Here is a 57671-nt window from a genome sequence, read left to right on the forward strand (position 1 = left end):
CGCCCCGCCCCGCCCCCCACCCCACCGCGGCCCCGCCGGGGGGGGGCGCGGTGCGGCGGGCGCCGCCACACCGCAAGCGGGCGGGGCCCCGGGGGGGGGGGGCCCCCCCCCCCCCCCCCCACGACGCTTGAGCGTTGTACGCGGCACAGGGCCGCCACGGCGGCCGGGCCTCCGTCGGTCAGCGGCCGGTGCCCCCGTCGGCGTTCGGACCGGAGTAGTCCTCGCCGTACGCGCCCTTGGCGGGACGGCGGCGACGCATGGGCGGCTCGACGCCGTCCGCGAGGCGGCGGGCGGTGAGCAGGAAGCCGGTGTGGCCGATCATCCGGTGGTCGGGGCGGACGGCCAGGCCCTCGATGTGCCAGTTGCGGATCATCGACTCCCAGGCGCTCGGCTCGTTGAAGCAGCCGATCTCGCGGATGGACTCGACGGTCCGGGCGAGCTGGGTGGTGGTCGCCACGTAGCAGCAGACGATGCCGCCGGGGACGAGCGCCTTGGAGACGGCCTCCAGGCACTCCCACGGGGCCAGCATGTCGAGGATCACGCGGTCGACCTCGGTGTCGCTGAGGTTGTCCTGGAGGTCGCCGACGGTGAGCTGCCAGGCGGGGTGCGGACCGCCGAAGTAGCGCTCCACGTTCTGCTGGGCGATCTCGGCGAAGTCCTCGCGGCGCTCGTACGAGTGCAGCATGCCCTGGTCGCCGATGGCCCGCAGCAGGAAACTGCTGAGCGAGCCGGAGCCCACGCCCGCTTCCACGACGCGTGCGCCGGGGAAGATGTCGGCGAAGGCCAGGATCTGCCCCGCGTCCTTGGGGTAGACCACGGCGGCGCCGCGGGGCATGGACAGGACGTAGTCGGGGAGCAGGGGGCGCAGTGCCAGATAGGCCACGTTCCCCGTGGTGCGGACAACGCTGCCCTCGGGAGAGCCGATCAGCTCGTCGTGCGGGAAGGAACCCTTGTGGGTGTGGAAGTTCTTCCCCGCTTCGAGCGTGAACGTGTAGTGGCGGCCCTTGGGGTCGGTCAGCTGAACCTGGTCCCCGACCTTGAAGGGCCCACGTCGGCGGGCGGCACCGGTCGGTTCGGACATGTGAACAGCCTACCGGTCCCTGCGGAGCGCTCTGACCGCTCGGGGTGCGTGCGGAGTCTGCGGGTGCGTCGTGGCTGGGCGCGCCCACGCGGCGGAGCCGCACATGTCACAGCCCCGCGCCCCTAACGGGGCTTCAGCTGGGGCGGGCCATTGCCTTCACGAACGCCTTCTCCACGTCCGCCGCCGACAGGACTCCGTAGATCTCGCCGGAGTCCTCCACCACCAGGTACTCGGTCGCGGGGGCCGCGCGCAGGGCGTCGAGGAGGTCCTCTCCGGCCAGTTCGGCGGAGACCCGCATGCCGTCCGTCAGGTCCTGGGCGAGGCCGCTGACGGCGACCCAGGGGCGGCGGTGTTCCGGTACGCCGACGATGGCGGCCTCGCGGACCAGGGAGAGGGGTTCGCCGTCGGGGTCGACGACCACCAGGGCGCGGGCGCCCGCGTCGTTGGCCCGGCGCAGCGCCTCCGAGAGCGGGGTGTCGGTCTCCACGGGAACCGCGCGGCGGGTGAGGGCGCGGGCCCTCAGCTCGGGCAGGTGTTCGCGCAGGCGGGCCATGCGCAGGCTGTTCCCGGCGCCGGTCCAGATGATCGCGGCCAGGATCGCGGCGAGCAGGGCGTCCATGACGGTGTCCATGCCGCCGATGTCCGCGGCGTCGGTCCCGAGCGCCCCGGACTGGGTGAGCAGGGGCAGTCCGACGAGTACGGAGATCGCGAGGGCGCGGCCGACCCAGGCGGCGGCGATCGTGCCGCTCATCGGCTTGCCGGTGATCTTCCAGACGACGGCCCGGAGCATCCGGCCGCCGTCGAGGGGCAGACCGGGGAGCAGGTTGAACGCGGCGACGATCAGGTTCGAGATCATCAGGCCGGCCAGCAGGACGCCCGGGACGGTGCCCGGCTCGACGGCCTGGAGGGCGAGGTAGAAGAGGCCGCCGAGGATCAGCGAGAGCAGGGGGCCGACGAAGGCGAGGACGAACTCGCGGCCGGGCGTCTCGGACTCCTTCTCGATCTCCGAGACACCGCCGAAGAACTGCAGCTGGATGCGGCGCACCGGCAGTCCGAAGCGCAGGGCGGCGACCGTGTGGGCCAGCTCGTGGACGAGTACGGAGGCGTAGAAGGCGACCGCGAAGAAGAGCGAGACGAGGTAGCGGGTCATGCCGAGTTCGGGCAGGACGCGGTCGAGCTGGCCGCCGAAGACCCAGGTGATGAGCGCCGCGACGAGGAACCAGCTGGGCGCCACGTACACGGGGACACCGAAGGGGCGTCCCATGAGCAGGCCGCCACCCGGTTCCTTGCCGCGCCGGGAGGACGAGCCCCGCTTCCGCCCGGACTTGGGCTTGGCGGGCGGGGTGTGCGCCTCTGAGCGGTGGACGTCGTGCGGGTGCGCGGGCGTGTGGTCGTCGGAGCGCGGGTCGGGCGCGGACGGTGAGGTGGGCGCCTTCCGCAGGTCGGCAGGCGGCGCGTCCGCCCGCTCTTCTCCGGCTGCTCCGGCTGCTCCGGATCCAGCAGCTCCAGCGGCCTGGTCGTCCGCCGGGCCCTCAGGGCCCTCCGGGTCCTCAGGGGCTCCCGGGCTCGGGTCCGGGTGTCCCGCTGCCGCTGCCGTGTCCGTCTCCGGCTCGGGTGTCGACTGGGCGTCGGTGTCGTGCGGCTCCTCGTCGGAGTGCGGCCGGGCCGTCGAGGTGGCCGGATCGCCGGGGCGCGGCCGACCCGCACGGCGCTCGTCCGCCTCGTCCGTGCCGGATCGCGGCTGCCCGCTCCCGCCGCTCTCGTCCACGATGTCCCCTCGTTCGACGCGTCTCCCGCTCGCGATCATGCACGGCGAGAGGTCCTGTGGTCGATGGTATGCGGCCGTCGTGCCGCGTTCGGCCCCGGCACCCCCTCTGATCCCCGCGCCGTGGCGTGCGCGCGCAGGTCACCGTGTGTCGCGCTGTCAGTGGCGGGCCGTAAGGTCTGTCGTCATGGAAACCAGCGCCGACGGCACGACTCAGGCGGGCCCGCGACCCGAGCCGACGGGCACCTCGGCCGAGCCCGCGGACGTCCCGGCCCAAGCCCCGTCCGCCCCCGCGGCCGACCCGGTCGTGGCCGCCGAGCCCGCTCGCGTCACCGTCGCCGTGCCGCCGGCCTCGTTGTCGCCCTCGCGGGCCGGTGACTTCATGCAGTGCCCGTTGCTGTACCGCTTCCGGGTGATCGACAAGCTGCCGGAGAAGCCGAGCGAGGCGGCCACCCGGGGCACGCTGGTGCACGCGGTGCTGGAGCGGCTGTTCGACGCGCCGGCCACCGAGCGGACCGCGCCGCGCGCCAAGTCGCTGATCCCCGGTCAGTGGGACCGGCTGCGTGAGGCGAAGCCGGAGCTCGCCGAGTTGTTCGCGGACGCCGACGAGAAGGCGGCGGGCGAGCGGCTGGCCCGCTGGCTGACGGAGGCGGAGCGGCTGGTGGAGCGCTGGTTCACCCTGGAGGACCCGACCCGTCTCGAACCGGCCGAGCGCGAGCTGTTCGTGGAGGCCCGGCTCGACTCGGGCCTGAAGCTGCGCGGCATCATCGACCGCGTCGACGTGGCCCCGTCCGGCGACGTGCGGATCGTCGACTACAAGACGGGCAAGGCCCCGCGCCCGGAGTACGCGGAAGGCGCCCTGTTCCAGATGAAGTTCTACGCCCTCGTGGTCTGGCGGCTGAAGCAGGTCGTGCCGCGCCGCCTCCAGCTCGTCTATCTGGGCAGCGGCGACGTGCTGACGTACGACCCGGTCCCCGCCGACCTGGAGCGCGTAGAGCGGAAGCTGCACTCGCTGTGGGAGGCGATCCGGCTGGCCACCGAGACCGGTGACTGGCGGCCGCGCCCCACGAAGCTGTGCGGCTGGTGCGACCACCAGTCCGTGTGTCCGGAGTTCGGCGGCACTCCCCCGCCGTATCCGCTGCCTGTGAGGGCGCCCGAGTCCGGCGGTGCCGAGCAGGGCAGAATGGGGCCGGACTAACGAAGGAGACTTACGTGGCCATCCGCGTCCTATTGGTCGACGACCAGCCGCTGCTGCGCACCGGCTTCCGGATGATCCTGGAGGCCGAGCAGGACATCGCGGTCGTCGGCGAGGCCGGTGACGGTCTCCAGGCACTGGATCAGGTAAGGGCCCTGCAGCCCGATGTGGTTCTGATGGACATCCGTATGCCGCGGATGGACGGGGTCGAGGCGACCCGTCAGATCACCGGCCCCGGCCGGGACGGTCCGGCGAAGGTGCTGGTCCTGACGACCTTCGACCTCGACGAGTACGTGGTGGAGGCACTGCGCGCCGGCGCCAGCGGCTTCCTCCTGAAGGACGCCCCCGCCAACGAACTGGTGCAGGCGATCAGGGTGGTGGCCTCCGGTGAGGCCATGCTCGCGCCCAGCATCACCCGTCGGCTCCTCGACAAGTACGCGAGCCATCTGCCCTCGGGCGACGAGCCGGTGCCGGACACCCTGCACACGCTCACCGAGCGCGAGGTCGAGGTGCTGAAGCTGGTGGCCCGCGGCCTGTCGAACGCGGAGATCGCCGCCGATCTGTTCGTCAGCGAGACGACGGTCAAGACGCACGTGGGTCACGTCCTCACCAAGCTGGGGCTGCGCGACCGCGTGCAGGCCGCGGTGTACGCGTACGAGAGCGGTCTAGTGCGCCCCGGCGCACAGTGAGCGCCCCCGTCCCCACCACGGACCTCTGACAGGAGAACGGCCGCCCCCTCGAACAACTCGGATGAGGGGGGCGGCCGTTCCGCGTATGCGCGGGGATGGTGCGCGGACGGGCTCAGTCCTTGCTGATCTCCCAGAAGCGGAACACCGTCGACGCGTCGAGGCAGTTCTCCAGGCCGTACACGCTGTCGCGGACGACCGCGTACTGCTTGGCCTGCCAGACCGGGATGACCGGGATCTGGTCGGCGACGATGTCCTGGAGCTCGCCGTACTGCGGCTCGGTCGAGGCGCGGTCGCTCTGGGCGGCCGTCTCGGGGATGAGCCGCCCGGTGACCGTGCTGTTCGTGTAGTTGTTGCCCAGCACGTTGCCGTCGCCGAAGAACGGGGCCGTGAAGTTGTCCGGATCCGGGTAGTCCGGCACCCAGCCCTTCACGTACACGCCGTACTTGCCCGCCTCGATGTCCTTCTCGTACTTGTCGTACGCGACGGACTTCACGGTCGCGTCGAACAGGCCGCTCGCGTTGAGCTGCCCCGCGATCGCCCTGAACTCCTGGTCGGTGGAGGGGCCGTAGCGGGTCGGCGTCGACCAGAGGGTCAGCTTCACCTTGTCGGTGATGCCGTCCTCGAGCAGCGCGGCCTCGGCCTTGGCGCGCGAGGGGCGGGCGCCGTAGGTGTCGAAGAAGGCCGTGTTGTGGCCCGTGATACCGGCCGGGATGATCGAGTACAGCGGGGTCGCCGTGTTCTCGTAGACCTCTTTGATGAGGGCGTCGCGGTCGAGCAGCTGGGCGATGGCCTTGCGGACGCCCGCCTTGCCCACGACCGGGTCGTTCATGTTGAAGACCAGGTGCTGCACCTCGGCGCTGGAGCCCTCGACGACGTCGATCTCCTGGCTGCCGGTGGTGTCCGTCTCGATCTCCGCGATGTCCTTGGCGGCGAGGCCTCGGTAGGCGACGTCGACCTTGCCGTCGAGGACGGCCTTCTTCAGGCCGGCCTGGTCGCCGTGGAACAGCTTGAGGGTCACGCCGTTGTTCTGCGTCTCGGCGTTGCCCTCGTAGTTCTCGTTGACCGTGAAGACGGCCTCGTCCTTGCTGAACGACTCCAGCTTGTACGGGCCCGAGCCGACGGCCTCGCCGTCCTCGCGCAGCCCGTCCGCCGAGTACTCCCGGCGGTTGACGATCGAACCGGCACCGGAGGCGATCTTGCTCGGGAAGGTGGCGTCGGAGACCTTGAGCCGGAAGACGACCGTCTTGGCGTTCGGCGCCTCCACCTTGTCCAGCATGGGGAACATGATCGCGGGCCCGGCGTCGTCGTCGATCTTCATCATGCGGTCGAAGGAGAACTTGACGTCCTGCGAGGTGAGATCGTCACCGTTGCTGAACTTCAGCCCGTCGCGCAGGGTGCACCGGTAGACCTTGGCCTGCGTGTCCGTGAACCCGCACTCCCTGGCTGCCTCCGGCACCGGCTCGGTGCCGCCCTTGGGAAAGCTGAGCAGGGACTGGAAGACGTTGTTGAAGAGGAGCCAGGAGCCGGGGTCGTAGCCGGAGGCGGGATCCGTGGCCAGGACGTCGTCCGTCATCCCCATGACGATGTCCGAGCCACTGCCCCCGGAGCCCCCCGACTCCGAGCCGCATCCCGTCAGCAGGCCTGCGGACAGTCCCGCGACGACGGGCAGGACCGGCCACTTGGTGCGCATGTTCACGAGCGTGTGCCTTGTCGTTGGTCTCTCTTGGGTCCGGTCGGTCGCCGTCGCTTCCGGCTCGGCCGCCCGGTCCGGTCGGGCGTCGTCGCCTGCGGCTCAGCTGCCGACCCCGCGGCCGAGCTCCCACAGCTGAAGCGTCGCGGAGGAGTTGAGCGCGTACTCGGCGCCGGTGATGTCGTCCCGGGTGGCGATGTACTGCTTGCCCTGCCACAGCGGCAGAACCGGGACGTCGTCGGCGACGATGCTCTGGATCTCCTCGATGCTCTTCGAGGCGGTGAGGCGGTCGGCCTCGCGGCGGGACTCGGGGATCAGCTTGGAGCGGATCTCCGGGTTCGCGTACGGCGAGCCGATGGTGTTGTCCTTGTCGAGGAACGGCGCGAGGTAGTTGTCGGCGTCAGGGAAGTCCGGGAACCAGCCCATGCCGTAGACCTCGTAGTCGCCCTTCTGCTCGTTCGGGCGGAACGTCGACCAGTTCTCGCCCTTGATGCTCACCTTGAACAGGCCGCTGTCGTTCAGCTGCTTCTGCAGCAGCTCGAACTCCTCCTTGGTGGCCGGTCCGTAGTGGTCGTCCGTGTAGTGCAGCGTCAGCTTCACCGGCGTGGTGATGTTCGCCGAGGCCAGCAGGTCCTTGGCCTTGGGGATGCTCGGGTCGCCGTACTTGTTGAAGAACGAGTTGGCGTGACCGGTGACGGTCGCCGGGACCATGGAGTACAGCGGGTCGGCGCCGGAGCCGTACACCTGCGAGGTGAGCTCGCCGCGGTTGATGACCTGGGCCATCGCCTGCCGGACCGCCTTCGTCTTCACCGACGGGTCGTTGGTGTTGAAGCCGAGGTAGCGGATCTCCAGACCGGGCTGCTCGATCAGGTCGACGTCGGTGCCCTTGTCGTTCTGGAGCTTCTTGATCTGCGCGGGCGACATGGTGCGGGTCATCATGTCGATGTCGCCCTTGTCGAGCGCGGTGCCCATGGCGCCGGTGCTCTCGAAGGAGCGCAGCTCGACCTTGTCGTTCTTCAGCTCCGAAGTCCCCTGGTAGTTGGGGTTCTTGGTGAAGACGGCCTTGACGATCTCGTCGTCCTTGACCTCGGCCTTGAGCGTGTACGGGCCGGAGCCGCTGACGTCGAAGCCCTCCCGCAGCTTGTTCTTCTCGTAGTCGTCCGGGTTGACGATGCCCGCGACCGGCGTGGACAGCTTGAACGGGAAGGTGGCGTCCGCGCTGTTGAGGTGGAAGATCACCTCTCGGTCGCCCTTGGTCTCGACCGTGTCGACGGTGGACAGCAGGGCGAAGACACCGCTGTCCGCCTTGAGCTGCATGGCGCGGTCGATGGAGAACTTCACGTCCTCGGCGGTGATCGCGTCACCGTTGGAGAACTTGAGGTCCTTGCGCAGGGTGCAGGCGTACCGCTCGTTGCCCGAGTCGGTGAAGCCGCACTCCTCGGCGGCCTCCGGAGCCGGGTCGCCGCCGCCGTTGGGCATGACCATCAGCGTCTGGACGGTCTGGCGCAGGATGTTCCAGGTGCCGACGTCGTACGCGTAGGCCGGGTCGAGCGGCGCCGGGGCCTCCTTCGAGGCGGTGAACCGGTCGGTGGTGCCGACGACGATGGCGTCGCCGCCGTTGTCCCCGCTGTCGGAACCGCCGCACGCGGCGAGGACCGGGGCGAGCAGACCGATCACGGCCGGCAGCACCAAAGTCTTACGGTTCATGCTCGAAGTTCTCCAGAGCTGTCGTCCCGCTAACCCGGCAGGCCGGGGTGTGGCGGTGGGGTCACGGGGGTTACGGCGATGTCTCGATGAGATTAGTCCGCACCAGCAGGACCGTTCGCAGGTACTGGAGTTGAGCTCCCATCACGCTGCGAAACCGGCTGTGGACGCACCGAAAACCCGACAGCGGAAGGATTGGTGCAGCGTTCCATGAATCAGGACACAAGGACGCGCCGAACCGCACCGAAAGGGCTTCCAAGACACAGCCGGGGCAGCTTGTCGACGGCCCTCGGCGTGTCGAACGTCACATCCTCAACTACGTGAGGAAGCACTCGAATTCGGCCACCCGGGACACGCGGAAGAGGATCGAATTACTCCGGTGTCGTGACCACGTAGTTTTTCCGGCATTCAATCATTCACCCTGGGTGAAGGATTAGCGCTTTTCCGTCATCAGACCTCGTAGAAAAGACAGGTCGACCTGTTCGAGGGACGGAACAACGGTGCGCCGGACCGCCGGAGCGATGGGTGCCACGGACGGAACGGCGACGACGTGGCAGCCCGCGGCCTCGGCCGCGGCGACGCCCGTCGCCGTGTCCTCGATGACCGCGCATCTGGCCGGATCCGCGCCCAGGCCGGCGGCCGCCAGCAGATACGGGTCGGGGAACGGCTTGGTGCGCTCGACCTCGTCGCCCGCGATCGTCAGGGCGAAGTTCTGGGGGCCGAGCGAGGTCACGACGCGGTCGATGATGCGCCGGTGCGAGGCGGAGACCAGGGCCGTGGGGATCCTGTGCGCGGACAGCTCGGCGAGGAGCCTCGCGGCGCCCGGCATCAGCGGCAGAGCGCGGCCGATCCGGTCCTCGAACCCGTCGTTCAGCAGCACGGTGAGCTCGGCGAGGGTGACGTCCGCTCCGGTGGCCTCGATGAGGAAGCCCGCGCTGCGGGTCATGGGGCCGCCGACCACCACGTGGCGCCAGGAGTCGTCGAGGGTGTGGCCGAGGCCGGCGAAGACCTCGACCTCGGCGTCCCACCAGAAGCCCTCGGTGTCCACCAGGGTGCCGTCCATGTCCAGGAGTACGGCCTGGAGGGCGGAGCCCTCGGCCGTTTGGGTACCTAGTGCGGGGACCGTACTGGTCATAGGCGCACCTCCGTGTAGGGACGAGAAGGCCGGTTCCCTCCCGGGGAACCGGCCTGCACTGGACCGACCAGTGTACGTCGCCGTCGAGAGAAGTGCCTCCTGGAAAAGGTGGGTGCGGTGCCCCTGCGGCGGGCTGGGGGTCTTTTGCCGGGTGCGGGTGCGTTGTGGTTGCTCGCGCCCACGCGGCGGAGCCGCAAAATGTCACAGCCCCGCGCCCCTGAAGGGGCGCGGGGAACCCGCCCTCACCTGGCGTTGAAGTACTTCGCCTCCGGGTGGTGGATCACGATCGCGTCCGTGGACTGTTCCGGGTGGAGCTGGAACTCCTCGGAGAGGTGGACGCCGATCCGCTCGGGCTCCAGGAGCTCGGCGATCTTGGCGCGGTCCTCCAGGTCCGGGCAGGCGCCGTAGCCGAGGGAGAAGCGGGCGCCTCGGTACTTGAGCGCGAACATGTCCTCGACGTCGGCCGGGTCCTCCCCCGCGAAGCCGAGTTCGGAACGCACGCGCGCGTGCCAGTACTCGGCGAGGGCTTCAGCCAACTGCACGGACAGGCCGTGCAGTTCGAGGTAGTCGCGGTAGGCGTTCGCCTCGAAGAGCTTGGCCGTCTCCTCGCCGATCCGGGAGCCGACGGTGACGACCTGGAGCCCGACGACGTCCGTCTCGCCGGACTCCTCAGGCCGGAAGAAGTCGGCGAGGCACAGCCGGCGGCCGCGGCGCTGGCGCGGGAAGGTGAAGCGGGTGCGCTCGTTGCCCTGCTCGTCCAGGAGGATCAGGTCGTCGTCCTTGGACACGCACGGGAAGTAGCCGTAGACGACGGCAGCCTCCAGCAGGTTCCCGGTCTGCAGCTGGTCAAGGAGGCCGCGCAGCCGGGGCCGGCCCTCGGTCTCCACCAGCTCCTCGTACGTCGGCCCGTCGCCCGTACGCGCCTGCTTGAGGCCCCACTGGCCCTTGAACAGCGCGCCCTCGTCGAGCCAGGAGGCGTACTCCTTGAGCTGGATGCCCTTGATGACACGGGTGCCCCAGAACGGCGGCTCGGGGACGGGGTTGTCGATGGAGACGTCGGAGCGGACCGAGCCCTCCTCGGGGCGCTCCTCGACGACCGTCTGGGCGGTGGCCCTGACCCGGCGCTGCTTCAGCTCGGGCAGGCTCGCGCCGGGCACGCCGCGCTTGACCGCGATCAGCGCGTCCATCAGGCGCAGGCCCTCGAACGCGTCGCGGGCGTAGCGGACTTCGCCCTCGTAGATCTCGTGCAGGTCCTGCTCGACGTACGCCCTGGTGAGGGCCGCGCCGCCGAGGATCACGGGGTAGTCGGCGGCCAGCTTGCGCTGGTTGAGCTCCTCCAGGTTCTCCTTCATGATCACCGTGGACTTGACGAGCAGGCCGGACATGCCGATGACGTCGGCGCGGTGCTCCTCGGCGGCCTCCAGGATCGCGGAGACGGGCTGCTTGATACCGAGGTTGACGACGGTGTAGCCGTTGTTGGACAGGATGATGTCGACGAGGTTCTTGCCGATGTCGTGGACGTCGCCGCGGACGGTGGCCAGCACGATGGTGCCCTTGCCCTCGTCGTCGGTCTTCTCCATGTGCGGTTCGAGATGGGCCACGGCGGTCTTCATGACCTCGGCCGACTGGAGCACGAACGGCAGCTGCATCTGGCCGGAACCGAACAGTTCACCGACGACCTTCATGCCGTCGAGGAGCGTCTCGTTGACGATGTCGAGGGCCGGGCGGGTCTGGAGCGCCTCGTCGAGGTCGGCCTCAAGACCGTTCTTCTCGCCGTCGATGATGCGTCGCTTGAGCCGCTCGTCCAGGGGCAGCGCGGCCAGTTCCTCGGCCCGGCCGGCCTTGAGGGACTTGGTGGTGGCGCCCTCGAACAGTGCCATCAGCTTCTGGAGGGGGTCGTAGGCGGGTTCGTCCCCCTGCTGGGGGCGTCGCCGGTCGTAGATCAGGTCGAGCGCCGTGTTGACCTGCTCGTCGTCGAAGCGGGCGATCGGCAGGATCTTCGAGGCGTGGACGATCGCCGAGTCGAGGCCCGCCTTCACGCACTCGTCGAGGAAGACCGAGTTGAGCAGGACACGCGCGGCCGGGTTGAGACCGAAGGAGATGTTCGACAGGCCGAGGGTGGTCTGCACGTCCGGGTGACGCCGCTTCAGCTCGCGGATCGCCCCGATCGTGGCGATGCCGTCGCCCCGGGACTCCTCCTGGCCCGTGCAGATCGTGAAGGTCAGGGTGTCGATGAGGATGTCCGACTCGTGGATGCCCCAGTTCTCCGTCAGGTCCTCGATCAGCCGCTCGGCGATGGCGACCTTGTGCTCGACGGTGCGGGCCTGGCCCTCCTCGTCGATGGTCAGCGCGATCAGCGCGGCGCCGTGCTCCTGCGCCAGGCTGGTGACCTTCGCGAAGCGCGACTCGGGGCCGTCGCCGTCCTCGTAGTTGACGGAGTTGATGACCGCGCGGCCGCCGAGCTTCTCCAGACCGGCGCGGATGACGGGGACCTCGGTGGAGTCGAGCACGATCGGCAGGGTGGAGGCGGTGGCGAAACGGCCGGCCAGCTCCTCCATGTCGGCGACGCCGTCGCGGCCCACGTAGTCGACGCACAGATCGAGCATGTGCGCGCCCTCGCGGATCTGGTCGCGGGCCATCTCCACACAGTCGTCCCAGCGGCCGTCCAGCATGGCCTCGCGGAACTTCTTCGAGCCGTTGGCGTTCGTGCGCTCGCCGATCGCCATGTAGGCGGTGTCCTGGCGGAACGGCACGGTCTGGTAGAGCGAGGCCGCGCCGGGCTCGGGGCGCGGGTCGCGCACGGCCGGGGACAGGTCCCGTACCCGCTCGACGACCTGGCGCAGGTGCTCCGGGGTCGTGCCGCAGCAGCCGCCGATCAGGGAGAGGCCGTACTCGCGTACGAAGGTCTCCTGGGCGTCGGCCAGCTCGGGGGCCGTCAGCGGGTAGTGGGCGCCGTTCTTGCCGAGGACGGGGAGGCCCGCGTTCGGCATGCAGGACAGCGGGATGCGGGAGTGGCGGGCCAGATAGCGCAGGTGCTCGCTCATCTCGGCGGGCCCGGTGGCGCAGTTCAGGCCGATCATGTCGATGCCGAGCGGCTCCAGCGCGGTGAGCGCGGCGCCGATCTCCGAGCCGAGCAGCATGGTGCCGGTGGTCTCGACGGTCACCGAGACGATCAGCGGCAGGTCGACACCGAGGGTGTCCAGCGCCTTGCGGGCCCCGATGACCGACGCCTTGGTCTGCAGCAGGTCCTGGGTGGTCTCGACGAGCAGCGCGTCGGCGCCGCCGGCGATCATGCCCTCGGCGTTCCGCTGGTAGGCGTCGCGCAGCAGGGTGTACGGGGCGTGGCCGAGGGTCGGCAGCTTGGTGCCGGGGCCCATGGAACCGAGCACCCAGCGCTGCTGCCCGGTCGAGGCGGTGAACTCGTCGGCGACCTCGCGGGCGATGCGGGCACCCGACTCGGAGAGCTCGAAGACGCGCTCGGCGATGTCGTACTCGGCGAGGGCCGCGTGGTTGGCGCCGAAGGTGTTGGTCTCGACGCAGTCGACGCCCACGGCGAAGTACGCCTCGTGGACGGAACGGACGATGTCCGGCCGGGTGAGGTTCAGGATCTCGTTGCAGCCTTCGAGATTCTCGAAGTCCTCCATCGTCGGGTCCTGTGCCTGCAGCATCGTGCCCATCGCGCCGTCGGCCACCACCACACGGGTGGCGAGGGCCTCGCGGAGGGCATCGGTTCGGGTCCTGCTGTAGGCGGAGGAGGACGAGAGGGACGGGTTAGGCGACGAGGCCATGGAAGATGCTCCCTGAAGTGCGACGGCTGTCGGCTTTGCGCTTCTCATGGAAGGCGCACGCCGCAAGGGTAGCCCGCGGCGGCGCGCCGGGTCAGGGGAGTCCACGGGGCGGACGGGCGACACGCACGCGACACGCGGTGGGGAGCATGTGGCCCGTGGTCGGGATGCGGCCCGTCGGCACCGGGGGTGTTGCTGCCGCAACACCTCACTGCAACACATCCCGCCCACCCATTGGCGGGACATCGACGACGACCGGTAGTGTTCGACATTGCCGAACGGTGGCAGTGAAGCGCCGACCGACGGTCCAAGGGGACGGAGGGCAGGACGGCGATGGCACGGAACATCCAGTCGCTCGAACGGGCGGCCGCGATGCTGCGGCTGCTCGCGGGCGGCGAGCGACGGCTCGGCCTGTCGGACATCGCCTCGTCGCTCGGTCTGGCCAAGGGGACGGCCCACGGCATTCTGCGCACGCTGCAGCAGGAGGGCTTCGTCGAGCAGGACGCGGCGTCCGGGCGCTACCAGCTGGGCGCCGAGCTGCTGCGTCTGGGCACCACGTATCTCGACGTACACGAGCTGCGGGCGCGCGCCCTGGTGTGGACGGACGACCTGGCCCGGTCGAGCGGCGAGAGCGTCTACCTGGGGGTCCTGCACCAGCAGGGCGTACTGATCGTGCACCACGTGTTCCGGCCCGACGACAGCCGGCAGGTGCTTGAGGTCGGGGCCATGCAGCCGCTGCACTCCACGGCGCTGGGCAAGGTCCTGTCGGCCTACGACCCGGTGGCACACAGCGAGGTCCTGGAGGCCGAGCGCAAGGAGTTCACGGTCCGCACCATAAGCGCGGCGGACGCGTTCGAGACCGTCCTGGACCTCACCCGCGCGCGCGGGTACGCGGCCGATGTCGAGGAGACCTGGACGGGCGTGGCCTCAGTGGCCGCGCCCATTCACAACCAGCGGCGGATGCCGGTCGGCGCGGTGGGTGTCACGGGGGCGGTGGAGCGCGTCTGCAAGGACGGCGAGCTGCGCCCCGAGCTGATCGCGGCGGTTCGCGACTGCGCCCGCGCGGTGTCCCGGGATCTGGGTGCCGGGCGGTTCTGAGGTTCACGGGGCACTTCGAACGGAAACAAGGCCGGTACGTCGTCGACGTACCGGCCCTTTGCCATGCCCTCGCGACCACGGAACGTGCCAGCTCGCACGCGGTACGCGGCCTTCCCAAGATCGATGTTTCACAGCAATGAATAACGATCGCGTTTTCGACAACGGAAGCCTTGACGAGCTGGTAACGGGAGAGCGAGACTCGCGTCCATCGGTCGGCATTGTCGAACACCTACCGGCAATAAGCGTTAGAGTGTGGCAACGCCAAGGGCCGCAACGACCTCACCTGAGGTCGCGAACCACCGGAGGGACCCGGGGTTCGGCTTCCCCTGGACGAAGGACAAAGGAGTCGCGGGTGTCCAGCTCCGACATCTTCATCGGCGAGACCATCGGTACCGCCATACTCATCCTGCTCGGCGGCGGTGTCTGTGCCGCCGTCACGCTGAAGGCCTCCAAGGCACGCAATGCCGGGTGGCTCGCCATCACCTTCGGGTGGGGCTTCGCGGTACTGACCGCCGTGTACACCTCGGCGCCCCTCTCCGGTGCCCATCTGAACCCGGCCGTGACCCTCGCGATCGCCATCAAGGACGACGCCTGGAGCAACGTCCTGACCTACTGGTCGGGCCAGCTCCTCGGCGCCATGATCGGCGCGGCGCTGGTGTGGGTCGCGTACTACGGGCAGTTCCACGCGCACCTGACCGACCGTGAGATCGTTGGCGGTCCGGGTGCGCAGGACACCAAGTCCGTGGAGGCCCGGGAGGCCAAGGCCGGCCCGGTGCTCGGCATCTTCTCCACCGGCCCGGAGGTCAGGGTCGCGTGGCAGAACCTCGCCACGGAGATCATCGGCACGGTCGTGCTGGTGCTCGCGGTGCTCACGCAGGGGCTCAACGACAGCGGCAAGGGTCTCGGCACCCTGGGCGCGCTGATCACCGCCCTCGTGGTCGTCAGCATCGGCCTCTCCCTCGGTGGTCCGACGGGATACGCCATCAACCCCGCCCGTGACCTCGGCCCGCGTATCGTGCACGCCCTGCTTCCCCTGCCCAACAAGGGCGGGTCCGACTGGAGCTATGCCTGGATCCCGGTCGTCGGTCCGCTGATCGGCGGAGCGATCGCCGCAGGCCTCTACAACGTCGCTTTTGCTTAGAGCCGTACGACCGCTCGGAGTCGGCGTACGTCCGGTACGGGACGTACGCCGACTCGGAGCCAAGAGCAATACGCCGTAAGCCAGCCCCTTATCCACGGACTTTCAGGAGCACACCGTGACCGACGCGCACACCGCCGCCACGCATTCCCACGGCACCGGGCCGTTCATCGCCGCCATCGACCAGGGCACCACCTCCAGCCGCTGCATCGTCTTCGACCGCGACGGACGCATCGTCTCCGTCGACCAGAAGGAGCACGAGCAGATCTTCCCGAAGCCGGGCTGGGTCGAGCACAACGCCACCGAGATCTGGACCAACGTCCAGGAAGTCGTCGCCTCGGCCATCGAGAAGGCCGGCATCACCCGCGACGACATCAAGGCCATCGGCATCACCAACCAGCGCGAGACGACGCTGCTGTGGGACAAGAACACCGGTGAGCCCGTCCACAACGCGCTCGTCTGGCAGGACACCCGCACCGACGCGCTCTGCAAGGAACTCGGCCGCAACGTCGGCCAGGACCGCTTCCGCCGCGAGACGGGCCTTCCCCTCGCCTCGTACTTCGCCGGTCCGAAGGCCCGCTGGCTGCTCGACAACGTCGAGGGCCTGCGCGAGCGCGCCGAGGCCGGCGACATCCTCTTCGGCACCATGGACAGCTGGGTCATCTGGAACCTGACGGGCGGTGTGAACGGCGGTCATCACGTCACCGACGTCACCAATGCCTCCCGCACGATGCTGATGAACCTGCACACCATGCAGTGGGACCCGAAGATCGCCGAGTCCATCGGTGTCCCGCTGGCGATGCTGCCCGAGATCCGCTCCTCCGCCGAGGTCTACGGCGAGATCACCGGCGGCAAGCTGGGCGATCTGCTCGGTGGCATCCCGGTCGCCTCCGCGCTCGGCGACCAGCAGGCGGCCCTCTTCGGCCAGACCTGTTTCTCCGAGGGCGAGGCCAAGTCCACGTACGGCACCGGCACGTTCATGCTGATGAACACCGGTGACAAGCTCATCAACTCCTACAGCGGGCTGCTGACCACCGTCGGCTACCAGATCGGCGACCAGAAGCCGGTCTACGCCCTCGAGGGTTCCATCGCCGTCACCGGCTCGCTCGTCCAGTGGATGCGCGACCAGATGGGCCTGATCAAGTCCGCCGCCGAGATCGAGACGCTCGCGCTGTCGGTCGAGGACAACGGCGGCGCGTACTTCGTGCCGGCCTTCTCCGGTCTGTTCGCCCCGTACTGGCGTCCCGACGCCCGCGGTGTGATCGCCGGTCTGACCCGGTACGTCACCAAGGCGCACATCGCGCGCGCCGTCCTGGAGGCCACGGCCTGGCAGACCCGTGAGATCAGCGACGCCATGACGAAGGACTCCGGCGTCGAGCTCACGGCCCTCAAGGTCGACGGCGGCATGACCTCCAACAACCTGCTGATGCAGACCCTGGCCGATGTCCTGGACGCCCCCGTGGTGCGCCCGATGGTCGCCGAGACCACCTGCCTCGGCGCCGCCTACGCCGCCGGTCTCGCCGTCGGCTTCTGGACCAACACCGAGGACCTGCGCGCCAACTGGCGCAGGGCCGCCGAGTGGACCCCGAACATGGCCGCGGAGACCCGCGACCGTGAGTACAAGAGCTGGCTCAAGGCCGTCGAGCGGACCATGGGCTGGCTCGAAGACGACGCTGACTAGGAGTAATTCGCGATGACCACCCTGCAGAGTGTCCCGGCTCTTGGGACGCACCCGGCCAACGGCTCCGCCGCCTACGGTTTCAAGGCGGTGAGCCGCGCCGAGACCCGGGAGCAGCTGTCCAAGGCGGCATACGACCTCCTGGTGATCGGTGGCGGGATTCTGGGCATCTCCACCGCCTGGCATGCCGCACAGTCGGGCCTGCGGGTGGCCCTGGTCGACGCCGGCGACTTCGCCGGCGCGACCTCCTCCGCCTCCTCCAAGCTGCTCCACGGCGGTCTGCGCTATCTGCAGACCGGCGCGGTGAAGCTGGTGGCGGAGAACCACTTCGAGCGCCGTGCGGTCTCCCGTCAGGTGGCCCCCCACCTGGCGAATCCGCTCACGTTCTACCTCCCCGTGTACAAGGGCGGGCCGCACGGCGCGGCGAAGCTGGGCGCGGGTGTCTTCGCGTACTCGGCGCTGTCGGCCTTCGGTGACGGCGTGGGGCATCTGCTCTCGCCGTCGAAGGCCGCGCAGGACGTGCCCGAGCTGCGTACGGACAACCTCAAGGCCGTGGCCGTGTACGGCGACGACCAGATGAACGACTCCCGGATGGCGCTGATGACGGTCCGCGGGGCCGTCGAGTCCGGTGCCACCGTGCTCAACCACGCCGAGGTCACGGGTCTGCGCTTCACCCGGGGCCGGGTCACCGGCGCGGAACTCAGGGACCGGCTCTCCGGCGAGGAGTTCGACGTGTCGGCCCGTCTCGTGCTGAACGCGACCGGGCCGTGGGTCGACCACCTGCGGAAGATGGAGGACGAGCACGCGGCGCCGTCCATCCGCCTGTCGAAGGGCGCGCACCTGGTCCTCAGGCGCACCTCCCCCTGGAAGGCCGCGCTGGCCACCCCGATCGACAAGTACCGCATCACCTTTGCCCTCCCCTGGGAGGACATGCTGCTGCTCGGCACGACCGACGAGGCGTACGAGGGCGACCCGGCGGACGTCTCGGTCAACGAGAAGGACATATCCCAGATCCTCGACGAGGCCGCGTTCTCCATCCGCGACCAGCAGTTGTCCCGTGACCTGATCACGTACTCCTTCGCGGGTCTGCGGGTGCTGCCGGGCGGTCCCGGCGACACGTCGAAGGCCAAGCGAGAGACGGTCGTCACCGAGGGCCGGGGCGGCATGCTGTCCGTCGCGGGCGGCAAGTGGACGACCTTCCGGCACATCGGCCGGACCGTCATGAAGAAGCTGGAGTCGCTGCCGGGCCGCCCGCTCGGCGAGGACTTCGAGCCGATCTCCGAACTGCCGAAGAAGCTGCCGCTGCCGGGTGTCGCCAACCCGCGCGCGGTCGCGCACCGGCTCCTGGTCGACGGTCCGGCCCCCGGCCCGCGGATGGGCGCCGACACCGCCAGGCACCTCTCCACGCACTACGGCTCGCTGGCCTTCGACATCGCTCGGCTGGCCAACGACAACCCGGAGCTGGCCGAGCGCGTCCACCCGGACGCGCCCGAGATCTGGGCACAGGTCGTGTACGCGCGCGACAACGAGTGGGCCGAGACGGCGGACGACGTGCTGCGCCGCCGTACGACGCTGACGATCCGCGGCCTCGCGACGGACGAGGTGCGGAGCAGGGTGCAGGACCTGCTCGACAAGAAGTAACAAGAAGTAGCAAGAAGTAGACGTCCGCGACGAGTTGAGGGGCGGCTGCCGGAAGGCGGCCGCCCTTCGCCGTGTGCGCCCGGCCGTTCGGTCCACACCTCCGGCGCACTCCGGCGCCCTTCGGTGCGGGCCTCCGGCCCTCCGATGCCAGCGTCCGGCGCGACGCTTCGTACGATCTCCAGTATGTACGGCACATTTGACGCATCGTCAGCATCTGGAGCTGTTTCATGACGCGGGACCTGACACCCGTGGCACGCCTGCCCCACACCGGGCTGCCTCCGCACGCCGTCGTGGTCGGAGACCCGGCGCGTGCCGCAGCCGTCGCCGCGCTGCTCGATGGTGCGCAGGAGGTCTCGTACCACCGTGAATACCGTGTGTTCAGCGGGAGTTGGAAGGGGCTGCCGGTCGTCGTCGCCTCGCACGGTGTCGGCGGGCCCGGCGCGATTCTGCTCTTCCAGGAGCTGGCCGACGCGGGGGTGCGCACGATCCTGCGGTTCGGCACGGCGGGTGCGATGCGGCCCGGGATCCGTGACGGCGATCTGGTGATAGCGGAGGCGGCCGTACGCGACGACGGAGTGACCCAGCAGCTGCTGCCGCCCGAGTATCCGGCGGTGGCGGCGCCCGAGGCCGTGCTCGCGCTCCAGCGGGCGGCGCGCGAGCGGGGCGCCCCGCACCACCGGGGCTTCGTCTGGACGCGGGCCGCCTTCCAGCCGGGGCTGATACCCCTGACCTCGTACGACGGGGCGGGGCTCGCCGCCATCGAGATGGAGCTGTCGGCGCTGCTCGTCACGGCCTCCCTGCGCGGACTGACCGCGGGCGGCGTACTCGTCATCGACGGCGTGAACGCGGACGAACTCGTCGACCAGGCAACCACCAGCGGCTACGACCCGCACCGCGAGGTCGTCGCCGCGGGTGTGGCACGCGGCAGCGTGGTCGCCCTCGAAGCCCTGCGCCTGCTCGCGGAAGGGGAAGCGCTGTGAGCATTCCCGCCCAACGGGCCGCCCCCGCCGACCTGTTGGTGCACGGCGGCGACATCCTCACCGTCGACGGGGCCGGCACGGTTGTCCCCGTCGGAGCCGTGGCAGTCCGTGACGGCGAGATCCTCGCGGTCGGACCGGCCGCGGAGCTGCGGGCGCGCTACCGGGCCGTCGACGCCCTCGACGCGACCGGCTGTCTGGTGCTCCCGGGCCTGGTCAACGCGCACACCCATCTGGCGATGACGCTGCTGCGCGGCCGCGCCGACGACGTGACGCTGCAGGCTTTCCTGGAGTTGGTGATCCGCTGGGAGAGCGAGCTGCTGTCGGCGGAGAACGTCGCGGCGGCCGTCCGGGTCGCGATCGCCGAGAGCGTACGGGCCGGGGTGACCTCGGCGCTCGACATGTACTGGTTCCACGAGGCGGCCGAGCGGGTCGCGCGTGAGGCGGGCTGGCGGCTGCACGCAGGGCCGACCTTCATGGACGTACCGACCCCGCCCGACGGCATGGCGTACGGGGACCGGCTGGAGTGGGCGCGCCGGGACCTGGCCGGCCGAGCGCGGCGGCCCGGTACGCGTCCCGTGCTCTTCGCGCACTCCGCCTACACCCTCTCCCCCGCCCAGCTGACCGAAATCGCCTCGCTGGCAAGGGAGTTCGGCGCGCTGCTGCACATCCACGCGGCGGAGAACGCCGCCGAGGTCGCGACCGTCGTGGAGCGTTACGGAAAGCGCCCGGTGGAGTTGCTCGACTCGCTCGGGCTGCTCGGCCCCGATCTGCTGCTGGCCCACGCCGTGGACCTGACCGGCCCCGAGATCGCGGCGCTCGCCCGGACCGGCACCTCGGTCGCCCACTGCCCGGTGTCGAACCTCAAGCTGGGCTGCGGGATCGCCCCGGTGCCCCGGCTGCTGGACGCGGGAGTGACCGTCGGGCTCGGCACGGACGGCGCGGTCAGCTCCAACTCGCTGGACGTCCTGCGGGCACTGGGCACGGCCGCCCTGGTGCACAAGGCAGCCGGCGACCCGACCGCGGTGGGCGCCGAGCAGGCGGTGCGCATGGCCACGATCGAGGGCGCCCGCGCGCTGGGCCTCGACGCCCACCTGGGTTCGCTGGAGGCGGGCAAGCGGGCCGATCTGATCGTCCTGGACCTGGGCGGTCCGCATCTGGCGCCGCGCCACGATCCGTGGTCGACGCTGGCGTACTCGGCACGGGCCTCGGACGTTCGGGACACGGTCGTCGACGGGCGGGTCCTGATGCGTGGCCGTACGCTCACGACGCTCGACGAGGCCGCCGCGCTTGCGGATCTGGCGGCCCTCGTGTCACCGTCCGACCTTGTGTGATCGTGATCGTCACTGCCGGGCCCGCCGGGGCGACGGAAGCCGCATAATAAGACATCGGATGTCTGAGCGACATATCTGATCGACAGGGAGGCCCGCCATGGCAGTCACCGATGAGGCGATCGAGAAGATCAAGGGAATGATCGTCTCCGGCGCACTGCGCCCCGGTGACCGCCTTCCGAAGGAGAGCGAACTCGCCGCCGACCTGGGCCTGTCCCGCAACTCCCTGCGGGAGGCGGTGCGGGCACTGTCCCTGATCCGCATCCTGGATGTGCGGCAGGGCGACGGCACGTACGTGACGAGCCTGGACCCGCAGCTCCTCCTCGAAGCGCTGAGTTTCGTCGTGGACTTCCACCGCGACGACACGGTCCTGGAGTTCCTCGCGGTACGCCGCATCCTGGAGCCGGCCGCCACGGCGATGGCGGCGCTTCGGATCAGCGAGCAGCAACTGGACGCGCTCACCGCCCAGTTGGACGCGCTCGGCGGTGCGCCCTCGGTGGAGGAACTCGTCGCCTGCGACCTGGAGTTCCACCGGGGCATCGTCCAGTCCTCGGGCAACTCGGTGCTCTGCTCCCTCCTCGACGGCTTGTCCGGTCCCACGACCCGCGCCCGCATCTGGCGCGGTCTGACACAGGAGGACGCGGTCAGCCGGACCCTCCACGAGCACCGCGCGATCCTCAGCGCGCTGCGCGACCGCGACGCGGAGGCCGCCCGCTCCTGGGCGACCGTGCACATCGCGAGCGTGGAACAGTGGCTGCGCTCGACGCTGTGACCGGCGGGGTGAACTCCCCTTCCGGGCCCGCCAGATGGTGCTGCAGCTCGATGTGGCGGAACTGGTAGACCGCGCCGACCCTGCGCAGTACGCCATGGTGTTCGTGGGCGTCGGCGAGGAAGGCCATCAGGTCGAAGGGCAGCTTCGCGCGCAGGGCCAGATGACAGCGGGCCACCGCGTAGTGGCTCCAGGCCGCCTGGCGGATGCCGATGGCCAGGCCCGTCAGCAGGGCGGGGACCAGCCCGGCGACGTAGATCCACAGACCGGGGCCGGTCGCGCCCGCTCCCCACACGCGGGGTGAGCCCCAGAGCTTCGCGCACCAGCCCTGCGTCCCGATCACCACGGCGCCGACCACCGCCGCGGTGAACACGCAGGTGCCGAGCGTGCGTCGGTCGTTGCCGAGGAGGGTCCGGCCGTCGACCGAGGTGCCGAGGTCGACCGGCACCGTCCGCAGACCCTGCACGAGGATGCAGGACACCGCGTACACCACGGAGACCTGTTCGGCGGCCCAGAACGCTTCCACGGGCTCGGCCGGTTCGAGGTACTCACGGCTCGATCCTCCCGAGAGCACGTCCGCGAGCAGGCCCTCCAGCAGGATGCCACTGCCGATCAGCATGCCGCCCAGCAGCCCGGTGAGGATGCCCCGCGGGCTCCAGTGCCAGCGGATCCGGGTGACGGGCGAGGCGGGATCCGCGCGTACGCCGTCCGCGCCGACGGCGCCGGCGACCACTCCGTAGAGGAGCGCGCTGACCGTTCCGCAGGCATTGCCGAACGCGAGTACGTAGAGGACCGCCGCCGCGACTCCGGTCAGGAGCGCCCGCCGGTCCCAGCGGGAGGGCCGGCGCAGGTACGGCCGGCCGCCGAAGGCGAACCCGGAAATGATCACTCCGACGAGCGTCAGTGCGGCACCGTCGGCCAGGCGGTTGAGCACCAGCTCGGCGGAGACATCGGGCGCCACGGCCGCCGCGCACAGCAGGGTGATCACGACGGTTGCCGCGAGGCCGCACATCAGACCTCCGCAGAGGCCCGCCGCCACCGCGCCGAGCCCGCCGCGCTCCTCCCAGTGAGTCGGGAACACGGGGTTCGGTGCGGCCCGATGGGTCAGTTCCATGGCCACGCCCTCGACCAGCCAGGCGAGGCCGCCCAGCAGCACCCCGACCAGGACCGGCGGCAACACGCTGGGCACGGCGTGATGGAGCTTCCACCAGGCGACCTCCGCCGCGCCGTCGAGCCCGCGCTCCATGTGGCGGGCCAGATACCGCAGCGCGGTGCGCGCCTGCGCGACCGTCCACCGGCAGGGACGGCGCGGGTGGGGCCGGTACGCCGCCCCGACGAACGCCTCGAAGAGATGGTGTTCCACCGCGGCCGACGTTGGGCATGCCACCAGCTCGCCGGGGTCCGGCAGTTCCTCGTGACCCTCCGCCGGACGCGGGTTGTAGACGGACCGGGCCAGCGAGACCATCAGCGGGCGGGTCAGCGCCACGGCCACCGGCGCGTCCGTCCCCAGCTCCTCGACGACCGGCCGCCAGCGCTCGGCGGCCGGGGTGTCCGAACCGCCCGCGTCGCGGAGCAGATAGGCCTCGACGTCCGCCCCGCCGAGGGGTTCGAGCCGGATGCCGGCCATCCCGGCGAGTCTCGCGGGCACCCCGGTCCTCGGCCGGAGCGCCGCCCGGTACTCGTCCGGGCGGCTCGAAAGCACCAGCCCGCACCCGTACGGCAGGGCTTCGTTGATGGCGTGCAGTGCCGTGGCGCCCACAGCGGCGGGCAGTTCGTCGAAGCCGTCGAGCACCGGCAGCACCAGCCGCTGGTCCAGCAGTACTCCGGCGCGGGTGAGGAGCCCGTACTGCTCGGGCGCGGCCGCACCCAGCTCCGGATGGTCCTGCACGAGTTTCCGCTCCATCCAGCCCCGCAGGTCCTGGGCGGCGGGGTCCCAGGAGGCGAGCGGGAAGAGGACGGGCACCGGATCGCCCGGCTGCCGCCGCTCGATGAGGGAGAGCAGGAGCCGTACGAGCAGCAGTGTCTTGCCCGCCCCGGGGGCGCCGAGCACCAGCAGCCGCCGGGTCGGGACACGTTCGGTGAACACGGCGCCGAGTTCCCCGTCACGACCGTCGAGCCGGCCGGGCTCCGTCGCCTCCGCGAGGTCGGGGTCGGCCGCCCGCCAGGCGACGGGCAGCGGGTACGGATCCTCCAGGCGCCGCACCTGTGCCTCGGCCTCCCACTGGCGTCGTACGGCGATGGCGAGCCGGTCGGCGAGGGTGCCCGGCTCCTCCGCTCCGGCCGCCTCGGTCCTGTCGGCCCGGTAGGTGCTCCAGGCCAGATAGGCCCCGGCCCCGGCCGGCAGCAGCGCGGCCGGCACCGACGCCGGGTCGTCGAGATGCGGGGCGACCAACAGCGCTCCCACCGCTCCGACGGCCAGCAGCGCCAGATAGACCGCCCCGGCCCGCCGGACACGCGACCTGGGGGCGACGCCGCTCACCCGGCGAAGAGTTCCGTACGAATCACCCGCGAAAGCGTTCCGTACCGGCGTCGGGCCCGGCAGGGAATCCGCGCCCGCCCCACACGAGTGGGTGAATTTCCTGGTCGGTCCCGCCGCTCCCCGCTCACGAACCACGAGATCACCGGCGCTGCGTCTCGCTCGCAGCCGATGGCGGTCGCCCGCACGCGTGGCCTCGTCCCGTCGAGCTGTCCGGGACATCGGATCTCTGGTGATCGTCCGACAGATGGCGCCACCTCGAAACAACGTCCGGGCCCGCGGTCGGAGTTGGCCCGGGACGGCTCGGACGACCGCGGGGTGTTCGGAAGTGACGAACGGGGCAGTGATGCGGTCACTCCCCCATACACAGGGGGCTGCGGTCGCTCCCCGCGCAAGCCGTAAGGTTGGGGCGTACGCGAGGGCACGTCGGAAGGAGGCGCTGGGTGATCGAGCTCGAGGGGGTTCCCGAGCTGGTCGACCCGGTCATGGTGGCCGCGTTCGAGGGCTGGAACGACGCCGGCGACGCTGCCTCCACCGCGGTCGCGCATCTGGACAGGGAGTGGAAGGGCGAGGTGTTCGCGGCGCTCGACGCCGAGGACTACTACGACTTCCAGGTGAACCGCCCGACCGTGTGGCTGGACGGCGGTGTACGCAAGATCACCTGGCCGACGACAAAGTTGTCAGTGGTCCGGGTCGGCGGTGACAAGCCGCGGGACCTGGTGCTGGTGAGAGGCATCGAGCCGTCGATGCGCTGGCGTTCGTTCTGCAACGAACTGCTGGGCTTCGCCCATGAGCTGGGCGTCGAGCTGGTCGTCATCCTGGGCGCCCTCCTCGGCGACACCCCGCACACCCGTCCGGTCCCGGTCAGCGGCGTCACGTCCGATCCGGACCTGGCCCGCACGATGGACCTGGAGGAGACCAAGTACGAGGGCCCCACGGGCATCGTCGGCATCCTCCAGGAGGCGTGCACGCACGCGGGAGTACCGGCGGTCTCGCTGTGGGCCGCCGTGCCGCACTACGTCTCGCAGCCGCCGAACCCGAAGGCGACGCTGGCCCTCCTCAACCGCCTTGAAGACCTCATCGACATGCGCATCCCGCTGGGCGAACTGCCCGAGGACGCGCGGGCCTGGCAGCTGGGCGTGGACCAACTGGCCGCCGAGGACACCGAGGTCGCGGAGTACGTACAGACGCTGGAGGAGGCCCGGGACACCGCCGAGCTGCCGGAGGCGTCGGGCGAGGCGATCGCCCGCGAGTTCGAGCGGTATCTGCGCAGACGGGACGGGGGCGGTCCGGCTTCGCCGCCCGGCAGCCATGCCACGGAGAGCGGCGATCCCGCCTCGTACCTCAGGGACGGTCCGGGCGGCCGCGCCCGGCCGCCGAGGCCACTGCGGCCGGAGGCCACGGACGGCGCGGAGGGGACGGAAGGGACGGAGGGGACCTCCGACGAGGGCATCTCCGACCCGTCGGGCTCCTCGGACTCCTCGGGCTCCTCCGAAGGCGACGCGTCGGGGGCGTCCGGTGCGACGGGGTCGTCCGGCACGAAGGGGACGTCCGGCTCCTCGGAGGCCTCGGACGCTTCGGACGCCGAATCCTCGGGCTCCGAATCCTCCGAATCCTCCGGCTCATCGGGGTCCGGTTCAGGCTCCGGATCCTCGGACCCAGGCTCTTCCGATTCCTCGGAGGACTGACTCGGCGAGACTGCCCGGTCGATATCGGCCGGGCGATATCAGCCCGGCGAAGGGGCGGCGCGCGTCGGGCGCGCCGCCCCTCGCGCGTCAGACCTGACGCACCGCCACCGTGTCGTACTCCGTGTCGGGCGTCGGCTCGACATCGAAGCGCGCGTTCGGCAGATAGAGACGGTCGCCCCACGCCGCGGCCGTCGTCGGGATCCGGAAGCGCGGGTCGGTGATCCGGGTGATCACCGTGCCCTTGGTGCCGGTGGAGTTCAGCCGGAACACGTCGATCGCGTTCTGCTGTTGCTGGACGACGTAGAGAGTCCGGCCGAGCAGCAACAGCCCGTCGCCGTTGGGGATCTTGGCTCCGCCGAGGCCGACCGCGGCGGCCGTTCCGGTGCGCGGATCGACCCGCATCAGCGTGCCGCCGTCGGCGAAGGCGTTCACCACCAGGAGCGCGTTGCCGTCCGGTGTGCGCTCGATCCCGTTGGCGGTGAAGTCCGTGCCCTGCTGCCAGTCGCCGCCGAGCGGTACGGTCCTGACGGCCCCGGGCCTGCCGTGCCGGTCGAGCGCGAGCCGGTAGAGCTGGGGCGCGAAGGAGTCGGTGAACCAGGCGGCGCCCGGCGTGAGGATCACGTCGTTCACGAACGTGCCGCCGACGGCGTACGACTTCTCGATCTCTCCCGTACGGACGTCGACGGTCCGCAGATCGCCGCCGTCCCCGCCGCTGACGAACAGCCGGCCGTGCCGGTCGACCTTCAGTCCCACGCTGGGGTGTCCGGCGCCGGGACCCTTGCTGATGACGGAGCCGCGCCCGGTGGCGAGGCTCGCGCGGTAGATGTCGCCGTTGGCCAGCGACCCGAAGTACGCGAACGGGGCGGAGCCGATGGCTATGCCCTCCGGCTGGAAGCCGTTGGGCAGCGGGAACCGGGCCGGCCAGTGCTTCTGCGATCCCTTCCGTGGATTCTTCCGCGGATCCTGCTGCGGTCCCTTCTCCGGCGTTTCGGCCGCGTGCGCCGTGCCGCCCAGAAGTGCCGCTCCTCCGAGGGCGGCGGCCGTGGTGAGGAGTCTTCGACGTGCGAAGGAACGGTCTGCGAGTGCCACTGTGCGTCCTTCCACGAGCGGGCCGGCGCAGGGCCGGCCCGACGGTCAACAGACGCTGCCACCCCATCACATGACAACCGTCTCCGCAGTCAGGAGGACGGATCCAGAAGCGGATCCGGAAGCGGATCCAGAAGGGGCGGTACGCAGACGCGCACCGCCCCCGCCGGACGGGGCTAGGCCTGTCGGAGCTGGTCCACCGCCACCACGTCGTCCGCCGTGGCCGGTGTCGGCTCCTTGCCGATCCGGTTGTTCGGCAGATACAGCTTGTCCTGCCATGCGGCGACCGTCGTCGGGATGTCGAAGCGCGAGTCGGTGATCCGCCCGATCGCCTTGCCCTTGGTGCCGGCCCTGTTCAGCCGGAACACGTCGATCCGGTTCTGCTGGGGCTGAACGACGTACACGGTCCGGCCGAGGAGCAACATGCCGTCCCCGCCGGGAAGTTCGGACGCTCCGAGGTCCACGACGGTGGCCGCTCCCGTACGGGGATCGACACGCATCAGCACGCCACCGTTCACGAAGGTGTTCACCATGAGCAGCGCGCTGCCGTCGGGGGTGCGGCAGATGCCGTTGGCGGTGCGGGAGGGGCCCTGTTCCCAGTCGCCGGTGAGCGGCACGGTGGTCATCTCCCCGGGCCTGCCGTGTCTGCCGAGGGCGAGCCGGAAGAGCCGCGCGTCGAGAGAGTCGGTGAACCAGGCGGCGCCCGGGGTGAGGATCACGTCGTTCACGAAGCCGCCTGGGGTGTACACCTTCTCGATGCCACCCGTGCGAATGTCGACCGTACGGACTTCGCCGCTGGCGACGCCGGCGACGAAGAGCCGGCCGTACCGGTCGAGTTGCAGGCCCGCGGCACCATGGCCGGCGCCCAGGCCCTTGCTGATGACGGAGCCGCGCCCGGTGCCGAGGCTCGCCCGGTAGATGTCGCCGTTGGTGAGAGAACCGAAGTACGCGTACGGGCGCGATCCGATGACGATGCCCTCCGGCACGAAGCCGTCGGGCAGTTGGAATCCGGTCAGCGGGCGTGGTCCGTCCGCGTGGGCGGTGGCCGTCTGGGCCGTACCGCCCAGAAGGGCCGCACCTCCCAGTGCGGCGGCCGAAGCGAGCAGCCTTCGACGGTCGAGTGAGGGGGACATGGAGCGTCCTTACGTGGCGGCAGCGCTCGACCGGCCGAAGGTCGGCAACTGGCAAAGAATGAGTCAACAGGTGTTCTACATCGGGCCGACGTGAAATCCGCGTCAGCGGAAGCTGTGCGCCCAACCCCATGCGACTTGTTCTCAAACCCAGTTGGCGACCACGGCCCGAGGCCTCGCCGTGAGCGTGCCGGGCGGCGCCCCGAAGGCCCGGTCCCGGCACGGCTCATGGCACTCCGACTCGTGCGTCCGTGCCGACTACACCGACCGCACCAACCGCACCAACCGCACGGTCCGCACGGTCCGCAGCGACTACTACAGCGCCACGCCCAACAGGGCGTCCACAGCCCGCGATACGACGCCGGGGGCGCCCTCGTCGGTCCCGCCGCTCTCGCTCTGAAGCGCGGCCCAGCGGTCGACGGCCGCCAGCGCGGCCGGTGCGTCCAGATCGTTCGCGAGGGCCTCGCGCATCTCCTCGACGAGCGCCTCGGCGGGCGGGCCGTCGGGCCGCGACACGGCGGCCCGCCAGCGGTCGAGGCGCGCGAGGGCGTCCTGGAGCACCTGGTCGGTCCACTCCCAGTCGGCCCGGTAGTGGTGCGAGAGCAGGGCGAGCCGGATGGCCGCCGGGTCCACTCCCTCCCGCCGGAGCGTGGACACGAAGACGAGATTGCCCTTGGACTTGGACATCTTCTCGCCGTCGAGGGCGACCATGCCGGCGTGCACGTACGCCTTGGCCATCGGGAACTCGCCCGTCAGCGCCTGCGCGTGGGAGGCGCCCATCTCGTGGTGCGGGAAGGCGAGGTCGGAGCCGCCGCCCTGCACGTCGAAGCCCATACCCAGGTGGTCGAGGGCGATCGCGACGCACTCGATGTGCCAGCCGGGCCGGCCCTGCCCGAGCGAGGCGCCGTCCCAGCTCGGCTCGCCCTCGCGGGCCGCCATCCACAGCATCGGGTCGAGGGGGTTCTTCTTGCCCGGACGGTCCGGGTCGCCGCCGCGCTCGGCGGACAGCAGCCGCATCGCCGCCGCGTCCAGGTTGGACACCTTCCCGAAGTGCGGGTCGGACTCGACGGAGAAGTAGACGTCCCCTTCGAGTTCGTACGCCGCGCCCGCGTCCCGCAGTCGCTCGACCAGCGGGACGATCCCGGGTATGGCCTCGACGGCGCCGATGTAGTGCTTCGGGGGCAGCATCCGCAGGGCGGTCATGTCCTCGCGGAAGAGGGTGGTCTCCTTCTCGGCCAGGGAGACCCAGTCGACGTTGTCCCGCGCGGCGCGCTCCAGCAGCGGATCGTCGACGTCCGTCACGTTCTGGACATAGTGAACCTGCCGCTTGGTGTCGAGCCACACGCGCTGAACGAGGTCGAACGCGTTGTAGGTCGCCGCGTGACCCAGATGGGTCGCGTCGTACGGAGTGATGCCGCAGACGTAGATACGGGCGACGGGACCGGGGTCGAGAATCACGGGACCACCGGTCGCGGTGTCGTGGATCCGGAGGTCGCGTCCCTTGCCGGGCAGGGCAGGGACGTCGGAAGCGGGCCAGGCATGCATGCCTTGAGCCTAACCGGACGGATGTTCCGTATACGAGCCGGACCAGGCCAGATGGCCGGGAAGGCCCTCTTGCGTACGGATCCGGGGTGTGCGGCCTCGGCTAGACGGGCGGCCACGGGATCGCGGGCCACTCCCCCGAGGGCTCCGGATGCCGCCCCGAGTCGAGCAGACCGGCCACACGCGCGCGCGTGGCGTTCAGTTCGGCCGCGGTGATCAGCTCCCCCAGGCGCACGCCCAGCGCCCCGTCCAGGCCGCCCCTGAGCCGCTCCAGGACCTCGACGGCCTCGGGGGTGAGCTTCTCCCCCGCCCAGCCCCACAGCAGCGTCCGCAGCTTGTTCTCGGCGTTGAAGGTGACCCCGTGGTCGATCCCGAACAGCCGGCCCTCGGGCGCGGGCAGCAGATGCCCGCCCTTGCGGTCACCGTTGTTGATCACCACGTCGAGGACGGCCAGCCTGCGCAGCCGCTCGTCGTCGGCGTGCACGAGCAGCGCGGTGCGCCCCTCTCCGACCTCGGCGAATCCGACGGCCTTCCAGCCCTCGCCCGGTTCCTCGCCGTCGACCAGCGCGAGCAGCTCCGAGCCCTCGGACACCGGGTCGATCCAGAGCTGGCACATGCCCTCGCCGTACGGCCCGTCGCGCAGGATCGTGGTCGGGACGAGCCCCCAGCCGGTCGCCTCGGACACCTCGTAGGCCGCGACCTCCCGCTGGGCGAGGTTCCCGTCGGGGAAGTCCCACAGCGGGCGCTCGCCGGCGACCGGCTTGTAGACGCAGGAAGCTTTCCGTCCCTCGTGCGTCACATCGCACAGCAGCACCGCGTTGGAGGCCTCACGGATGCGCCCGCGCACGGTCAGCTCGCCCTCGGCGAGCAGCTCGGCCGTGGTCACGCTTCGCGGCGGTATCCGTTCTGGCGCGGACATACGTGTCCTTCCGGGTCTAGCGGGAGACTGCACAGCGGGCAGGGCGGCCGGCCGGCGTTGACGACGTCGAGGGCACGCTTGGCGAAGGCTCGCGCCTGGGCGCCGGTGAGGCGGACCCGCAGCATCGGCGGACCGTTCTCCTCGTCCTGCAGGAGCCTCTCCTCGGCCTCGGCGAGGTCCTCCTCCGAATCGGCGTCCAGCTCCACGAGCGCCTGGGCCTCGACGATCATGCGCTGCTCGTCACCGTCCCAGGCCAGCGCCATGGTGCCGACCCGGAACTCCTCCTCGACGGGAGCTTCGAGCGGGGCGGTGTCGGAGACCTCCGTCGGGGCCATCGCCGGGACGGGAGCGCTGCCCCCGGTACGCCGTACGACCTCGTCGAGAAGCTCGTCCATCCGTTCGGCGAGCGCCGCGACCTGCGTCTTCTCCAGGGCCACACTGGTCACCCGGGGTCCTGAGGAGGCCTGGAGGAAGAAGGTACGGCGCCCGGGCAGCCCGACCGTGCCGGCCACGAAACGGTCCGGCGGGTCGTAGAGGAACACCTGACGGGACACGTCCTGTCTCCATTGGATCGATCGACTGCTTCTGCCGTCGACTGCGTCTGCTGCTGACAACTGCTGCGCTGCTTCGACCGCTTCACCCTACTGCGGCCGACGATCACGGTGCGCCCGCACCGCCCCCGACCGTGGCGTCGCCGGCCGGGGGTTCCTCGCGCGGCGCGAGCGACGTGAAATCGCCGGTGTCGCCGAGGCGAACGAGAAATGGCCGCAGTCGTGTGTAACGGATCGCGGTGATGGAACACGGTTCTACGGAGATCCGTTGGAAGAGGTCGAGATGAAGACCGAGGGCGTCCGCGACAAGAGACTTGATGATGTCGCCGTGCGAGCACATGAGGTATACCGCGTCACCGCCGTGATCGCGCTCCACACGCGCGTTCCACTCGCGTACCGCCTCGGCGGCCCGGGTCTGCATGGCGCGCATCGACTCGCCGCCCGGGAAGGCGGCGGCGGAGGGGTGTGCCTGCACGACCTCCATCAGCGGCTCGCCCGACAGCTCGGCGAGCTTGCGCCCGGACCAGTCGCCGTAGTGGGCCTCCCCGATCCGGTCGTCGGAGTGGACCCGCAGTTCAGGGCGGGCATCCAGGAGCGGCTGAATCGTTTCCTGGCAGCGTTGCAGGGGGCTGCTGACGACCTCCGCGATCGGCAGTTCCGCGAGGCGCCCGGGCAGCGCGGCGGCCTGCGCGGCCCCTCGCTCGTCGAGGGCCACGCCGGGCGTCCACCCGGCGAGCAGTCCCGCGGTGTTGGCGGTGGAGCGTCCGTGCCGGACGAGGATCAAGGTGGGCATGCGGCCCAGCCTAGGGCGTGCTGCGAAAGTCCCGTCGTCCGCCAGAAGGCCGGCCTCGCGGCGTCTGGTGCGTGCTCTGGGGGTCCCCCCGGCCGGAGGCTGGGGGAGTGCCGGGCGGAAGCCCTCGTACTGGACGTACTCGGGTTTTCGCCCGGTGCGGCGAGAGTGCGTGCCAGGCGTCGCGAGGCTGGGGGCACCTCCCGGCCGAAGGCTGGGGGAGGGACTTTCGCAGCACGCCCTTTGCTGCTGCCCGAGTGCGCCGGGTCCCTGGCGACGGAAGAATGCGCTCCGTGATCGTCGACTGTGCCATCTACCGCGACGGGCACCGGACGGAGGGCCCGGAGGACCTCTCGGACGCCCTGGATGCCGCGCGTGCCTCGGGAAACGCGTTCGTGTGGATCGGGCTGTACGAGCCGACCGAGCGGGAGTTCGATCTCGTCACCGAGGAGTTCGGGCTGCATCCGCTGGCGGTCGAGGACGCCCTGAAGGCGCACCAGCGGCCCAAGCTGGAGGTGTACGACGACTCCCTGTTCGTGGTGCTCAAGCCGGTGACGTACGAGCCGGACAGCGACACCGTCTCCTCCGGGGAACTCATGATCTTCCTGGGCGACTCCTTCGTGGTGACCGTGCGGCACGGTGAGGGCTCGCCTCTCAAGGCCGTACGACGCCGTCTGGAGCAGAACCCGGACATGATGCGCCTCGGCCCGACGGCGGTGCTCTACTCGATCGCCGACGACACCGTCGACCACTATCTGGAGGTGGCGACCGAGCTGCAGACCGACCTGGAGGAGGTCGAGGCGGAGGTGTTCTCGCCGAACGACGGCGGCTCCCGGTACACCGCGTCCCGGATCTACACCTTCAAGCGGCAGATCCTGGAGTTCCGCAGGGCCACCGGGCCGCTGGCCGTGCCGCTGAGCCGCCTCGCGGGATCGGGTGTCTCCGGTCCGGGGGTGCCGTTCGTCCACGCCAAGGCGCAGCCCTTCTTCCGTGACGTCAGCGACCATCTGACCCGGGTGAACGAGTCGGTGGAGGGCCTGGACCGGCTGGTCTCGGACGTGCTGTCGGCGCATCTCGCGCAGATGAGCGTCCGGCAGAACGACGACATGCGGAAGATCTCCGCGTGGGCGGCGATGGCCGCGGTCCCCACGATGATCGCGGGGATCTACGGCATGAACTTCGACCACATGCCGGAGCTGCACTGGGTGTGGGCCTATCCGGCGGTCATCCTGCTGATGGCCGTGCTGGAAGTGTTCCTGTTCCGGCTGTTCAAGCGGCGCGGCTGGCTGTAGCCGCGCCCGTCGAGCTCCACGCGCGCGTGCCGCGTACGAGGCCGCACGCGCGCGTGGGCCACGCTCACGCGAACTCGGGTGCCGTCGAGGCCGGGCCGCCCAGGGCGTCGCGCCGCTCGGGCACGGTCAGCGAGACCATGCGCCGCCAGCCGAAGACCCGCTCGTACAGGTACATGGCGTGGATGCCCGCGGCGAGCACCGCCGCCTTGGGCTTCGACCAGCCGAGAATGCGCCCCATGTGGGCCATCACGGCGAGGCTGACGTCCCGGTAGATGCCGATCTCGGCGAGCGCGCACTCGCGCAGGGTCCGCTGGATGGTCCGGCCGTGGCCCGCGGCCGCGAAACGGAGCAGTTCCTCGTGGCAGTACGCGAGGTGGTTGTCCTCGTCGTTGGAGATCATCCGCACGGCCTTGCCGATCTCCGGGTGGTCCCCGAAGTCCTTGCGCAGCATCACCATCTGGTCCGCGGCGCGCTGCTCGGTGACCCTGCTGTGGGAGAGGTAGGTGACGATGTCCTGCACGGTGAGCGGCTCGTCGCGCTTGAGCTTGTCGTGGGCGAGGCCGATGCCGTGCTTCTCCAGGAGCATCGTGTAGTCGGTCTCGGGCGGGACCTCCACGGGTGTGACGCCCCGCTTCTTCATCAGCGCGTTGAAGATCCGCCCGTGCTTGTCCTCGTCGGCGCCGTGCCGGGTGATCTTGGGTGCGAGGGCGCGTTCGCTCTCCGGGACGAGAGCCGCGATCCGCGCGTTCTCCCAGCCTCCCTGGGTCTCCCCGCTGGCGGCGATGGAACAGAAGAGCCGGAACGACTCGTCGTTGTCGACGATCTCCTGGAAAAGACTCTTGGCCGAAAGCATGTGTGCCACCTCCATGCGAGCTCCCGCCTCCGTGCGGGACTCCGCAAAGAACGAGTCAAATGCGCAGCCAGGGGCGCGGCAACACCTGTGTCGGACAATTCCGCCGAACGGTGGACGCGAGGGGTATGAGAGGCGCGTAACCGAGCGGGCCGTGGCGCGTTGTTCTCCGTGACGGCCGTGGCGGGGAAGACCCCCCGAGCCCCCACCACGGCCGCAGAACCTCTCCCGTCCCGCCGCGGGCGGTGTTATGCGAGTCCGGCCCGCTCCAGGGCGTCGGTCCCGGCCCGGAGCGAGGCGATCCGGTCGTCCAGCGTGAAGCCCGCGGGGGCCAGCGTGAGCGTGGTGACCCCGGCGGCCGCGTAGGCCTTCATCCGGTCCGCGATGCGGTCCACGGAGCCGAGCAGCGTGGTCTGGTCGATGAGCTGCTGCGGAATGGCGGCGGCGGCGCCCTCCTTGTCGCCGGCCAGGTACTTGTCCTGGATCTCGGCGGCCTCCTTCTCGTAGCCCATGCGCTGGGCGAGCTGGTTGTAGAAGTTCTGCTTGCGGCTGCCCATGCCGCCCACGTAGAGCGCGGTGTACGGGCGGAACATGTCGGCCAGGGCCGGTACGTCCTTGTCCTCGCCGAGTGCCAGCGGCAGCGTCGGGCAGACGTCGAAGCCGTCCATGGTCAGCCCGGCCTTCTCGCGGCCCGCGCGCAGGTGCTTGATCGCGGTGTCCTCCAGGTGGTCGGCGGACGGGAAGATCAGCAGGGCGCCGTCGGCGATCTCGCCGGTCTGCTCCAGGTTCTTCGGGCCGATCGCGGCGATGTAGAGCGGGATGTGCTCGCGCTCCGGGTGCACGGTCAGCTTGAGCGGCTTGCCGGGGCCGCCGGGCAGCGGGAGGGTCCAGTGCGTGCCCTCGTACGACAGGCGCTCGCGGGTCATGGCCTTGCGGATGATCTCGACGTACTCGCGGGTGCGGGCCAGCGGCTTGTCGAACTTGACGCCGTACCAGCCCTCGGAGACCTGCGGTCCGGAGACGCCGAGGCCCAGGCGGAAGCGGCCGCCGGAGAGCGAGTCGAGGGTGGCGGCGGTCATCGCGGTCATCGCGGGCTGGCGGGCCGGGATCTGGAAGATGGCCGAGCCGACGTCGATGCGCTCGGTCTGGGCGGCGACCCAGGTGAGCACGGTGGCCGCGTCCGATCCGTACGCCTCGGCGGCCCAGCAGACCGCGTAGCCCAGCCGGTCGGCCTCCTTGGCCACGGCGAGGTTGTCCGCGTCCATTCCGGCGCCCCAGTAGCCGAGGTTGATCCCGAGCTGCATGGCCGATTCCCCTTACTGATCAGTAACGTCCCTTGTGCGGCACCCTAGCGCGCCGGTGGGCCCAGGGTCTGTCCGGCCGATCAGGTCGGAGGAAAATCACGGCGCCTGGCAGGCACGGCTGAGCGAGGTCTGGCGCGTGCACCTGCAAGGCGGAGGAGGAGGCGACGCGATGGGGGCCCCGCGCGGGCGAAGCCGAGCGTGGGGAGTCGTCGGCTGACGACAACGCCGCAGATGTGCGTGCCGGACCCCGCGTTTCCGGCGTGATCCGCCGGGCAGACCCTTGTGGCAGGGACCGGGCTGGGGATCACGGCATCCCTGTTGTCCACAGGGCCCCACACACCGACTTCTGGCCAGTAATCTCAGCCCACATGGAGCAGAGGCATCTCGGCCGTACCGGCCTTCGCGTGTCCCGCATCGGACTCGGCACCCTCACCTGGGGCAGGGACACCGACGAGCACGACGCCGCGGACCTGTTGAAAGGGTTCTGGGAAGCGGGCGGGACCCTCGTCGACACGGCCGACGTGTACGGGGACGGGGAGGCCGAGTACCTCCTCGGACAGCTCATGGAGGGCCTGGTGCCCCGCCGGGATCTGGTGATCTCGACGAAGGCGGGGAGCGTGCCGGATCCGGACCGGCGCTTCGACGGGTCGCGGGGGCATCTGCTGTCCGCGCTCGACGCCTCGCTGGCACGGCTCGGCACGGACTATGTGGACCTGTGGCAGATCCACGCCTTCGACCCCGAGGCACCGCTGGAGGAGACGCTGCAGGCCCTCGACATCGCTGTCAGCAGCGGCCGCGCGCGCTATGCCGGAGTCTCCAACTTCTGCGGCTGGCAGCTCGCCAAGGCGGCCACCTGGCAGCTCGCGGCGCCCGGGATACGCACGCGCCTGGCCAGTACGCAGATGGAGTACTCGCTGCTGCAGCGGGGCGTCGAGCGCGAGGTGCTGCCCGCGGCGCTGGACCTGGGCATCGGTCTGCTGCCGTCCTCGCCCCTGGGCCGGGGTGTCCTGACGGGCAAGTACCGGCACGCGACGCCGGCGGACTCGCGGGGCGCGTCGGAACACCTGGCGCCGTTCGTCGCGCCGTACCTGGACGACGCCGCGAGCCGCATCGTGGACGCGGTGGCGACGGCCGCGGACGGCCTCGCCGTGACGCCGCTCCAGGTGGCCCTCGCCTGGGTCCGCGACCGGCCCGGCGTGGCCGCCCCGATCATAGGCGCGCGCAATGCGCTGCAGCTCACGGCCGCGTTGTCAGTGGAGACCCTTAGTCTTCCTGACGAGATCTGCCGAGCGCTCGACGATGTGTCAGCGCCGGTGCACCACTATCCCGATCACGACTGGAGCACGCTGTGACCACGGATCCCGCTGCCGCGGAGGAAACCGAGCCGGTGACCGGCCCGGAGCCCGGGGGGCCCGGGGCCGGACCGGGGGCCGAGGACGACGGGGGTTCCGCGGTCGGAAGCCACACGTCTGCCGACCCCGGCGAGGAAGCCGCCGCGGGCGCGACGGACGCGACGGACACAGGCAGCGGTGAAGGCGGGCCGTCGGAATCGGAAGGCCCCGCCACGGACGGCGCTTCCGGCGACGGCACCGCCACCGACACAGCGGCCCAGTTGTCCGAGGCCGAGGCCGAGTTGGCCGCGCAGCGGGAGTTGCGGGAGCGGATCGAGCGGCGGAAGGCGGAGAAGGAGGGGCCGGTCCAGGCTGGGGCGCGCCTGAGCGGCAAGGCCGCCGATCTGCTCGCCGCCGTAAGAGCGGTGGAGAGCGGGGAGAAGCCCCCGGCGAGCGTCTTCAGCGAGCCGGAGCCCGCGCCGCGCAGGTCCGCGCCGGCGCCGGTGCGCCAGCCCCAGGCCATGCCCTCCGCCACACCCGCGCCGTTGGCCTCCGAGGCCGTCGACACGGTACGGGCCGTGCTCGTCGAGGGCGGCGCCCCGGAAGCGCTGGCGGCGCAGGTCGCCACAGTTCTCGGCGAGGGAGCGGCCTCGCAACTTCGCGAGGACCCCTGGCAGTTGCTGCGCGTGGCCGGGGTCAGGCCCGAGCAGGCCGACGGGTTCGCCCGGGCCCTGCTCGGCGCGGAGTGCGGTCCCGACGACGAGAGGCGGGGCCGGGCGGTCACGGTATGGCTCCTGGAGCAGGCGGCCCTCGCCGGGCACACGGCCCTGGAGGCCCAGGCGCTCCACGCGGCCCTCGCCCAGCGCTCGGTGCCCGATCCCGACGCCGCCGTGCAGGGCGCCCTCGCCGAGGGTGACGCCCTGGTCTTCCAGGACGCGCTGGACGAGCCCGGCGCACAGCCTGCTCCCGTGCACTCCGAGGACGACGGCGAGGGCGAAGAGGGCGAGGCGGAGCGTCCGGTCCGCGTCCTCATCGGTCTGGAGCGGTACGCGCTCGCCGAGGAGAGCCTCGCCGACGGTCTCGCCCGGGTGGTCAACTCACTGCCCAAGGAAGACGGTTCGGCCGCGGACTGGGAGTCGGCCGCGACCGGCTCCGCCGCCGAGCTGATCCGCGCCGTCGCGGGCCACGGCCTCGTCCTGCACACCGGCGGCGAGGCGTCCCGCGCGGAACCGGCGGCCCTGGCCGCGTCCGCCCGGTCCCTCGGCCTCCGGGTGTGCGCCGCCGCCCACACCCCGGACGGCCGCCGCCGCTTCGCCGCGCTGCTGGCCTCCGCGGAGAGGGCGGGGCGAGGCGCGGCCTCGGCTTCGGCTTCGGCCTCGGCTTCGGCTTCGGCTTCGGACCCGTTGTCGGCACCCGGCTTCGGCGCGGAGGACGAGACAGGCGCGCCGGACGGACCGCGCCACGAAACCGACGACGGTCCGGGCAGCCCCGCCCGGACGCACGACGGCGCGGCCGGCACACACGGCGGTGCGTCCGGGCATCCCGGTGGCGGGCAGCCCGGCGATGCCGGGACCGATGAGGCCGTGACCACCGTCGCCGGACTGCTCTCCGGGGCCGAGGGCCCGGGGCGGGACACGGACGGCCTGCTGCGGACCGACCTCCTGATCGTGCTCGACGCGCCGCAGCTCGACGTGGAGAGCGCGGCGATGCTCGCGGAGTCGCTGCCCGACGGGGCCCGGCTCGTGCTGAGCGGGGACCCCGGGGTGCTGTGGTCGGCGGGCCCCGGCCGGGTCTTCGCGGATCTGCTCGCCGCGCGCGCGTGCCCGCAGGTCGCCTCGCGGACCCCCGACCCCGGCCCCATCGGCGAGCTGGTCTCGGGCATCGGCATCGGCGAGCTGAACCAGGTGGCGGCCCCCGGCAAGGAGGTCGTGATCGTCCCGGTGCGCGACGCCGGAGAGGCGGTCCACCGCACGGTTCAGCTGATCGCGGACTCGGTGCCGCGGGCCATCGGGATCCCGGCCGAACAGACCCAGGTGATCACCCCGGGCCACGGCGGCGCGGCAGGCACCCGCGCGCTCAACACCGCGCTGAAGGAGCGGCTCAACCCCGGCCCGGGCCGCTTCGGCGGCTTCGACCCGGGTGACCGGATCGCGTACTCCCCCGCGCCGGGCCGCACGGTCCCGGGCCAGGTGGTGAAGGCCGACGCCGACGGGCTGCACCTGGAGTGCGCGGGCGCCCCCGTCGTCGTGCCGAAGGAGCGGGTGGAGCAGACCGTGCGGCACGGCTGGGCGCTCACCGCGCACCAGGCGGTCGGCGCCCGGTGGCCCGCCGCGGTCGTGGTCCTGCCCGGGGACGCCGCCCAGGCGCTCACCCGGCCCTGGATCTACACCGCCTTCGGCCGCGCCGAGCAGCACCTCTCCGTGGTCCACGGCGTGGATCAGGCACTGCCGCGCGCGGTGGCCGAGGTCGCCGCGAAGCCGCGTACGACCCGGCTGCCGGCCCTGCTCAGGGCCCAGATCCCGGCGGCCGGCTGACGCCCGCTCCGACGACCGGCCGGCGCCCGCCCCGGCTCTCCGGGCCCCGGCTCCCGGCCTCGGGCCCCGGACACACCGGTGGCGGCCACCGGGCTCTCCGCCCGGTGACCGCCACCGTATGAACCAGTACGGACCGATACGGACTGATACGGCCCGGTACGAACAGGTGCGAACCGGCGGGACCCTCAGCGATCCGCGTCGAGCGGCTCCAGGTCCTCGTCCTCGTCCAGCTCCGGCTCGACGGCGTCCTCGATGTCGTCGTCGAGGTCCACCCCGGCCTCCTCGTCGAAGACGGCGCTGACGTCGAAGCGGCACAGCACCTGATGCGGATCGGCGTGGTCGAACGGTGCCTCCAGCCACTCGCCGGCCTCGGCTGGTTCGTCCGCGGCGGTGACCCACAGCGTGGAGTCGCCCTCCTCCAGACCGAACTCCTTGTGCCGGGAGGCGATCTCGTCGGGCTCGAACTCACCGAAGAGGACGCCCAGGGCGCCGTGCACCGTGCCCGAAGCGGCGTCGAAGCCCGCGGCCGCGGCCCCGGACTCCTCCACGGCCTCCACCCGCTGCGCCTGCGCCAGCAGTCGCTGCGGCTCCACCACCGTGTAGTCCCGGCGGATCAGCACGCTCAGCGCGTTGGGCTCCTCCGGCCCGGTGTACGGCAGCGCGTCCTCCGTGCCGGGGATCTCGAAGGGAGTGACCTCGTCATAGCGGTCGTAGAGGAGCTCGTCGTACTCCTCGGCGGCCGCGGCCAGCTCGTTGAACGCCTCGTAGACGGCCGGGTCGTCCTCACCCGTCCTGCGCTCGACCGCCGCCAGGTGACGGTCGAGCGCGGCCTTGACCGCCTCGGCGGAGGCGCGTACCTCGGCAGCGGTGGGCTGCGCAGCATCAGACATAGTGCAGACGCTATCCGTACCGGGCCTCCGCACGCACAATAGATGCGATGCCGGAATACGAATTTGTCGACGTGTATGTGCCGCGCGGGGTCTCCCGCAAGGAAGCGACACGCCTGCTGACGGACCATGCCGAGTACGGACACTGGGAGTTGGACCGCCTCAGCCTCCACCCGGACGGCAGCCGCAGGGTGCGGTTGCGCCGGCGGATCATCCGCCAGGTGCGTGCCACGTGGTGACGAGGGACGACTGAAACGGAGCGGGCCCCGCGCGTGCGGGGCCCGCTCCGTCGACCCCCGAGGGGGCGTGTTCACCTGCCCCTTGGGGCTTTTGTGATGCCATGACACAGTTTGCCGCGCTATGGCGGTATTTCACGTTGCCGTGTCATGGCGGTGTTTCACGCGGAGGCGCGGGCCTTGCGGTAGAGCACGGCGCCCATCAGCAGCGCGCCCGCGCCCACCGGCAGCGCGAGACCGAGCGGCAGCTCACTGCCGGTCTGCGCCAGCTGCGCGGAACCCTTGGGCTGCGAGACGGCCTGGGCGCCCGGGTCGTTCGGGTTCGAGGAGCCCAGGTCCACGCCACCGGGCCGGCCCGGTCCGTCGTGGCCACCAGGTCCACCGGGCTGACCCGGGTCACCAGGGTTGCCCGGGTCCCCGGGCTGTCCCGGCTTACCGGGCTCTCCCGGCTTGCCCGGCTGCCCCGGGTCCCCGGGGTCACCCGGCTGACCGGGCTTTCCCGGAGGGTTGGGCTCGCCGTACCCGGGCGGCGTCGACCCGTGCCCGCCACCGGTGTTCGAGCAGTCGTTGCCCGTGGCCGCGTTGCCCACACCGCCGACGGAGACGCTGTTGCCGCAGACGTTGACCGGCACGTCCACCGGAACCTGGACGTGGTTGCCCGAGCCCACGCCGGGCGAGTTGCTCGTGTGCCCCCCGGCGTGCGAACCGGCGTGCGAACCGCCGCCGGAGTGGTGGTGACCGGAGCCGCCGCCCTTGTTGGCGCACTTGTTGCCCACCGCCGGGTTGAGCACCCCGACGACGTTCACGGTGTTGCCGCAGACGTTGACCGGCGCGTGCACCGGCGCCTGCACCGAGTTGCCCGAGAGCACGCCCGGGGAGTCCGAGGCGCTGCCGTGCGCCCCCGAGTCGGCCTGCGCGTAACCGCCGGTGGCGGCGAGGACTCCGGTCGCGGCCGCCACCGTCATCAGGCCTTTGCGGGTGACCTGTCGCATAGCTTTTCCCTGCCTTGTGATCCTTGTAAGCCGTGCGGCTTCAGGAACGCGCACGCGCCGGGATGCGCGGGCGCGGAATTGCGGAATGCTGAACACGGAATGTCGGCGGCCCCGGAGCGCATGGCGTGCGCTCCGGGGCCGCGGACTCAGACCCTCATGGGTTTTCAGGCCTTCATGGGGTGCAGGCCCTCATGAGGTGGGCACAACGTCAGACGTTGGTGCAGGTGTTGCCGAAGGCAGGGTTCAGCAGCCCGATCACGGAGACCGTGTTGCCGCAGACGTTCACCGGCACGTGGATGGGCGCCTGGACGACGTTGCCCGAGAGCACACCGGGAGAGTGCACGGCAGCACCCTGAGCACCGGCGTCGGCAGCCGCGATACCCGCACCGGCGAGAACGATGCCACCAGTGGCAGCAGCAGCGGCGACGATCTTCTTGATCATTATTCCTCCTTGTTGGCAATGCGATCCCAGCCGCGGATCGCATCACCTGTAACGAGGAGGGAGTAATAGGGCTACGAGCTTATGAGCCCATTCACTCTTCTCAGTCGGCCCCGTACGCGCTGGCGATTATTGGAGTGTCGTTTCAGCGGGTTAATTCAGGACGCTTCACGGCAGCGGCGGTTCAGGACGCCTCGATGAAGCGGTCGAGCACCCGCACCCCGAACTTGAGGGCGTCGACCGGGACCCGCTCGTCGACACCGTGGAACATCCCGGCGAAGTCCAGCTCCGGCGGCAGTTTCAGCGGGGCGAAGCCGAAGCAGCGGATGCCGAGGTCGTCGAAGGACTTGGCGTCGGTGCCGGCGGAGAGCATGTACGGGACGGCCCGGGCGATCGGGTCCTCGGCGGACAGCGCGGTCTGCATGGCGTCCACCAGCGCCCCGTCGAAGGTGGTCTCCAGCGCCTTGTCGGCGTGCACGTCCTCGCGCTTCACGTTCGGGCCGAGGATCCGGTCCAGGTCGGCGAGGAACTCCTCCTCGTAGCCCGGCAGATAGCGGGCGTCGACGTGCGCGGTCGCCTGGCCCGGGATCACGTTCACCTTGTAACCGGCGCCCAGCTGGGTCGGGTTGGCGGTGTTCTGGAGCGAGGCGCCGATGAGCTTGGCGATACCGCCGAGCTTGGCGAGTGTCGCGTCCATGTTCTCCGGGTCCAGCTCGGTGCCGAGGGCGTCGCCCAGCTCGTCCAGGAAGTGCCGCAGGGTCTTCGTCACGCGCACCGGGAACTTGTGCCGGCCGAGCCGGCCGACGGCCTCCGACAGCTCGGTGATCGCGTTGTCCTTGTGGATCATCGAACCGTGTCCGGCGGTGCCGTCCACGGTCAGCTTCATCCAGTGCATGCCCTTCTGGGCCGTCTCCACCAGATACAGCCGCAGGTTCTCGTTGACCGTGAACGAGAAACCACCGACCTCGCCGATCGCCTCGGTCACGCCCTCGAAGAGGTCCGGATGCTTGGTGACGAGGTGCTTGGCGCCGAACCTGCCGCCCGCCTCCTCGTCCGCCAGGAAGGCCAGCACCAGGTCGCGGGGCGGCTTGCGGCCGCTGCGCATCCGGTCGCGTACGACCGCGAGGGTCATCGCGTCCATGTCCTTCATGTCGACCGCGCCGCGGCCCCACACACAGCCGTCGGCGATCTCGCCGGAGAACGGGTGGTGCGTCCAGTCCGCCGCGTTGGCCGGTACGACGTCGGTGTGGCCGTGGATGAGCAGCCCGGGCCGCGAGCGGTCCTCCCCCTCGATCCTGACCACCGTGGAGGCACGGCCCTGGTGCGACTCGAAGATCTGCGGTTCGAGTCCCACCTCGGCGAGCTTCTCCGCGACGTACTCGGCGGCCTTGCGCTCACCCGGGCCCGAGTGGTCGCCGTAGTTGCTGGTGTCGATCTGGATCAGCTCGCGGCAGAGGTCGACGACCTCGTCCTCACCCGTGACGCTCCTGCTCGTGTCCGGCTCACTCACGCTGCTTCCTCCCACGCTGCCTTCCGGCGGTGTTCCCGTCGGCGGTCTCCCCATCCTCCCTCCCGGACCCTGCCCACCCCAAGGGCGGACCAGGCCCGTCACACGTCGTTCACGCCCGCCGACCGGTGACCGGAGGGCCGTCGCCCCGTGATCGGGGGCCCTCGAAAGCCTGGTAATGTTTCCTCCGTCGCCGCGAGGGAAACCCGCGCGACAGACACCTTGTCCGGGTGGCGGAATGGCAGACGCGCTAGCTTGAGGTGCTAGTGCCCTTTATCGGGCGTGGGGGTTCAAGTCCCCCCTCGGACACACGAGACGAGTGAGGGCCGCGACCGGCTGGTCGCGGCCCTCACTCATTGTCCACGCCCCCTGGCTCGACGGTGTTACGGCCATGTGTGGGGCAGATCTCGTCAGGATGACGTACCCCCACGTCAGAGCGTTGGGGCAAGCGCTCTCCAGCCCCTCCTGGGGCCTCCTCACATGGCTGAGCCGCAGGTCCGGGGCTAGCGTCGTACTAAAATTACACGCTTGTTTGGAGCTGACCGGAATATCCCCAGGCGTACCTGCGGGCCCGCCGGCTCCCCCGGACGTACCGGGAACGACACGTGAGGACCCGATGGCAGCCCTCGAGCAAGGACCCGCACTAGCGCTGTTCGACGAAGAGGTGCGCGCCGAGTTCGGCGACCCGGCCCGCTTCACCGCCGCTTCCGCCGCCTCGCCCCGCACCCTCGTCGACATCCTCGACGCGTCCGTACGGGCCTACCCCGACGAGCCCGCGCTGGACGACGGTCACCGCTGCCTGAGCTACCGCGCCCTGGCCATAGAGGTCGAGGCCCTGCGGCGGCGGCTGAGCGCCGCCGGGGTGGGCCTCGGGGACCGCGTGGGCGTCCGGGTCCCGTCCGGGACCAACGAGCTGTACGTGGCGATCCTGGCCGTCCTCGCGGCGGGCGCCGCCTATGTGCCGGTGGACGCCGAGGACCCGGACGAGCGGGCCGAGCTGGTCTTCGGTGAGGCCGGGGTGCGGGCCGTCGTCGGCGCCGGGCACGAGCTGACCGTCGAGGGGCGCAGCGAGACGCCTGCCGCGCGGCCCGGTGTCGAGCACGACGCCTGGATCATCTTCACCTCCGGTTCGACCGGGAAGCCCAAGGGCGTGGCCGTCAGTCACCGCAGCGCCGCCGCCTTCGTGGACGCCGAGGCCGAGCTGTTCCTGACCGACGACCCGATCGGTCCGGGTGACAGGGTCATGGCGGGCCTCTCCGTCGCCTTCGACGCGTCCTGCGAGGAGATGTGGCTGGCCTGGCGTTATGGGGCCTGTCTGGTGCCCGTGCCGCGCTCCCAGGTGCGCAGCGGCGCCGATCTGGGGTCCTGGCTGGTCGAGCAGGAGATCACCGTCGTCTCCACCGTGCCGACGCTGGCCTCCCTGTGGGAGCCGGAGGCTCTCAACGAGGTCCGGCTGCTGATCTTCGGCGGCGAGGCATGCCCGCCCGAGCTGGTGCAGCGGCTGGTCACCGAGGGCCGCGAGGTCTGGAACACGTACGGGCCGACCGAGGCCACCGTCGTCGCCTGCGCCTCCCTGATGACCGGCGAGGAGCCGATCCGTATCGGGCTGCCGCTGAACGGCTGGGAGCTGGCCGTCGTCGACGAGTCCGGCGAGCCGGTCCCGATGGGCGGCAGCGGTCAGCTCGTGATCGGCGGAGTGGGCCTGGCCCGCTATCTCGACCCCGAGAAGGACGCCGAGAAGTACGCCCCGCTGGAGTCGCTCGGCTGGGAGCGCGCCTACCGCAGCGGTGACCTGGTCAAGGCCGAGCCTCAGGGGCTGGTCTTCCTCGGGCGGGCCGACGAGCAGATCAAGCTCGGCGGGCGCCGCATCGAACTCGGCGAGGTGGACGCCGCGCTCCAGGCGCTGCCCGGGGTCGCGGGTGCCGCGGCTGCCGTGCGGACGGCCCGCAGCGGCAACCAGCTGCTCGTCGGCTATGTCGTCACCCAGGACGGCTGGGACCACGCGACGGCCGTCGAGAAGCTGCGCGCCGAGCTGCCCGCCGCCCTGGTCCCGCTGCTCGCGCCGGTCGCCGACCTGCCGACCCGGACCTCGGGCAAGGTCGACCGGAACGCCCTCCCGTGGCCCCTGGAGGGCCTGGAGACCGGCGGGCCCGCCGAGCAGCTGTACGGCACCGAGGCATGGCTCGCCGAGCAGTGGAGCGAGGTGCTCGGCATCCCCGTCGGTTCGGCGCGGGACGACTTCTTCGCGATCGGCGGCAGCAGTCTCGCCGCCGCCCAGCTCACCACCCGGCTGCGCACCCGCTACCCCAGCGCCGCCGTCGTCGACATCTACCAGCAGCCCGTGCTGCGCAAGCTGGCCCGGCATCTGGAGAAGTCCGTGCAGGGCGACAGCGCCGCCCGCGTGATCGCGCCGGTGCCCCTGCGCGCCAAGGTCGTCCAACTGCTGGTGCTCGTCCCGCTGTTCACCCTGCTCGGGCTTCGCTGGACCGTGGCACTGGCCGCGCTGGGCAACGTACTGCACTGGTTCGGTCCGTATCCGTGGGTGCCGACCGCCTCCTGGTGGGTCGTGGCCGTCGGGGCGGGGCTGCTCTTCAGTCCGCCGGGGCGGCTCGCGATCGCGGCCGGCGGTGCGCGGCTGCTGCTGCGCGGTCTGAAGCCCGGGCGGTATCCGCGGGGCGGGAGCGTACATCTGCGGCTGTGGACGGCCGAGCGGCTGGCCGAGTTCAGCGGGGCGACCTCGCTGACGGGCTCGTGGCTGGAGCGGTACGCGCGTGCGCTCGGCGCCAAGGTCGGCTCCGACGTCGATCTGCACTCGCTGCCGCCGGTGACCGGCATGCTCAAGCTCGGCCGGGGTGCCGCCGTGGAGTCCGAGGTGGACCTCTCGGGGCACTGGCTGGACGGCGACCGGCTGGAGATCGGCCCCGTCAAGGTCGGTGCGCACGCCGTGGTCGGCACCCGCAGCATCCTCTTCCCGGGTGCCCGGGTGGGCAAGCGGTCCGAGGTGGCCCCCGGTTCTGCCGTGGCCGGGCACATCCCCACCGGTCAGCGGTGGGCCGGAGCGCCCGCGGCCAAGCTCGGCAAGGCCAAGCGGGACTGGCCCAAAGAGCGCCCGCAGCGGGGTACGTACTGGCGCGTGATGTACGGCGCGACCGGCTTCGCGCTCTCCGCGTTGCCGCTGGTCGCGGGCCTGGCCGCGCTGCTCGTGGCGAGCGTCTTCGTCTCTCCGGACGCCGGGCTCGGCGAGGCGCTGCGGGGTGCCGCGGTCGCGCTGGTACCGGCGACGCTGGCCTTCGGTCTCACGTACGCGCTGATCCTGCTCGTCGCCGTGCGACTGCTCAGTCTCGGGCTGCGGCCCGGTACGCATCCCACGCACAGCAGGATCGGCTGGCAGGCCTGGACAGTCACGCAGCTGATGGACCGCTCCCGCGAGACGCTGTTCCCGCTGTACGCCGGGCTGGCCACGCCGGTGTGGCTGCGGCTCCTTGGCATGCGGATCGGGCGGGGCGCGGAGGTGTCGACGGTGCTCGCGCTGCCGAGCCTGACGACGGTCGGCGAGGGCGCGTTCCTGGCCGACGACACACTGACCGCGCCTTACGAACTGGGCGGCGGCTGGATGCGGATCGGGCGGGCGGAGATCGGGCGCCGGGCCTTCCTCGGGAACTCCGGGATGACCGCGCCGGGCCGTTCCGTGCCGGACGGCGGTCTGGTCGGGGTGCTGTCCGCGACACCGAAGAAGGCCAAGAAGGGCAGCTCCTACCTGGGCCTGCCGCCGGTCAAGCTGCCCCGCTCGACGCAGGGCGGCGACCAGAGCCGTACGTACGATCCTCCGGCGCGGCTGCTGTGGGCGCGCGGGCTGGTCGAGCTGTGCCGGATCGTGCCCGTCTTCTGCTCGGCCGCGCTGGCCGTGCTGACGATCGCCGCGCTGAGCGCGCTCGGGGCCTGGGCCTGGGCGCTCGCCGGAGTCGTGCTGCTGGGCGCCGGGGCGGCCGCGGGCCTCCTGTCCGTGATCGCGAAGTGGCTGCTCGTGGGGCGGCACCGGACCGGTGAGCACCCGCTGTGGAGCGGTTTCGTGTGGCGCAACGAGCTGGCCGACACCTTCGTCGAGGTCGTCGCCGTGCCGTGGTTGGCCGGGTCCGTGCCGGGTACTCCCGTCATGAACCTGTGGCTCCGCGGCCTCGGCGCCCATATCGGCAAGGGCGTCTGGGTGGAGAGCTACTGGCTGCCCGAGACGGACCTGGTGACGCTTCAGGACGCGGCGACCGTGAACCGCGGCTGTGTGCTGCAGACCCACCTCTTCCACGACCGGATCTTGCGGACGGATACTGTGGTCCTCCGTGAGGGCGCCACCCTGGGCCCGGGCGGAATCGTTCTGCCCGGCAGCACCGTCGGGGCGCGCAGCACACTGGGACCCGCGTCCCTCGTCATGGCGGCGGAATCCGTACCCGACGACACCCGTTGGCTGGGCAACCCGATCGAGGCATGGCGTCCCTAGGCGCGGCCCGTACGGCGCCCGGGGAGGGAACACCGGCACGCCGTACGAGCACAGCGCAGGGAGCAGACACTTCAGTGGTTCAGCAGACAGTGGGAGCGGATCCGTACTTCCCGGCGAACGGTGATCCCCGTTACCGGGTGCATCGGTACGAACTCGCCCTGGACTACCGTCCGGGACCCAATCGGCTGTCCGGCACCGCGCGCCTGAACGCCATAGCGGGGCGGTCGCCGGTCGCCGAATTCCAGCTGAACCTGGCCGACTTCCGGATCGGCCGGGTCAGGGTCGACGGGCGGACGACGCACTACACGCACCGCGGCGGCAGGCTGCGGATCCGCCCGCCGAAGCCCGTCCGGGCCGGTGCCGCGTTCACCGTCGAGGTCCACTGGTCGGGCAACCCCAAGCCGGTGCGCAGCCCGTGGGGCGGGCTCGGCTGGGAGGAGCTGGAGGACGGGGCTCTGGTGGCCAGCCAGCCGGTCGGGGCGCCGTCCTGGTACCCGTGCAACGACCGCCCGGCGGACAAGGCCTCGTACCAGATCTCGATCACCACGCCGTCGGCCTACTCGGTGGTGGCGGGCGGCCGGCTGCTGACCCGTACGACCAAGGCGTCCACGACGACATGGGTGTACGAGCAGTCGGCGCCCACGTCCAGCTATCTGGTCGGGCTCTCCGTCGGGAAGTACCAGACCGTGCTGCTCGGCGATCCGGGTCTCGGCGGTGTCCCGCAGGCCGGGCACATTCCGGCGCACCTGCTCACCGAGTTCTCCCGGGACTTCGCGCGGCAGCCTTCGATGATGCGGCTCTTCGAGGAGCTCTTCGGCCCGTACCCGTTCGGCGAGTACGCGGTGGTGGTCACCGAGGAGGATCTGGACGTCCCGGTGGAGGCGCAGGGGCTCTCCCTGTTCGGCGCCAACCACGTGGACGGGAGGCGGAGTTCGGAGCGGCTGGTGGCGCACGAGCTGGCCCACCAGTGGTTCGGCAACAGTGTGAGCATCGCCGACTGGCGGCACATCTGGCTGAACGAGGGGTTCGCGAAGTACGCGGAGTGGCTGTGGTCGGAGCGGTCCGGCGGGCGCGACGCCCAGGCGCTCGCGCGCCTCGCGCACCGCAAGCTGTCCGCGCTGCCGCAGGACCTGAGGCTGTCCGACCCGGGCCGCAAGCTGATGTTCGACGACCGGCTCTACGAGCGCGGCGGGCTGCTGCTGCACGCGGTGCGGTGTGCGCTGGGGGACGACGCGTTCTTCCGCATGCTGCGCGGGTGGGCGTCGGTGCACCGGGGTGGCACGGTCACCACGGCGGCCTTCACGACGCATGTGGCCCGGTATGCGACCGAGCCGTTGGACGACCTGTTCCGGTCGTGGCTGCACGAGACGGCGTTGCCGCCGTTGCCGTCCCCCTCGGCGGCGATTCCGGCGCGGCCGCCGTATCCGCCCTCGAACGCCGACTCCGCGTAGCGCCCGGCGGGCTCCGACTCTCCCCCGGGCAAGGGGTGCCGGGAGACGCGGGTGTCATCATGGACGGTGTTCACGGTGGTGCAGCGAAGTCACGGGGGTCGTCCGATGGGCAGTGAGAGCGGGGCTGTTGCCGGTGGTCTTGCCGAGACGATCGAGGCGTTGCGGGCCGAGTTGACGGCCGCGATGGCGCGCGGCAGCGGAGAGCCGCTGCAGTTCGAACTCGGGCAGGTGGACGTCGAGTTGGCGCTCGCCATCACGCGCGAGGGTTCGGGCAGCGGCGGACTGAGCTTCGGAGTGGTGTCGTTCGGGGCGGCGGGAAAGGCCGCGTCGGAGACGACGCACCGGCTGTCCCTCACGCTCAACCCGGTGGCGGCGGGCGGGGAAGGTCCCGTGCGCGTGACCGCGGACGTCGACGGCGAGCCGCGCTGAGGAGGACCTGGACGTGCCGTTGACCGCTCAGCGTGTCGCGGAGGTGTTCAACCCCCGGGCCGGCGTGGTGGGTTCGGGGTGGTTCGTCACGCCGCAGCTCGTACTCACGGTGTGGCACGCGGCCGAGGGCACGGCACCTGTCGGCGAGAGCGCTCCGGGCGCCCCACCGCCTCGCCGCGCCCTGTCCCCGGCGGCGCTGGACGAGCTGGCCGACGGCCGCGAGCCGTGCCGGGTACGGGCGTTGGCGGACGCCTCCGCGGGGCGGCCGTTCCGGAACGCGGTGACGGTGTGGTGGCGGCCCGAGTGCGATGTGGCGCTGCTGCTGGTCACCGAGGACGCCGACCGGGCGACGCCGTCGGCCGGGTGGGCGACGACGTACTGGGCCGATCTCGTCTCCGCCGACCCGGTCGAGGTCACCGCCGTCGGCTTCCCCGACCACGATGTGGTGGACAGGGTCCGCGAGTCCCGGCAGTTCGGCGGGGTGGTGCACCCGCTGTCGGGGGTGCGGTCCGGGCACTGGGTCATCACGACCGGCGCGCTCGCGCGGCCGACGCCCGGCAGCGGCTGGGCGGGAATGTCCGGGGCCGCGCTGTTCGCCGGGGACCGGCTGGTGGGACTCGTCACCGCCGACGCCGGTAGCGGTTCCGGAGCCGTCGCCGAGCTGCGGGCCGTGCCCGCGCGGACGTTCGCGGACGATCCGTTGCTGGCGGAGTGGATCCGGTGGGCCGGTGGAGCCGGCGCATGGGCGTACGGGCGGATCGAGCGGCCGGAGCGGGATCAGGGGCGGGCCGGCTCCGGTGACGGCGCGCGGCTCCCGGGCACGGACGGTCGCCGGAGCGCCTCGCCGAGGCTGCCGGGCACCAAGGGACGGTTCTGGCGCCGGGGCCACCGTCCGCTGCTGCCGCCCGAGTTGCTCGCCGCCGCTCCCGCGCCGGACGAGGTGCGGGACCGGGGCGGTCTCACCTACCGGGCCGCCGAGCCCGGCGAACTCTCCCGCGTCTACACCCAGCAGCGGCTCGACACCACCGCCGACCGGGACGCCCAGGCCCCGGCCGGGCCTCTCCGGGTCACCGGGGAGCCGGTGTCCGTCGAGCGGCTCCTCACCGATCCGACCGTCCGCCATGTCGTTGTCACCGGGGAGGCGGGGGTCGGCAAGTCCAGCCTGCTGGAGTACGTGGAGGCCACGGCCTGGCAGTGGTGGCGGGGCGCGACGCGGGCGAACGGACCGGACGGAGCACCGTTCGGGCCGCTGCTCCCGCTGCGGATCGCCGCGCGCGAACTCGTGGGGCACGACTCGATCGCGTCGGCCGCGGGGCCGGGGGCGCGGGCCCTGCTGGACGCGGAGCCGCCGGTGCCGGGCGCGCGGGTGCTGGTGATGGTGGACGCGCTCGACGAGGTGACCGGGCCCGAGGACTGGCGGCAGGTCATGGAGGTCCTGCTCGCCGCGGCCCGGGAGAGCGCGAGCGGGCCCGGCATGGAACGCCGACTGCTGCTGTCCGCGCGCAGCCTGCACGACAGCGCCTGGCGCGGCCTGGCCGGCGCCGGAGCCACGGAGTTCCGGCTGCAGCCGTTCACCGTGGAGCAGCTGCGCCGATTCGTGATGGCCCATCAGACGGGCGGCCCCGAACGGCTGTTGGACCCCGGGGTCCACGAGCAGGCCGCGGCGCGGGCGGCGGAGTTCCTGGCGTATGTGCGGGGCAACGGCATGCTCGACCTGGTACGGCTGCCCCTGCTCGCGCATCTCGCGGTCGGCCAGTACTTCGACCCGGGCGGCGAACCGCGCGTGCAGAGCCGCAGGGTCGACCTGTACGCCCGCGCCGTGGCGGAGTTCCTCGGCCGCTTCCCGCAGCGGCAGAGCCCGTACGAACCCCATCTGCGGGACCGGATCGAGGAGTTGCTGGGCAGGCTGCGCGAGCGGCACGCGCGGGAGGCCCCGCTGCATGCCGCCGTCACCGTCGCGCTGCGCGGCTTCCTCGGCGACCTCGCCGACACGTATCTGCGGCACGGCACACCGATCGTCGGCGCCGCCACGGGACTGCTGGCCGACCCGGCCGACCCCGTCGAACCCGCCGACGGCGACCCGTACCGGCGCCGGGCGGTGACCGCGCTGCTCGAAGCCACCGGGGTGGTCGTCGACGTCCATACGGCTCATCCCCGTTTCCTGCACCGCACGTTCGCCGAGTACCTGGCCGCGGACCACCTCCGGGACCGCTACGGCACCGATCCCGCCACCTGGGGCGACGCCCTCTCCGACGCCGACACCCGGGTCGCCGCGCTGTTCGCCTTCGACCGTCATCCGCCCGACGTACGGCGCCGCATCACGAGCGAGCTGGCCGCCGATCCCGAACGGGTCGAGCAGGCGGCGTCACTGCTTGCGGAGGGCATGTGCGACGAGGACACCCGCGGCCGGATCCTCGAGCTGCTGTGGCGCCGCACCGACGAGCAGGAGCCCGACACGGCCCCGGTCGTCCGGAACTGGCGCGGGACCCACTCCTCTCTCGCGCATCTGCCGCAACAGCAGCGCCGGTTGCACGACATGGCGACGGATCCCCGCTCGGTGCCCGTGGACCGGATCAACGCCGCCGGGGCCCTGGCCGGTCACGACCCGCGCGGCACGGACCTGCTGCGGACCTTCGCGCACGACGGCTCGTACCCCCTGGACCTGCGGATCGCCGCAGCGTGGTACCTGGCCCACATCGACCGGGCGGAGGGCACGGAGCTGCTCGCCCGGTTCGCGGACGACGCGCCGTCCCGGCACTGCGCCGTGGCCGCCGCCCGACTGGCCGACCACGACACCGCCGCGGGTACGTCCCGGCTGCGCGCGCTGGTCGCGGACCCGCGCTGCCCCGACGTGGCCAAGGTCGACGCGGCCATCGCGCTGTGCGCCCACGACCCGACGGCCGGGACCGACTGGCTGCGGCGGTTCGCCGCCGACGGGCGGTTCTTCGCGGACAGCCGGGTGTACGCGGCCGACGCGCTCGCCTCGTCGGCCGAGGACGGCGACCGGACCCGGACCGAGGCGACGCTGCTCCTTGAGCGCATCGCCCGCGACGAACGGGTCGACGCCGGCTACCGCGTCGAGGCGGCGCACCGCCTCGCCCGCTACCGGACGGACGCGGGCACACTCCTCCTGCGCGACTTCGCCGACGGCGCCCTGCACGGCCGCTACGGCTGCGACGCCGCGGTGCTTCTCGCGCAGCACGACCACGCGGAGGGGGCTCGCGCACTGGACGCCATCGCCCGCGCCGCCGGCCAGGAACCCCCGCACCGGCTGCGCGCGGCACTTGAGCTCGCCCACTACGAACCGGCCGACGGGGAGGCCCGGTTGGCCGCGCTCGCCCGGGAGCCGGGCTGGGACGACGGTCCGCGCATCCGGGCCGCCGCGCTGCTCGCCGGACGCAACCGGGAGGCGGGGCTGCCTCTTCTGCGGTCGTACGCCGTCGAGTCGGCCGGCGAGGTCCGCGTGGTCGCCGCGCACGCCCTGGCGGACGTGGACCGTGAGGAGGGGCTGCGGCTGCTGCGGGAGCTGGCGGAGTCACCGGAGGCCGGCCGCTCCGTACAGGTCCGTGCGGCCAACGCACTGGGCGACTTCGACCCGCGGCTGAAGGACGCGACGCTGCGCAGGCTCGGGGTGGACATCAAGCCGGGCGGCTGGTTCTCCACCTGACAACCTGTTGGTTCTCCACGTGACAAGCCGTTGGTCCTCCACCTGACAACGTGCTGCCTGCTGGCTACTGGTTGCTGGTTCTCCACGTTCCCCACGTGACAACGCGCTGGCTCTCACCGTGTCACCTGCGACAAAATGTGTCCGGACGGTGGCCAGGGGTGGAAGCTCACCAACGGGGAGGCGGCACACGGTGATCCCGCGCATCGACGGTGGTCCGGATCCGATCGGAATGGCGCGCAAGGTGGCGCGCAAGGGCGACTGGCGCACCCTGTGGTGGCTGATCCTCTCCCTGCCACTGCCCCAGGCAGTGGGCGCGGCGGCCCATCTGAAACGCCGCAAGTGGGACCCGCCGTCCGACGCCGACGCCCGTTTGGCGGACGTGCTCACCGGGCTCCCGCCCAGGGAAGCGACGAAGCTCGGGGCGGAGTTGTTCGACCGTACGACCCACCGGCTGTCCGACACGCTGGGCTTCGCCAGTCCGGTGGGCTTCTCCGTGCGGCATCCGGTCGTGGCGCTCGATCTCAAGGGCCGCGACGCGCACACCTCGCGCGTCGTCACCGTCGACCGGACGGGTGTGCGGTCGACGCTGTACGAGGGGCCCGCGCAGCACTGGTCGCTGTGCGCCATCGACAGCGAAACGGTCGTGGCCCGGCGGGAGTTCGACAGCGGGGGCTACCGCGGCGACACGGAGGTCGTCGAGTACACACCCGGCCGGGAGGCCGTACTGGCCCAGGGCAGCGGCCTGTTGGACGCGGTAGTGGAGGCGACGGCGACGGGTTTCGTGATGGGCACGAAGCTGAACGGCGTCGCCTTCGCCCTCGCGGACGGCGAGCAGGAACAGCTCAATCTGCGGGAGTTCGGCCTCCGGCGTGCCGACCTGTTCGCCGTCGACGCCACCGGCACCCGGATCGCCTTCGCGGACGACACCCGGATCCTCGTCACCGACAGCAGACTGCAGCCGATGCACGACATCGTCGTGGAGTCCATGCGGCACGGCTCGATCAACGCGATCACCTTCACCGAGGACTCCATCGTCACGGCCGGCTACGACGGGGGTCTGTACCGCTGGCAGGTCATCGGCGGCCGTCTGCGCGGACTGCACGACGGCTGGCACTCGTCACCGCGTACGTTCTTCCGGCTCAACCCGGTGGCTCCGTGGAACCTCCTGGTGGCGGAGGGCGGCAACGTCAACTACCACTACGACATCGCCACCCTCGAACGCTCCCCGGCCCCGCCCTTCCTGGTGCAGGCGGGGCCCGACAGCAAGGACGACGATCTGGCGCTCCCGCGCGCCGTCGGGAAGTTCGCGTCGTCGCCGTACGGACGGCTGGCGGTGTACGAGGGCATGCTCGCGCTTTCCACGAGGAACTCCTCGACGGACTTCTACTCGACGATCGTGCAGGACCTGGAGCACCCGCTCAACCTGCTGATGAAGCCGCTCTCCACCCTCACCGCCGCCGACGCCGACCGGGTCCGCCCGCACCTGGACGCGCCGTCGGGCACGCCGGACACGTACGCCCTCACCGCCACCGACCGGGCCGTGCTGGCGGCGGCGGTCGAGGCGTGCGCGTGGGCGCCGAAGGTGACCGGCGGCTGATCCCCGGCCGGGTCCCCCTTGGCCCGGTCCGCGGCTCGTTCGCGGCCCCGGCGCGGCGTCGGGCCGCCGGTCAGTCGCCCGACCTGGGCACCTTCAGCGCGTCCCACGTGACCTTGCCCGGGATGCCGTCCGCGTCCTTCCCCTTGAAGCCTCGCTTCTGTTGCCAGGCCGCGTAGGACTTGCGGTCGGCCTCGGTCCAGTCGGGGCTGGGGCCGCTCTCGTAGCGACCGCAGCCCTCGGCGACGAGGCGGCGGCCCATGGCCGTGATCACGGCGGACTTCTGGCCGATGTGGAAGAAGCCACCGCCGGGGAAGGGCTCGTACGAGGGCTTGGGCGCGGGCTTCGGGTCGGGGGCCGGCTTGCCGCTGTCGCCCTTGCCGCGCAGCCGCTCGGCTATGCGCTTGCGCATGCCGTCCATCGTGAAGCCGCGCGGGTCCTGCTTGCCGGGCTGCCACTCCTTGTGGCCGATGACGGAGCGCTCGGTCCAGCCGTGGGCGCGGCAGATCGCGGCGGAGACCTTCTCGATGGCCTCCTTCTGGGCCTCGGGCCAGGGGTCCTTGCCGTTGCCGAGGTTGATGCACTCGAAGCCGTAGAAGTGGCGGTTGCCGTCGGTGTCGGCCTCGTTGTCGGCCGGCAGCTTCGACTCGTTGATCACCGCGCGCAGGACGTCGCCGTCGCCGAGGCCCGCGTGGTTGGCGCGGCCGTTGCCGACGAGGTGGACCTGGCCCTTCTTGTCGATGACTCCGTGGCACAGGGGGCCGGGCAGGCCCGAGTAGCCGTCGTAGCAGATGTCGACGGAGGCGGCGGTGCCGGAGGTGACGGTGTGGTGGATCATCACGCCGTTCATCGGACCCCAGGGGCCCTTCGAATTGCGGTTGTGGCGGCGCCAGTTGCGCACCTCGTGGACCGTGAGGCCCTCGGCGCGCAGGATCTCCACCAGCTTGGACGCGGTCAGGGGCTTCGCCATTACTTGTCTCCTTCCACGGCTGACTCCGCCTCGGCGGTGGTCTGCGACCTCCCGCCGGAGGGGTCGGCCTCCGCCGCCTGTTCCTCCTGTCGCGCCCGGGTCTCCGCCGCGAGCGTCGCCTCGTCCGCCGCCGGGATGCTGCTGGCGAGCGGCCCGAAGGCGAGCCGCAGGTCCAGGGCCTCCCCCTCGCCCTTCACCAGGGCGAGGGGCGCGAAGTGGCGGGCGATGCCTGCCGGGCCCTGGAGCAGCGGGCGGCGCGCCTGGTCCACCGGCCACTCCACGCTGCCCGTGGCCGTACGGGCGGGAACGATCCAGTGGTCGCCGGTGCGGTACGTGCCGCCCTTGGCGAAGTAGACCTCGATACCGTCCTCCAGGGGCAGCCACTCCCCCTCGGTGACCGGAACTGCCCCGCCCCGCAGGGTGGTAGACCGGCCCTTGCGCCTCGGGCCCTCGTGGTGGTCCCAGCGGCGCAGGAACGGGTGCAGGTGCGGCAGGCGTCCGACGCCCGGCTCCGGCTCGGCGGACAGGCGTACGCGGCGGCCGGGCAGGTCCAGTTCCTCGACCCTGAGCAGCGGCAGGGCTTCGAGGCGGGAGGCGTACGCGGTGTCGGTGAACTCCACCCGGTCGCCGACGTCCAGGTCCAGCTTGTCGTCGTGGCCGAGAGACGCCAACTGGACCCAGGTGCCGTCGAGTTCGTCGACCGGGAAGACCACGGAGCCGTTCTCGCGGGACCACTTGAAGGTGGCGCCCTCCTTCGGACCGCCTCCCTTGGCCCCCTCGCCCGGCGCGCCGCCCTCGTGGACCTCCACGCGGTACAGCTGGTTCTCGGGGCCGCGGTAGCGGGAGTCCGGCTTGACCAGGCAGGGGTCCTCGTCGGCGTGGTCGGGCCGTTGGGCGCGGGCGGCGAGGCGGGACGAGGGTCCGGCCTGCTTCTGCGCCCAGCGTGCGAAGGCCGCGCGGACGACCTCCTTTGACGGCTCGGGCTCCTCGGTCTCCAACTCGTCGAGGGCGAGCGGCAGGACCTGCCAGACGACCTTGGCGCGGGCGGCGGTGTCCGGCATGGCCGCGCCGAGCGCGACCTCGCGCAGGGCCGGGTCCTCGGCCGCGGTGACCGAGCGCTCCCACACCTGGAGGTAGACGACGAACGGGGCCTGGGCGGGCGAGGGCAGCCGGTCGCCGGGCTTCTCCGGGTCGCGGTGGCCGTCGGGCTGATCCCAGTAGGTCCAGTAGGCGGGCGGCTGCGCGGAGTCCTGCGCCTTCTCCTTCTCCTTCTCCTTCTCCTTCTCCTCCTCGTCGTCCTCGTCCGGTACGGGGACACCGGGGGCCGGGCGGTCCGCGTCGCACAGGATGCCGTCGACGTAGTAGCGGCCGCCGTGGATGTGCAGGGTGTCGATGTCGTGCCTGCCACCGACGTACTCGATGCGGAAACCGGCGGCGTCACGCGGGCCGCCGTGCTGCCCGATCAGGTCGGCGGTGAGCGTGCGGGCCTGGTACAGCTGGATCGCGGTCTGTTCGTTGGCGTCGGCGTCGAGCTGGACGCGGCCCTGTTGGGCGATGACCGCGGAGTAGTGCCGCTCCGGGCGGAACGTGGAGCGGGAGAGGTCTGCGTGCATGAAGGGGATCCCCCTGGTTCAGGAATTGCGTGCGGGTTCTGGGGCGCGTCGAGCCGGGTGCGCGTGCCGGGTGCGCGTGCCGGGTGCGCGTGCCGGGTGCGCGTGGAGGCAGGCGGGGGTCAGGTCACGAAGAAGATCCCCGCGTCCGTCCCCGCGGGCGTGTACTCCGCGAGCCGTGCCCGCAGGCTGTCCTCGCGCTGCGGCCGGTACAGGTCGTGGAAGGCG

The 57671-nt window shown here is 71.4% G+C and carries 41 protein-coding genes and 1 tRNA gene (1 of these 42 running past the window's edge); 20 read left to right on the top strand and 22 right to left on the bottom strand.

What is annotated here, in order from left to right:
• Positions 1–178: 178 nt before the first annotated feature.
• Both ACIBEI_RS40565 and ACIBEI_RS40570 read right to left on the bottom strand, forming a co-directional pair.
• Positions 179–1081 carry a tRNA (adenine-N1)-methyltransferase gene (locus ACIBEI_RS40565; protein ID WP_398895756.1) on the bottom strand — a complete coding sequence of 301 codons (903 nt, stop codon included), beginning with the start codon at positions 1079–1081 and terminating at the stop codon, positions 179–181.
• A gap of 133 nt (positions 1082–1214) precedes the next feature.
• On the bottom strand, positions 1215–2849 hold the full coding sequence (locus ACIBEI_RS40570) for a site-2 protease family protein (RefSeq protein ID WP_398895758.1): 1635 nt from the start codon (positions 2847–2849) through the stop codon (positions 1215–1217).
• A gap of 184 nt (positions 2850–3033) precedes the next feature.
• Here ACIBEI_RS40570 and ACIBEI_RS40575 point away from each other — a divergent pair, with 184 nt between their 5' ends.
• Positions 3034–4044, top strand: a complete 1011-nt coding sequence (locus ACIBEI_RS40575; RefSeq protein WP_398895760.1) for a RecB family exonuclease — start codon at positions 3034–3036, stop codon at positions 4042–4044.
• 14 nt (positions 4045–4058) lie between these two features.
• Complete coding sequence (locus tag ACIBEI_RS40580) at positions 4059–4730, top strand: response regulator transcription factor (RefSeq protein WP_055613352.1); 672 nt, start codon at positions 4059–4061, stop codon at positions 4728–4730.
• A gap of 112 nt (positions 4731–4842) precedes the next feature.
• Here the strand turns inward: ACIBEI_RS40580 and ACIBEI_RS40585 are convergent, their stop codons facing one another.
• The 4 genes from ACIBEI_RS40585 to metH all read right to left on the bottom strand — a co-directional run bounded on the left by ACIBEI_RS40585 (position 4843) and on the right by metH (position 13047).
• Positions 4843–6426 carry an ABC transporter substrate-binding protein gene (locus ACIBEI_RS40585; RefSeq protein ID WP_398895762.1) on the bottom strand — a complete coding sequence of 528 codons (1584 nt, stop codon included), beginning with the start codon at positions 6424–6426 and terminating at the stop codon, positions 4843–4845.
• A gap of 96 nt (positions 6427–6522) precedes the next feature.
• Positions 6523–8127 carry an ABC transporter substrate-binding protein gene (locus ACIBEI_RS40590; RefSeq protein ID WP_398895763.1) on the bottom strand — a complete coding sequence of 535 codons (1605 nt, stop codon included), beginning with the start codon at positions 8125–8127 and terminating at the stop codon, positions 6523–6525.
• 430 nt (positions 8128–8557) lie between these two features.
• Positions 8558–9259: an HAD family hydrolase gene (locus tag ACIBEI_RS40595; protein ID WP_398895765.1), complete on the bottom strand. Its 702-nt coding sequence runs from the start codon at positions 9257–9259 to the stop codon at positions 8558–8560.
• 242 nt (positions 9260–9501) lie between these two features.
• A complete protein-coding gene (gene metH, locus ACIBEI_RS40600; protein WP_398895767.1) occupies positions 9502–13047 on the bottom strand; it encodes a methionine synthase in 3546 nt (1181 codons plus the stop codon).
• A 330-nt stretch (positions 13048–13377) separates the two neighbouring features.
• On the opposite strand from metH, the gene ACIBEI_RS40605 reads away from it, so the two are divergent.
• The 7 genes from ACIBEI_RS40605 (at position 13378) to ACIBEI_RS40635 (ending at position 21679) form a co-directional block, all read left to right on the top strand.
• The gene (locus ACIBEI_RS40605; protein WP_055613347.1) at positions 13378–14142 is read left to right on the top strand and encodes an IclR family transcriptional regulator; all 765 of its coding nucleotides are present in this window, start codon (positions 13378–13380) and stop codon (positions 14140–14142) included.
• 352 nt (positions 14143–14494) lie between these two features.
• Complete coding sequence (locus ACIBEI_RS40610; protein ID WP_189840026.1) at positions 14495–15283, top strand: MIP/aquaporin family protein; 789 nt, start codon at positions 14495–14497, stop codon at positions 15281–15283.
• A 115-nt stretch (positions 15284–15398) separates the two neighbouring features.
• On the top strand, positions 15399–16961 hold the full coding sequence (glpK, locus tag ACIBEI_RS40615; protein WP_398895768.1) for a glycerol kinase GlpK: 1563 nt from the start codon (positions 15399–15401) through the stop codon (positions 16959–16961).
• A 12-nt stretch (positions 16962–16973) separates the two neighbouring features.
• Complete coding sequence (locus ACIBEI_RS40620; RefSeq protein ID WP_398895769.1) at positions 16974–18599, top strand: FAD-dependent oxidoreductase; 1626 nt, start codon at positions 16974–16976, stop codon at positions 18597–18599.
• Between the two features lie 227 nt (positions 18600–18826).
• Entirely contained in the window at positions 18827–19579 is a 753-nt protein-coding gene (locus ACIBEI_RS40625; protein WP_398895770.1) for a nucleoside phosphorylase, read from the top strand.
• Positions 19576–20910: an amidohydrolase gene (locus ACIBEI_RS40630; RefSeq protein ID WP_398895772.1), complete on the top strand. Its 1335-nt coding sequence runs from the start codon at positions 19576–19578 to the stop codon at positions 20908–20910. The genes ACIBEI_RS40625 and ACIBEI_RS40630 overlap by 4 nt, the downstream gene beginning before the upstream one ends.
• 97 nt (positions 20911–21007) lie before the next feature.
• Positions 21008–21679: a FadR/GntR family transcriptional regulator gene (locus ACIBEI_RS40635; protein ID WP_269650917.1), complete on the top strand. Its 672-nt coding sequence runs from the start codon at positions 21008–21010 to the stop codon at positions 21677–21679.
• Here ACIBEI_RS40635 and ACIBEI_RS40640 read toward each other — a convergent pair.
• Positions 21585–24155, bottom strand: coding sequence for an NACHT domain-containing protein (locus ACIBEI_RS40640; protein WP_398895774.1), 2571 nt, complete (start codon positions 24153–24155; stop codon positions 21585–21587). The genes ACIBEI_RS40635 and ACIBEI_RS40640 overlap by 95 nt on opposite strands.
• A 440-nt stretch (positions 24156–24595) precedes the next feature.
• Here ACIBEI_RS40640 and ACIBEI_RS40645 point away from each other — a divergent pair, with 440 nt between their 5' ends.
• A complete protein-coding gene (locus ACIBEI_RS40645; protein ID WP_398895775.1) occupies positions 24596–25840 on the top strand; it encodes a PAC2 family protein in 1245 nt (414 codons plus the stop codon).
• 87 nt (positions 25841–25927) lie between these two features.
• Here ACIBEI_RS40645 and ACIBEI_RS40650 read toward each other — a convergent pair whose 3' ends face one another.
• From ACIBEI_RS40650 to ACIBEI_RS40675, 6 genes are all read right to left on the bottom strand, one after another.
• Positions 25928–26929 (bottom strand): SMP-30/gluconolactonase/LRE family protein, encoded by a 1002-nt coding sequence (locus ACIBEI_RS40650; RefSeq protein ID WP_398895776.1) that lies wholly within the window; start codon positions 26927–26929, stop codon positions 25928–25930.
• Positions 26930–27102: 173 nt separating this feature from the next.
• Positions 27103–28059: a superoxide dismutase gene (locus ACIBEI_RS40655; RefSeq protein ID WP_398895778.1), complete on the bottom strand. Its 957-nt coding sequence runs from the start codon at positions 28057–28059 to the stop codon at positions 27103–27105.
• Between the two features lie 312 nt (positions 28060–28371).
• Entirely contained in the window at positions 28372–29601 is a 1230-nt protein-coding gene (gene mshC, locus ACIBEI_RS40660) for a cysteine--1-D-myo-inosityl 2-amino-2-deoxy-alpha-D-glucopyranoside ligase (RefSeq protein WP_398895779.1), read from the bottom strand.
• A gap of 100 nt (positions 29602–29701) precedes the next feature.
• Positions 29702–30517 (bottom strand): SCO1664 family protein, encoded by an 816-nt coding sequence (locus ACIBEI_RS40665; RefSeq protein WP_398895780.1) that lies wholly within the window; start codon positions 30515–30517, stop codon positions 29702–29704.
• Positions 30481–31071 (bottom strand): DUF3090 domain-containing protein, encoded by a 591-nt coding sequence (locus tag ACIBEI_RS40670; protein ID WP_055613325.1) that lies wholly within the window; start codon positions 31069–31071, stop codon positions 30481–30483. The genes ACIBEI_RS40665 and ACIBEI_RS40670 overlap by 37 nt, the downstream gene beginning before the upstream one ends.
• A 103-nt stretch (positions 31072–31174) precedes the next feature.
• On the bottom strand, positions 31175–31861 hold the full coding sequence (locus ACIBEI_RS40675) for a histidine phosphatase family protein (protein WP_055613324.1): 687 nt from the start codon (positions 31859–31861) through the stop codon (positions 31175–31177).
• A gap of 290 nt (positions 31862–32151) precedes the next feature.
• Here ACIBEI_RS40675 and corA point away from each other — a divergent pair, with 290 nt between their 5' ends.
• Positions 32152–33150: a magnesium/cobalt transporter CorA gene (gene corA, locus ACIBEI_RS40680; RefSeq protein ID WP_398895781.1), complete on the top strand. Its 999-nt coding sequence runs from the start codon at positions 32152–32154 to the stop codon at positions 33148–33150.
• A gap of 64 nt (positions 33151–33214) precedes the next feature.
• On the opposite strand, the gene ACIBEI_RS40685 is transcribed toward corA, so the two are convergent.
• Complete coding sequence (locus ACIBEI_RS40685) at positions 33215–34003, bottom strand: ferritin-like domain-containing protein (protein ID WP_398895782.1); 789 nt, start codon at positions 34001–34003, stop codon at positions 33215–33217.
• 245 nt (positions 34004–34248) lie between these two features.
• Positions 34249–35304 carry an LLM class F420-dependent oxidoreductase gene (locus ACIBEI_RS40690; RefSeq protein ID WP_055613322.1) on the bottom strand — a complete coding sequence of 352 codons (1056 nt, stop codon included), beginning with the start codon at positions 35302–35304 and terminating at the stop codon, positions 34249–34251.
• A 368-nt stretch (positions 35305–35672) separates the two neighbouring features.
• Here ACIBEI_RS40690 and ACIBEI_RS40695 point away from each other — a divergent pair, with 368 nt between their 5' ends.
• Together ACIBEI_RS40695 and ACIBEI_RS40700 are read left to right on the top strand one after the other, a co-directional pair.
• A complete protein-coding gene (locus ACIBEI_RS40695; RefSeq protein ID WP_398895784.1) occupies positions 35673–36656 on the top strand; it encodes an aldo/keto reductase in 984 nt (327 codons plus the stop codon).
• A complete protein-coding gene (locus ACIBEI_RS40700) occupies positions 36653–39169 on the top strand; it encodes a helix-hairpin-helix domain-containing protein (protein ID WP_398895786.1) in 2517 nt (838 codons plus the stop codon). The genes ACIBEI_RS40695 and ACIBEI_RS40700 overlap by 4 nt, the downstream gene beginning before the upstream one ends.
• 185 nt (positions 39170–39354) lie before the next feature.
• Here the strand turns inward: ACIBEI_RS40700 and ACIBEI_RS40705 are convergent, their stop codons facing one another.
• Positions 39355–40059, bottom strand: coding sequence for a hypothetical protein (locus tag ACIBEI_RS40705; RefSeq protein ID WP_398895787.1), 705 nt, complete (start codon positions 40057–40059; stop codon positions 39355–39357).
• A 47-nt stretch (positions 40060–40106) separates the two neighbouring features.
• Between ACIBEI_RS40705 and ACIBEI_RS40710 the strand changes: the two genes are divergently transcribed.
• Positions 40107–40295: a DUF5703 family protein gene (locus tag ACIBEI_RS40710; protein ID WP_165340867.1), complete on the top strand. Its 189-nt coding sequence runs from the start codon at positions 40107–40109 to the stop codon at positions 40293–40295.
• A 158-nt stretch (positions 40296–40453) separates the two neighbouring features.
• Here the strand turns inward: ACIBEI_RS40710 and ACIBEI_RS40715 are convergent, their stop codons facing one another.
• The 3 genes from ACIBEI_RS40715 to ACIBEI_RS40725 all read right to left on the bottom strand — a co-directional run bounded on the left by ACIBEI_RS40715 (position 40454) and on the right by ACIBEI_RS40725 (position 43287).
• Entirely contained in the window at positions 40454–41284 is an 831-nt protein-coding gene (locus ACIBEI_RS40715) for a chaplin family protein (protein WP_398895789.1), read from the bottom strand.
• 208 nt (positions 41285–41492) lie between these two features.
• Complete coding sequence (gene chpH, locus ACIBEI_RS40720; RefSeq protein ID WP_398895791.1) at positions 41493–41726, bottom strand: chaplin ChpH; 234 nt, start codon at positions 41724–41726, stop codon at positions 41493–41495.
• A 181-nt stretch (positions 41727–41907) separates the two neighbouring features.
• Positions 41908–43287: a M20/M25/M40 family metallo-hydrolase gene (locus tag ACIBEI_RS40725; protein ID WP_398895792.1), complete on the bottom strand. Its 1380-nt coding sequence runs from the start codon at positions 43285–43287 to the stop codon at positions 41908–41910.
• Positions 43288–43454: 167 nt separating this feature from the next.
• Between ACIBEI_RS40725 and ACIBEI_RS40730 the strand changes: the two genes are divergently transcribed.
• The 6 genes from ACIBEI_RS40730 to ACIBEI_RS40755 all read left to right on the top strand — a co-directional run bounded on the left by ACIBEI_RS40730 (position 43455) and on the right by ACIBEI_RS40755 (position 54866).
• Positions 43455–43539, top strand: a tRNA-Leu gene (locus tag ACIBEI_RS40730).
• Positions 43540–43846: 307 nt separating this feature from the next.
• Positions 43847–47722 (top strand): Pls/PosA family non-ribosomal peptide synthetase, encoded by a 3876-nt coding sequence (locus ACIBEI_RS40735; RefSeq protein ID WP_398895793.1) that lies wholly within the window; start codon positions 43847–43849, stop codon positions 47720–47722.
• Positions 47710–49173, top strand: a complete 1464-nt coding sequence (locus tag ACIBEI_RS40740; RefSeq protein WP_398895795.1) for a M1 family metallopeptidase — start codon at positions 47710–47712, stop codon at positions 49171–49173. The genes ACIBEI_RS40735 and ACIBEI_RS40740 overlap by 13 nt, the downstream gene beginning before the upstream one ends.
• A 105-nt stretch (positions 49174–49278) precedes the next feature.
• Complete coding sequence (locus ACIBEI_RS40745; RefSeq protein WP_307526300.1) at positions 49279–49602, top strand: trypco2 family protein; 324 nt, start codon at positions 49279–49281, stop codon at positions 49600–49602.
• Between the two features lie 13 nt (positions 49603–49615).
• Positions 49616–53269, top strand: coding sequence for an NACHT domain-containing protein (locus tag ACIBEI_RS40750; RefSeq protein WP_398895796.1), 3654 nt, complete (start codon positions 49616–49618; stop codon positions 53267–53269).
• Positions 53270–53459: 190 nt separating this feature from the next.
• Positions 53460–54866, top strand: coding sequence for a hypothetical protein (locus ACIBEI_RS40755; RefSeq protein ID WP_398895798.1), 1407 nt, complete (start codon positions 53460–53462; stop codon positions 54864–54866).
• Between the two features lie 70 nt (positions 54867–54936).
• Here ACIBEI_RS40755 and ACIBEI_RS40760 read toward each other — a convergent pair whose 3' ends face one another.
• The 3 genes from ACIBEI_RS40760 to ACIBEI_RS40770 form a co-directional block, all read right to left on the bottom strand.
• Positions 54937–55833, bottom strand: coding sequence for a peptidoglycan-binding protein (locus ACIBEI_RS40760; RefSeq protein ID WP_189840058.1), 897 nt, complete (start codon positions 55831–55833; stop codon positions 54937–54939).
• Positions 55833–57446, bottom strand: coding sequence for a DUF6519 domain-containing protein (locus ACIBEI_RS40765; protein WP_398895800.1), 1614 nt, complete (start codon positions 57444–57446; stop codon positions 55833–55835). The genes ACIBEI_RS40760 and ACIBEI_RS40765 overlap by 1 nt, the downstream gene beginning before the upstream one ends.
• A 119-nt stretch (positions 57447–57565) precedes the next feature.
• On the bottom strand, positions 57566–57671 hold the end of the coding sequence (locus ACIBEI_RS40770) for a hypothetical protein (protein ID WP_398895801.1). It continues 2036 nt past the right edge of the window; only the last 106 of its 2142 coding nucleotides appear in the window; the start codon falls outside the window, past its right edge — the gene reads right to left on this strand; the stop codon is at positions 57566–57568.

It is taken from the genome of Streptomyces sp. NPDC050988 (genome assembly GCF_044456225.1).
GTDB lineage: Bacteria > Actinomycetota > Actinomycetes > Streptomycetales > Streptomycetaceae > Streptomyces.

What these genes read in the sequence shown, in the direction of transcription:
- ACIBEI_RS40565 (WP_398895756.1), bottom strand. Translation starts at nt 1,081, where the DNA reads ATGTCCGAACCGACCGGTGCCGCCCGCCGACGTGGGCCCTTCAAGGTC.
- ACIBEI_RS40575 (WP_398895760.1), top strand. Translation starts at nt 3,034, where the DNA reads ATGGAAACCAGCGCCGACGGCACGACTCAGGCGGGCCCGCGACCCGAG.
- ACIBEI_RS40590 (WP_398895763.1), bottom strand. Translation starts at nt 8,127, where the DNA reads ATGAACCGTAAGACTTTGGTGCTGCCGGCCGTGATCGGTCTGCTCGCC.
- ACIBEI_RS40595 (WP_398895765.1), bottom strand. Translation starts at nt 9,259, where the DNA reads ATGACCAGTACGGTCCCCGCACTAGGTACCCAAACGGCCGAGGGCTCC.
- metH (WP_398895767.1), bottom strand. Translation starts at nt 13,047, where the DNA reads ATGGCCTCGTCGCCTAACCCGTCCCTCTCGTCCTCCTCCGCCTACAGC.
- ACIBEI_RS40605 (WP_055613347.1), top strand. Translation starts at nt 13,378, where the DNA reads ATGGCACGGAACATCCAGTCGCTCGAACGGGCGGCCGCGATGCTGCGG.
- ACIBEI_RS40620 (WP_398895769.1), top strand. Translation starts at nt 16,974, where the DNA reads ATGACCACCCTGCAGAGTGTCCCGGCTCTTGGGACGCACCCGGCCAAC.
- ACIBEI_RS40625 (WP_398895770.1), top strand. Translation starts at nt 18,827, where the DNA reads ATGACGCGGGACCTGACACCCGTGGCACGCCTGCCCCACACCGGGCTG.
- ACIBEI_RS40635 (WP_269650917.1), top strand. Translation starts at nt 21,008, where the DNA reads ATGGCAGTCACCGATGAGGCGATCGAGAAGATCAAGGGAATGATCGTC.
- ACIBEI_RS40655 (WP_398895778.1), bottom strand. Translation starts at nt 28,059, where the DNA reads ATGTCCCCCTCACTCGACCGTCGAAGGCTGCTCGCTTCGGCCGCCGCA.
- mshC (WP_398895779.1), bottom strand. Translation starts at nt 29,601, where the DNA reads ATGCATGCCTGGCCCGCTTCCGACGTCCCTGCCCTGCCCGGCAAGGGA.
- ACIBEI_RS40665 (WP_398895780.1), bottom strand. Translation starts at nt 30,517, where the DNA reads ATGTCCGCGCCAGAACGGATACCGCCGCGAAGCGTGACCACGGCCGAG.
- ACIBEI_RS40675 (WP_055613324.1), bottom strand. Translation starts at nt 31,861, where the DNA reads ATGCCCACCTTGATCCTCGTCCGGCACGGACGCTCCACCGCCAACACC.
- ACIBEI_RS40685 (WP_398895782.1), bottom strand. Translation starts at nt 34,003, where the DNA reads ATGCTTTCGGCCAAGAGTCTTTTCCAGGAGATCGTCGACAACGACGAG.
- ACIBEI_RS40690 (WP_055613322.1), bottom strand. Translation starts at nt 35,304, where the DNA reads ATGCAGCTCGGGATCAACCTCGGCTACTGGGGCGCCGGAATGGACGCG.
- ACIBEI_RS40695 (WP_398895784.1), top strand. Translation starts at nt 35,673, where the DNA reads ATGGAGCAGAGGCATCTCGGCCGTACCGGCCTTCGCGTGTCCCGCATC.
- ACIBEI_RS40705 (WP_398895787.1), bottom strand. Translation starts at nt 40,059, where the DNA reads ATGTCTGATGCTGCGCAGCCCACCGCTGCCGAGGTACGCGCCTCCGCC.
- ACIBEI_RS40710 (WP_165340867.1), top strand. Translation starts at nt 40,107, where the DNA reads ATGCCGGAATACGAATTTGTCGACGTGTATGTGCCGCGCGGGGTCTCC.
- ACIBEI_RS40715 (WP_398895789.1), bottom strand. Translation starts at nt 41,284, where the DNA reads ATGCGACAGGTCACCCGCAAAGGCCTGATGACGGTGGCGGCCGCGACC.
- chpH (WP_398895791.1), bottom strand. Translation starts at nt 41,726, where the DNA reads ATGATCAAGAAGATCGTCGCCGCTGCTGCTGCCACTGGTGGCATCGTT.
- ACIBEI_RS40725 (WP_398895792.1), bottom strand. Translation starts at nt 43,287, where the DNA reads ATGGGGAGACCGCCGACGGGAACACCGCCGGAAGGCAGCGTGGGAGGA.
- ACIBEI_RS40735 (WP_398895793.1), top strand. Translation starts at nt 43,847, where the DNA reads ATGGCAGCCCTCGAGCAAGGACCCGCACTAGCGCTGTTCGACGAAGAG.
- ACIBEI_RS40740 (WP_398895795.1), top strand. Translation starts at nt 47,710, where the DNA reads ATGGCGTCCCTAGGCGCGGCCCGTACGGCGCCCGGGGAGGGAACACCG.
- ACIBEI_RS40745 (WP_307526300.1), top strand. Translation starts at nt 49,279, where the DNA reads ATGGGCAGTGAGAGCGGGGCTGTTGCCGGTGGTCTTGCCGAGACGATC.
- ACIBEI_RS40760 (WP_189840058.1), bottom strand. Translation starts at nt 55,833, where the DNA reads ATGGCGAAGCCCCTGACCGCGTCCAAGCTGGTGGAGATCCTGCGCGCC.
- ACIBEI_RS40765 (WP_398895800.1), bottom strand. Translation starts at nt 57,446, where the DNA reads ATGCACGCAGACCTCTCCCGCTCCACGTTCCGCCCGGAGCGGCACTAC.